The sequence below is a fragment of the Pseudomonas protegens genome, from assembly GCF_013407925.2.
Classification (GTDB): Bacteria; Pseudomonadota; Gammaproteobacteria; order Pseudomonadales; family Pseudomonadaceae; genus Aquipseudomonas; species Aquipseudomonas fluorescens_AP.
The window spans coordinates 6,635,235-6,692,905 of sequence record NZ_CP060201.1 but is presented as its reverse complement, the minus strand read 5'-3'; the positions used below and the strand labels follow the sequence as shown (position 1 = coordinate 6,692,905).

The following is a 57,671-nucleotide window of genomic DNA, read 5'->3' as shown; positions in this document are numbered from 1 at the left end:
CCGACCGACAACCCGAGCGTGGCCGGTTTGACCCCGAGGAACCTGGCTTATGTAATCTACACCTCCGGCTCCACCGGTTTGCCCAAGGGCGTGATGGTTGAACATCGCACCCTGGAAAACCTGGTGAACTGGCACTGCGAGGCGTTCGACCTGCACGCCGGCAGCCATACCTCCAGCGTCGCCGGTTTCGGCTTTGATGCGATGGCCTGGGAAATCTGGCCGGCCCTGTGCGTGGGCGCCACCCTGCACCTGCCACCGGCACAGCAGGCCCACGAGGACATTGATGCATTGCTCTCATGGTGGGCCGCGCAGCCGCTGGACGTCAGTTTCCTGCCGACGCCGGTGGCTGAATACGCGTTCAGCCAGCACCTTGAACACCCGACCCTGAAAACCCTGCTGATCGGTGGTGATCGTCTGCGTCACTTCAGCACGCCGCAGGGTTTTACCCTGGTCAACAACTATGGCCCCACCGAAGCCACGGTCGTGGCGACTTCCGGGCGGATAGACGCGGGCCGGGCACTGCATATCGGCCGGCCGATCGCCAACACTCAGGTGTACGTGCTCGACGCACAACTCCAGCCGGTGCCGCTGGGCGTCGCCGGTGAACTCTATGTGGGCGGTGCCGGGGTGGCGCGCGGTTACCTCAACCGACCCCAGATGACCGCCGAGCGTTTTATCCAGGACCCCTTCAGCGCCGACCCGCAGGCGCGCCTGTATCGCACCGGTGACCTGGCCCGCTGGCTGGAAGACGGCACGCTCGACTACCTGGGGCGCAACGATGACCAGGTGAAAATTCGCGGTGTGCGCATCGAGCTGGGCGAGATCGAAACCTGCCTGGGCGAGCACCCGGATGTGCGCGAAGGCGTGGTTCTGGCCCGGGATGGCCGCCTCGTGGCGTACTTCACCGAGTACCGGGCGCTCGACCTCGACAGCCTGCGCGACTGGCTGCAAGCCCGGTTGCCGGACGCCATGGTCCCGGCCGCCTATGTGCGGCTCGACAACCTGCCGTTGACGGCCAACGGCAAGCTCGACCGCAAGGCCTTGCCCGAGCCGGATCAATCGGCCGTGCCAAGCCAGGCGTATCAGGCGCCCGAAGGCGAGGTGGAAGTCGCCCTGGCTGCGCTGTGGGCCGAGGTGCTCAAGGTCGAGCGCGTGGGTCGCCATGACAACTTCTTTGAGCTGGGCGGGCACTCCCTGCTGGCCGTCAACCTGATCGGGCGCATGCGCCAGGCCGGGTTGCAAGCCGATGTGCGCAGCCTGTTCAGCCAACCGACACTGGCGGGCCTGGCGAAGGTACTGGGCAGCGCCACTGAAGTACAGGTACCGGCCAACCTGATCAGTGCTGACTGCACCCGGATCACCCCCGCTCATTTGCCGTTGGCGAACCTGGATCAGGCGAGCATCAACCGTATTGTCGCCAGCGTGCCGGGGGGCACGGCGAACGTGCAGGATATCTATGCGCTGGCGCCGTTGCAGGAAGGCATTCTTTATCACCACCTGAGTGCCGGGCAAGGCGACCCCTACCTATTGCAGGCGCGTTTCAGCTTTGCCGACAAAGGCCGTCTGGACGCCTTCGCCCAAGCGTTGCAGGCGGTGGTGGACCGTCACGATATCCTGCGCACCAGCATCGTCTGGGAAGGTCTGGACACGCCGATGCAAGTGGTGTGGCGCAGCGCCAGACTGGCGGTGCGGGCCATTGCCCTGAATGTGGCCGACGGCGATGTGCTGAGCCAGTTGCACGAGCGCTTTGATGCCCGGCGCATGCGTCTGGATGTCAGCCAGGCGCCCCTGATGCAACTGGTTTACGCCGAAGACCCGGCGAACCAGCGGATCGCAGCGATCTTGCTGTTCCATCACCTGGCCCTGGACCACACGGCCATGGACGTGGTGCGCCACGAGGTGCAGGCGAGCCTCTCGGGCAGCCGGCAACCCCTCGGCGAGCCGGTGCCCTATCGCAACTATGTGGCTCAGGCGCGACTGGGCGTCAGCGAGCAGGCCCATGAAGAGTTCTTCCGCGCACAACTTGCCGATATCGACGCACCGACCTTGCCGTTCGGCCTGCAAGACGTACAGAGCGACGCCGACGGCATCGAAGAACGCTCGCTGGCGGTAGACGCCGCATTGGCCCTGCGCCTGCGGGCGCAGTCACGGCAACTGGGTGTCAGCGCCGCGAGCCTGTTCCATCTGGCGTGGGCGCAAGTGCTGGCGGCCGCCTCGGGCCAGGACTCGGTGGTCTTCGGCACCGTGCTGATGGGCCGCATGCAAGGCGGCGCGGGCAGCGAGCGTGCCCTGGGCATGTTCATCAACACCTTGCCGCTGCGTATCGACCTTGCCGGGCAAGGTGCGCGCGCCAGTGTGCGAGCCACTCACTCACGCTTGACCGCGTTGCTGGGGCATGAACACGCCTCACTGGCGCTGGCCCAGCGTTGCAGCGGGGTAGCGGCGCCGGCGCCGTTGTTCAGTGCGCTGCTCAACTACCGGCACAGCCAGCCCACCGGCAGCGAAAGCCTGGAAGGCTGGCACGGTATCGAAGTGCTCGGCGGCGAGGAGCGCACCAACTATCCGCTGGCATTGAACGTTGATGAGTTGGGCGATGCTTTCAGCCTCAACGTGCTGACGCCGACGTCTGTGGGCGCGCAGCGTGTTTGCCGGTTCATGCACAACGCGCTGGAGCAACTGGTGCTGACGCTGGAGCAGGCCCCGGATGCGCCGCTCGACGGTTTGAGCATCCTGCCGACGGCAGAGCGTGATCAGGTGTTGCTGGCATTCAATGCCACCGCGACGGATTTCCCGTCGACGCAGACCGTGCATGGCGTGTTTGAAGCGCAAGTGGTTGCGCGTGCGCACGCCGTGGCGGCGGTGCAGGGCACTGCCGCACTGAGCTACGCGCAACTGAACGCGCGGGCCAACAAACTGGCCCACCACTTGCTGAGCCTCGGCGCCGCGCCGGGTGAGCGGGTGGCAATTCTGCTGGAGCGTTCCCTGGATTTGCTGGTGGCGCAGTTGGCGATCAGCAAGTGCGCGGCGGTGTATGTGCCGCTAGATGTGAACGCCCCGGCAGATCGGCAAGCCTTCATGATTGAAGACAGTGGCGCGCGCTGGGTGTTGACCACTAGCGCAACCGAGGTGGCTGGGCATCGCCTTGACCTGGATACCCTTGATCTTGGCAATCAGCCGGAACACAACCCGGCCTTGGAGCAGTCGTCGGAAACCGCGGCTTACATCATGTACACCTCCGGTTCCACCGGCACGCCGAAGGGCGTGCTGGTGCCGCACCGGGCGATTACGCGGCTGGTGATCAACAACGGTTATGCCGAGTTCAACCAGCATGACCGCGTGGCCTTTGCCTCCAACCCGGCATTTGATGCCAGTACCCTCGACGTATGGGCGCCGTTGCTCAACGGTGGCGCAGTGGTGGTGGTTGATCAGGACACGCTGTTGTCCCGCGAGGCTTTCGCCACCTTGCTGCAAGAGCAGTCGATCAGCGTGTTGTGGATGACCGCCGGGCTGTTCCATCAGTACGCCGAGGGTCTGTTGCCGGTATTCCCGCAACTGCGCTACCTGATTGTCGGCGGCGATGTGCTGGACCCAAGCGTGATTGCCCGCGTACTCAAGGATGGCGCGCCGCAGCACCTGTTGAATGGTTACGGCCCCACCGAAGCCACCACTTTCTCGACCACCTATGAAATTCAGCGCGTGGACGAGGGCAGCATTCCCATCGGCAAGCCGGTCGGCAACAGCCGCGCCTACGTGCTCAATGCCCGTCAGCAACCGGTGCCGGTGGGTGTTGCCGGCGAGCTGTACATCGGCGGCCAGGGCGTGGCGCTGGGTTATCTGAACCGTGCCGACCTCACGGCTCATGCCTTCCTGGTCGACCCGTTCAACGACGGTGGTTTGATGTACCGCACCGGCGATCTGGTGGCCTGGCGCGCCGACGGCACCCTGCAGTACCTGGGGCGTAACGACCAGCAGGTGAAGATCCGTGGTTTCCGTATCGAGCTGGGAGAAATCGAAGCGCGCCTGAGCGAGCACCCGCAGGTCAAGGACGTGGTGGTACTGGCTCGTCAGGATGAACCGGGGAACAAGCGTCTGGTGGCCTACTTCACTGAACGCAGCCGAGTGGAAATCGAAGTGCTGCGCGACTATCTGCATGCCCAATTGCCGGACTACATGGTCCCGGCCGCCTATGTGCGTCTGGACAGCCTACCGCTGACCAACAACGGCAAAGTCGACCGCAAAGCCCTGCCAGCGCCGGATCAGGACGCGCTGCTCAGCCGTGGTTATGAAGCACCGCAGGGCGAGATCGAAACCCTGCTGGCACAGATCTGGGCCGAGGTGCTCAAGGTCGAGCAAGTGGGGCGCCACGACAACTTCTTCGAACTGGGTGGCCATTCGTTGCTGGCGGTGAGCCTGATCGAGCGCATGCGCCAGGCCAATCTGAGCGCCGATGTGCGGGTGTTGTTCAGCCAGCCGACGCTCACCGCCCTGGCGGCTGCGGTCGGCAGCGGACGCGAGGTGGCCGTGCCGGCCAACCTGATTACCCCGGACTGCACCCGCATCACCCCGCAGTTGTTGCCGTTGATCAACCTTGATCAGCCGAGCATCGACCGCATCGTCGCCCACGTGCCGGGCGGGGTGGCCAACGTACAGGATATCTACGCGCTGGCGCCCTTGCAGGAGGGCATTCTCTACCACCACATCACCGCCGAGCAGGGCGACCCGTACCTGCTGCAATCGCAAATGGCATTTGACAGCGTCGAACGTCTGCAGCGTTTTGCCCAGGCCTTGCAGGGCGTGATCGACCGGCACGACATTCTGCGCACCGCGATTGCCTGGGAAGACCTCGGCACCCCGGCGCAAGTGGTGTGGCGCAAGGCCCGCTTGCCGACGCAAGAGGTGATCCTCGACCCGGCCGAGGGCGATGTGCTGAGCCAACTGCACGCGCGCTTTGATGCCCGTCATTACCGCGTCGATGTCAGCCAGGCGCCGTTACTGCGCCTGGCCTATGCCCAGGACGAGCGCAACCGGCGCACGGTGGCGGTGCTGTTGTTCCACCACATGGCGCTGGATCACACGGCGCTGGACGTGGTCAGCCGCGAAATCGCTGCCAGCCTGGCCGGATCGACCGCCGCACCGGCACCTGCCATGCCGTACCGCAACTATGTGGCCCAGGTGCGCCTGGGCACGGACGAGCAGGAGCACGAGGCGTTCTTCCGCCAGATGCTCGGCGATATCGACGAGCCGACCCTGCCGTTCGGCCTGCAGGACGTGCAAGGCGACGGTCATGCCGTCAGGGAAGCCGGGCAAGACGTGCCCGCTGACCTGAACCTGCGCCTGCGCGCCGCCGCACGGACGCTGGGAGTCAGCGTCGCCAGCCTGTTCCACCTGGCTTATGCACGGGTCTTGAGCGCTGCGTCGGGCAAACCGGACGTTGTGTTCGGCACCGTGCTGATGGGGCGCATGCAAGGTGGCGACGGCGCCGACCGGGCGTTGGGCATGTTCATCAACACCTTGCCGCTGCGGGTGAGCCTCGATCACCAGGACGTGCGTGCCGGGGTGCGTTCCACTCACGCCCGCTTGTCGGCGCTGCTGGGGCACGAGCACGCCTCGCTGGCACTGGCGCAGCGTTGCAGCGGCGTGGTTGCGCCTTCACCGTTGTTCAGTGCGATGCTCAACTACCGCCACAGCGCCAGCGATGGCGTCATGCACGAAACCCGTGACGCCTGGGTGGGGATCGAAACCCTGGCCGGGGAAGAGCGCACCAACTATCCGTTGGCGGTCAACGTGGATGACCGCGGCGATGGTTTCCACCTCAGCGCCCAGGTCATCGGTGTCGATGCCGAGCGGGTCGTGGGTTACCTGCAGACCGCCTTGCACAGCCTGGTCGAAGCGCTGGAAAGCGCACCGAACACCGCCGTGCAGCAGCTGCCGGTATTGCCGGCTGCCGAGCGCGAAACCCTGCTGGTGGAGTTCAACGCCACCGCCCGCGATTACCCGCTGCAACAGACCTTGCACGGCCTGTTCGAAGCCCAGGTTGAACGCACCCCCGACGCGGTTGCCGTGTGGGCCGACGGCCAGCACCTGAGCTACCGCGAGTTAAACGCCCAGGCCAACCGTCTGGCCCATCACCTGCGGGCGCACGGCGTGCAGCCGGATTCACCGGTGGCGATCTGTGTCGAGCGCAGCGCCGAGATGGTGGTCGGCCTGCTGGCGATCCTCAAGGCCGGCGGCGCCTATGTGCCGCTGGACCCGGCCTATCCGCAGGAGCGCCTGGCCTACATGCTCGAAGACAGCGCCCCGGCTGTACTGCTGGTGCAAACCGCCACCCGCGGCTTGCTGGGTGACATCGCGGTGCCGGTGGTGGATCTCGATCACGCCGACTGGCAGCACCTGCCATCAAGCAACCCGTCGCTTGCTGCGTTGACCCCGGAGCACTCCGCTTATGTGATCTACACCTCCGGTTCCACCGGCCAGCCCAAGGGCGTGATCAACGAACACCGCGCGGTGGTCAACCGCCTGCTGTGGATGCAGGAGGAATACGGCCTAGGTACCGACGACAGCGTGCTGCAGAAAACCCCGTTCAGTTTCGACGTGTCGGTGTGGGAGTTCTTCTGGCCGCTGTTCACCGGCGCGCGCCTGGTCATGGCGCGCCCGGGCGGGCACAAAGACCCGCAATACCTGTGCGACATCATCGAGGCCGAGCAGGTCACCACCTTGCACTTTGTGCCGTCGATGCTTGACGTGTTCCTGGCCCATGGCGATGTCAGCCAGGCGGCCGGGCTGGTGCGGGTGATGTGCAGCGGCGAGGCGCTGCCGGGCAGCGTGGTGCGCCGCTTCAAGCAGCAACTGCCGGGCAGCCAGCTGTTCAACCTGTATGGCCCGACCGAAGCGGCGGTGGACGTCACGGCCTGGGACTGCAGCGGTGCGCAGACCCCGGACAACACGCCGATCGGCAAGGCCATCGCCAACACCCGCATGTACGTGCTCGACGCGCACTTGCAGCCGGTGCCGCTGGGCGTCAGCGGCGAGCTGTACATCGGTGGCGTGCAGGTCGCCCGTGGCTACCTGAATCGCCCGGAGCTGACCGCCGAGCGCTTCCTCAAAGACCCGTTCAGCGAAGGCCGGCTGTACCGCACCGGTGACGTCGGGCGTTTCCTGGCGGACGGCAACATCGAGTACCTGGGGCGTAACGACGATCAAGTCAAGATCCGTGGCTTGCGGATCGAGCTGGGGGAAATCCAGGCGCGCCTGGGCGAGTTCCCGCAGATTCTGGAAGCCACGGTGCTGGCCCGCGAGGACGTGCCGGGCGACAAACGCCTGGTGGCGTACTACACCGGCGTGCCGGCGGCCACCGACGAGCTGCGCGCCCATCTGCTGGAGCAACTGCCGGAGTTCATGGTGCCGCAGGTGTTCGTGCACCTGGAGGCGTTCCCGCTGAGCCCCAACGGCAAGCTGGACCGCAAGGCGCTGCCGGCCCCGGACATGGCCGCGCTGCGCAGCCGTGAATACGAAGCGCCGCAGGGTGACACGGAAATCGCCCTGGCCCGGCTCTGGGCCGAGCTGCTGAACGTGGAGCGGGTAGGGCGCCACGATAACTTCTTTGAACTGGGCGGCCATTCACTGCTGGCCGTCAGTCTGATCGGGCGGTTACGCCAGGATGGCATCGATGCGAACGTCAAGGCGCTGTTCGAGCAACCCACGCTCTGGGAATACGCCGAAATTACCGAAAGAATGGAGATGGTCCTGTGAGTGTTCTCGAACTGTTGGCGACATTAAAAGAAAAAGATGTCCAGCTCTCCGTCAAGGGTGACCAACTCGTCGTACAAGGCAACAAGCAGGCGTTGAAGGAACCGAGCGTGCTCGCCGCACTGCGCGAGCATAAGGCTGAGCTGATCGCCTTGATCAATGCCGGGCAGTACAGGGCACAGCGCGCCGGGCAGGTGGACATTCCGGCCAACCGCATCGTCGCCGGCTGCACGCGGATCACGCCGGACATGCTGACGCTGACCACACTCGACCAGGCGGCCATCGACCTTATCGTCGGGCAGATTCCCGGCGGGGCCGCCAACATCCAGGACATCTACCCGCTGGCGCCGCTGCAATCGGGGATTCTGTTCCACCACCTGTCGGCGCAGCAGGGCGATCCCTATGTGCTGCAATGCACCATCGGCATGGACAACCGCCAGTGCCTGGACGATTTCAGCCAGGCCCTGCAATGCGTGATCGACCGGCATGACAGCTTTCGGACCGCGGTCATCTGGGACGGGCTCGACGAGCCCCACCAAGTCGTGCTGCGCCAGGCCCGCTTGCAGGTTGAGGAACTCGTGCTGGACCCGGCTGAGGGTGATATCCGCCAGCAACTGGAGCAGCGTTTCGACACCCGGCACTTTCGCCTCGACATCAGCCAGGCGCCGCTGATCCGCATCGCCTATGCCCACGATCCGCAGAATGGGCGCTGGCTGGCGTTGCTGATGTTGCATCACATCATCTCCGACCATGCCGCGCTGGCCGTGGTGCAGCATGAAATCCAGCAATACCTGCTGGGTCACGCCGCGCAACTGGGCAAACCGGTGCCTTACCGCAATTACGTGGCGCAGGCGCGCCTGGGCGTGACTGAGCAACAGCACGAAGCGTTCTTTCGCGACATGCTCGGCGAGGTGGACGAGCCGACCCTGCCGTTCGGCCTGGCGGATGTGCAGGGCGATGGCAATGCCCTGGAGGAAGCCGTGTTGGCCGTCGCGCCGACGTTGGGCCAGCGCCTGCGCGCCCAGGCCCGTCAGCAGGGCGTGAGTACCGCGAGCCTGTGCCACCTGGCCTGGGCGCAAGTGCTGGCGGCCGTCACCGGCCAACAGCGCGTGGTGTTCGGCACGGTGTTCCTGGGGCGCATGGAGGCCGGCGAGGGCGCCGAGCACGCGCTGGGTATGCTCATCAATACCTTGCCGCTGCGGGTGGATATCGCTGATCACGGCGCCCAGGCGGCGCTCAAGGCCACCCATGCACGGCTGAGCGCATTGCTCGGTCATGAGCATGCACCCTTGGTGCTGGCGCAACGCTGCAGTGGCGTCGCCGCACCGCAACCCTTGTTCAGTGCCTTGCTCAACTATCGCCACAGTGCGGCGGCCCAGGCCGGCGACGAGGCCGAAAAGGCCTGGCGCGGCATCGAATTCTTCCACACCGAGGAACGCACCAACTACCCGCTGACCCTGAGCGTCGATGAGTTCAGCGACGGTTTTTCCTTCACCGTTCAGGCCTTGCCGGTGCTGGGCGCGCAACGCTTCTGCGGCTACATGCATAGCGCCCTGGAACACCTGCTTCAGGCGCTGGAGCAAAACCCGCAGGCTGCCGTCAACCAGCTGCCGGTGTTGCCGGATGCCGAGCGCCAGCAGGTGCTGGCAGGTTTCAACCAGACCCACGCCGACTACCCACGCGGGTTGACCATCCACCAGCGTATTGAACAGCAGGCAGAGCGCAGCCCCGAGGCGCTCGCGGCGGTGTACGACGGCCAGACGCTGACCTATGCCGAGCTGAATCGGCAAGCCAACCACCTGGCTTATCGTCTGATCGAACTGGGCGTGCAGCCGGATGATCGCGTGGCGATCTGTGCACGTCGCAGCCTGGAAACCCTGGTGGGCCTGGTCGCCATCCTCAAGGCCGGCGCGGCCTACGTACCCGTCGACCCGGCCCACCCACTGGACCGCATCGGCTATTTGCTCGAAGACAGCGCTCCGCTGGTGGTGCTGGTGCAACCGGGGCTGAGCGAGCGCTTGCCGGCGATGAGCGTACCGGTACTCGAACTTGACTCGCTGTTGCTGGCCGGCCCCGCGCGCGCCAACCCACAGATTGCCGGCCTGACCCCGGCACACCTGGCGTATGTGATCTACACCTCCGGGTCCACGGGTTTGCCCAAGGGCGTGATGGTTGAGCACCAGACCCTCGACAACCTGGTGAACTGGCATTGCGAAGCCTTCAGCCTCAGCGCCGGCAGCCACACCTCCAGCGTCGCCGGATTTGGTTTTGACGCGATGGCCTGGGAAGTCTGGCCGGCGCTGTGCGTGGGCGCCACCTTGCATCTGCCACCCGCGGCGCAGGGCAACGAAGACATTGATGCGCTGCTGACCTGGTGGCTGGCCCAGCCGCTGGATGTCAGTTTCCTGCCGACGCCGGTGGCTGAATACGCCTTCAGCCAGAACCTGCAACACCCGACCCTCAAGACCCTGCTGATCGGCGGCGACCGTCTGCGCCAGTTCACCCAGGCGCAGCGCTTCACCCTGGTCAACAACTACGGCCCGACCGAAGCGACGGTTGTCGCGACCTCCGGCGTGATCGAAGCCGGGCAGACCCTGCACATCGGCAAACCGGTGGCCAATGCCCAGGTGTACGTGCTCGACGCACAACTCAAACCGGTGCCGCTGGGCGTCGCCGGTGAACTCTATGTGGGCGGCGCCGGGGTGGCGCGGGGTTACCTCAACCGACCACAGATGACCGCCGAGCGTTTTATCCAGGACCCCTTTAGCAGCGACCCGCAAGCGCGCATGTACCGCACCGGCGACCTGGTGCGCTGGCTGGCTGACGGCACGCTCGATTACCTGGGGCGCAACGACGACCAGGTGAAAATCCGCGGTGTGCGCATCGAGCTGGGCGAAATCGAAACCTGCCTGGGCGGCCATCCCGCTGTGCGCGAGGCCGTGGTCATTGCCCGCGACGGACGCCTGATCGCCTACTTCACCGCGGGTGAAGCGCTGGATATCGAGCACCTGCGCCGCTACCTGCAAGCCCAATTGCCGGACGCGATGGTCCCGGCGGCCTACATGCACCTGGACAACCTGCCGCTGACGGCCAACGGCAAGCTGGACCGCAAGGCCCTGCCGGAACCGGATCAAAGCGCGCAACCGAGCCGTGACTACGTGGCCCCGGTGGGTGAGGTGGAAATCGCGCTCGCGCAGATCTGGGCCGAAGTGCTCAAGGTCGAGCGCGTGGGCCGGCATGACCATTTCTTCGAGCTGGGCGGGCATTCGCTGCTCGCGGTGGGCCTGATCAGCCGCATGCGCCAGGCGGGCTTGCAGGCCGACGTGCGCGTGCTGTTCAGCCAGCCGACCCTGGCGGCGTTGGCCGCGGCTGTGGGCCACAGCCGTGAAGTGACGGTCGAGCCCAACCGCATTCAGCCCGGGTGCACACGCATCACCCCGGACCTGCTGACACTGGTCAACCTCGACCAGGCCAGCCTGGACCGGATTGTCGACAGCGTGCCGGGCGGCGTGGCCAACGTGCAGGACATCTACCCGCTGGCGCCGCTGCAGGAAGGCATTCTGTACCATCACCTCAGCGCCGAGCGGGGGGATCCGTACCTGCTGCAGGCGCGCTTCAGCTTTGCCGACGAGCAGCGTTTGCAGGCGTTTACCCAGGCGCTGCAGCGCGTGATCGACCGACACGACATCCTGCGCACCGCGATTGTGCTCGAAGGCCTGCCGGCCCCGGTACAGGTGGTGTGGCGCAAGGCTGAGTTGGCTGTGCAACAGGTGCTGCTGGAAGAAACCGGCGGTGATGTGATGGCCCAGCTTGAGCAACGCTTTGGTGCCCGCCAACACCGTCTCGACCTGGCCCGCGCGCCGCTCATGCAACTGGTGTATGCCCAGGACCCGGCCCGGCAGCGCGTGGCGGCGATTCTGCTGTTCCACCACATCGCCCTGGACCATACCGCGCTGGAGGTGGTCAGCCAGGAAATGCAGGCCTACCTGAGCAACCCGGATGCGCAACTGCCCGAAGCGGTGCCTTATCGCAATTACGTGGCCCAGGCGCGCCTGGGTGTCAGCGAGCAGGAGCATGAGGCGTTCTTTTGCGAGTTGCTCGGGGATATCGACACCCCGACCTTGCCCTTCGGCCTGCAAGATGTGCAAGGCGATGCCCGAGATATCGAAGAAGCGCACCTGGTGGTCGATGCCCAACTCGACCGGCGCCTGCGTGGCCAGTTGCGTCAGCTTGGCGTCAGCGCCGCCAGCCTGTTTCACCTGGCCTGGGCACAGGTGCTCGCGGCCGCGACCGGCCAGCAGAACGTGGTGTTCGGCACCGTGCTGATGGGCCGCATGCTCGGCGGTGAAGGCGCCGAACGGGCTTTGGGCATGTTTATCAATACCTTGCCGCTGCGCCTTGACATCGACCAGCGCGATGCCCGTGCCGGGGTGCGCCAGGCCCATGGGCGTCTCAGCGCGTTGCTGGGGCATGAACACGCGTCGCTGGCCTTGGCGCAACGCTGCAGCCAGGTGAACGCGCCCTTGCCGTTGTTCAGCGCATTGCTGAACTACCGGCACAGCGCCGTGGCCGAGGGCTCCGAGCAAGTCCAGCAAGCCTGGCAGGGTATGGAAGGGCTCGGCGGTGAGGAACGTACCAACTACCCGCTGACCTTGAACGTGGACGAATGGGGTGACGGTTTCAGCTTGACCGTATTGACTCTGGCTCAGGTCGGCGCGCAACGGGTGTGCGGCTTTGTACATCAGGCGCTGGAGCAGTTGGTGCAGGCGCTGGAGCAGTCATCAACCACGGCGCTGCAGGCCCTGAGCATACTGCCGGCGGCCGAACGCCAACAGGTGCTGCAGACCTTCAATGCCACCACGCGGGCGTATCCTGCCGCACTGACGGTGCACGGGGTTTTCGAAGCGCTCGTGGCCGCGCAGCCTCAGGCACTGGCCGCTGTGCAGGATGGGCAACGACTGACCTATGGTGAACTGAACAGCCGCGCCAACCGCCTGGCCCACCACCTGCTGGGCCTCGGCGCAGCACCGGGTGATCGAGTGGCAATTCTGCTGGAGCGTTCCCTGGATTTGCTGGTGGCGCAGTTGGCGATCAGCAAGTGCGCGGCGGTGTATGTGCCGCTGGATGTGAATGCGCCGACGGATCGTCAAGGTTTCATGATTGAAGATAGTGGCGCGCGCTGGGTGTTGACCACGAGCGCAACCGAGGTGGCGGGCCAACGCCTTGACCTTGATGCCCTTGATCTTGGCAATCAGCCGGAACACAACCCGGCCCTGGAACAGTCATCGGAAACCGCGGCCTACATCATGTACACCTCCGGCTCCACCGGCACGCCGAAGGGCGTGCTGGTGCCGCACCGGGCGATTACGCGACTGGTGATCAACAACGGTTATGCCGAGTTCAACCAGCATGACCGCGTGGCCTTTGCCTCCAACCCGGCATTTGATGCCAGTACCCTCGACGTCTGGGCGCCGTTGCTTAACGGCGGCGCGGTAGTGGTGGTTGATCAGGACACGCTGTTGTCCCGCGAGGCCTTCGCTACCTTGCTGCAAGAGCAGTCGATCAGCGTGTTGTGGATGACCGCCGGTTTGTTCCATCAATACGCCGAAGGTTTGCTGCCGGTATTCCCGCAACTGCGTTATCTGATTGTCGGCGGCGATGTGCTGGACCCAAGCGTGATTGCGCGCGTGCTCAAGGACGGCGCACCGCAGCACTTGCTGAACGGCTATGGCCCGACCGAAGCCACCACTTTCTCGACCACCTACGAAATTCAGCGGGCGGACGAGGGCAGCATCCCTATCGGCAAGCCGGTCGGCAACAGCCGCGCCTACGTGCTCGATGCCCGTCAGCAACCGGTGCCGGTGGGTGTTGCCGGCGAGCTGTATATCGGCGGGCAGGGCGTGGCGCTGGGTTACTTGAACCGTGCCGACCTTACGGCCCAGGCCTTCCTGGTTGACCCGTTCAATGATGGCGGTTTGATGTACCGCACCGGCGATCTGGTGGCCTGGCGCGCCGATGGCACCCTGCAGTACCTGGGGCGCAACGACCAGCAGGTGAAGATCCGTGGTTTCCGTATCGAACTGGGCGAGATCGAAGCGCGCCTGAGCGAGCACCCGCAGGTCAAGGACGTGGTGGTACTGGCCCGTCAGGATGAGCCGGGGCACAAGCGTCTGGTGGCTTATTTCACCGAACGCGAAAACGTCAACATCGAAGCGCTGCGCGATCATCTGCACGACCAACTGCCGGACTACATGGTCCCGGCCGCCTACGTGCGCCTGGACAGCCTGCCGCTGACCAACAACGGCAAGGTTGACCGCAAGGCCTTGCCGGCGCCGGATCAGGATGCGCTGCTCAGTCGTGGTTACGAAGCGCCCCAGGGCGAGATCGAAACCCTGCTGGCACAGATCTGGGCCGAGGTGCTCAAGGTCGAGCAAGTGGGGCGCCACGACAACTTCTTCGAACTGGGTGGCCATTCGTTGCTGGCGGTGAGCCTGATCGAGCGCATGCGCCAGGCCAGCCTGAGCGCCGATGTGCGGGTGTTGTTCCGCCAGCCAACCCTGGCTGCCCTGGCGGCTGCGGTCGGCAGCGGACGCGAGGTGGCCGTGCCGGCCAACCTGATTACCCCCGACTGCGACCGCATCACTCCGGCACTGTTACCGCTGGCCCGACTGAGCCAGGCCGGCATCGACCGCATTGTCGCCACGGTGCCGGGTGGCGTAGCCAATGTGCAGGATATTTACCCCTTGGCGCCATTGCAGGAAGGGGTGCTTTACCACCATATCCGTACCGACGAAGGTGACCCTTACCTGCTGCAATCCAGCTACGGCTTCGACAACCTTGAGCGTTTCCAGGTGTTCGCCGATGTGCTGCAAGCGGTCATCGACCGGCATGACATCCTGCGTACCGGCCTGGTCTGGGAAGGCCTGGAAAGCCCGATGCAAGTGGTGTGGCGCAAGGCCCGGCTGGTGGTGCAGGAGGTCGTCTGCGACCCGGTGGCAGGTGACGTGCTGGCGCAACTGCGCGAGCGTTTCGACGCGCGTCACTATCGCCTCGACCTGACTCAGGCGCCCTTGATGCGTATGGTCTACGCCCAGGACCCAGCCAACCGGCGCGTCGTCGCGGTGCTGATGTTCCATCACCTGGTCATGGACCACACCGCGCTCGATACCGTGCAGCAGGAAATGCGCAAGATCCTGCTGGGCCATGGCGAGGCGCTGGGGCATGCCGTGCCTTATCGCAATTATGTGGCGCAGGCCCGGCTGGGCAGCAGCGAAGCGGAACACGAGGCGTTTTTTTGCGAGATGCTCGACGATATCGACGAGCCGACCCTGCCGTTCGGCCTGCAGGATGTGCAGGGCGAAGGTCACGATGTGGGCGAGGCCACGCACTTGCTGGACCTCGACCTCAGCCTGCGGCTGCGCGAGCAGGCGCGTCAGGCCGGGGTGAGTGCCGCCAGTGTGTTCCACCTGGCCTGGGCGCGTGTACTGGGCACCTTGTCGGGTCGTCAGAACGTGGTCTTCGGCACCGTGCTGCTGGGCCGCATGCAAGGCGGCGAGGGCGCGGACCGGGCGCTGGGGATGTTTATCAATACCTTGCCGCTGCGCGTGGATGTGGCGCAGGACAGTGTGCGGGCGGCGGTCAAATCCACCCATGTGCGGCTCACGGCATTGCTCGGGCATGAACACGCTTCACTGGCCCTGGCCCAGCGTTGCAGCGGGGTCGCGGCGACCACGCCGTTGTTCAGTGCCTTGCTCAACTACCGGCACAGTGCCGGGGTCGAAGACGCGGTGGAGATGGACCAGGCGTGGCACGGCATGTACCTGCTGCACGCTGAAGAACGCACCAACTACCCCATCACCCTGAGCGTCGATGACCTGGGCGAGCAGTTCAACCTCAGCGCGCTGGTGGTTTCGCCGATCGAGGCGCGGCGCATCTGTGACTACCTGCTGACCGCGGTCACGCACCTGGTGCAGGCGCTGGAGCAGACGCCGCAGCTGCCGTTGGAGCAGGTCAGGGTGTTGCCGCTGGACGAAACACGGCAAGTGCTGGAGGCGTTCAACGCCACGGCGCGTGCCTATCCCAACGGGCAGACCGTGCACGACCTGTTCCAGCAGCAGGCAGCGGCAACGCCGCAAGCGGTGGCGGCGGTGCAGGGCACTGCCGCACTGAGCTACGCGCAACTGAACGCGCGGGCCAACAAACTGGCCCACCACTTGCTGAGCCTCGGCGCAGCGCCGGGTGAGCGGGTGGCAATTCTGCTGGAACGTTCCCTGGATTTGCTGGTGGCACAGTTGGCGATCAGCAAGTGCGCGGCGGTGTATGTGCCGCTGGACGTGAATGCCCCGACGGATCGGCAAGCCTTCATGATTGAGGACAGCGGCGCGCGCTGGGTGTTGACCACCAGTGCGACCGAAGTCACTGGCCAACGCCTTGACCTGGATACCCTTGATCTTGGCAATCAGCCGGAACACAACCCGACCCTGGAACAGTCGTCGGAAACTGCGGCCTACATCATGTACACCTCCGGCTCCACCGGCACGCCGAAGGGCGTGCTGGTGCCGCACCGGGCGATCACGCGGCTGGTGATCAACAACGGTTATGCCGAGTTCAATCCGCAGGACCGCGTGGCCTTTGCTTCCAACCCGGCGTTCGACGCCAGCACGCTGGACGTGTGGGCACCGTTGCTCAACGGTGGCGCAGTGGTGGTGGTTGATCAGCACACGCTGTTGTCCCGTGAGGCTTTCGCTGCCTTGCTGCAAGAGCAGTCGATCAGCGTGTTGTGGATGACCGCCGGGCTGTTCCATCAGTACGCCGAAGGTTTGTTGCCGGTATTCCCGCAACTGCGCTACCTGATTGTCGGCGGTGATGTGCTGGACCCAAGCGTGATCGCGCGCGTACTCAAGGACGGCGCACCGCAGCACCTGTTGAACGGTTACGGCCCCACCGAAGCCACCACGTTCTCGACCACCTATGAAATTCGGCGTGCGGACGAGGGCAGCATCCCGATTGGCAAGCCGGTCGGCAACAGCCGCGCTTATGTACTTGATGCTCGTCAGCAACCGGTGCCGGTGGGAGTCGCGGGCGAGTTGTACATCGGCGGGCAGGGCGTGGCGCTGGGTTACTTGAACCGTGCCGACCTTACGGCCCACGCTTTCCTGGTTGACCCGTTCAACGAAGGCGGCCTGATGTACCGCACCGGCGACCTGGTGGCCTGGCGTGCCGACGGCACCCTGCAGTACCTGGGGCGTAACGACCAGCAGGTGAAGATCCGCGGATTCCGTATCGAACTGGGCGAGATCGAAGCGCGCCTGGGCGAGCACCCGCAGGTCAAGGACGTGGTGGTGTTGGCCCGTCAGGATGAACCGGGGAACAAGCGTCTGGTGGCTTATTTCACTGAACGCAGCCAAGTCGAAATCGAAGTGCTGCGCGACTATCTGCATGATCAGTTGCCGGACTACATGGTCCCGGCCGCCTACGTGCGCCTGGACAGCCTGCCGCTGACCAACAACGGCAAGGTTGACCGCAAAGCCTTGCCAGCGCCGGATCAGGACGCGCTGCTCAGCCGTGGCTACGAAGCGCCGCAAGGCGAGATCGAAACCCTGTTGGCGCAGATCTGGGCCGAGGTGCTCAAGGTCGAGCAAGTAGGGCGCCACGACAATTTCTTCGAACTGGGTGGCCACTCGTTGCTGGCGGTAGGCCTGATCGAGCGCATGCGCCAGGCCAACCTGAGCGCCGATGTACGGGTGTTGTTCAGCCAGCCGACCCTTGCCGCTTTGGCGGCGGCAGTCGATAACGGACGCATGACCGCGGCCCCGGCCAATCGCATCAGCCTGGGCTGTGAGCACATTACCCCTGACCTGCTGCCCTTGGCCGACCTGGACCAGGTTGGCATTGATCGGGTGGTCGCCGGTGTTCCGGGCGGGGTGGCCAACGTGCAGGATATCTACGCGCTGGCACCGTTGCAGGAAGGCCTGTTGTATCACCACGTCACCGCCAGCCACGGCGATCCGTATCAGCAGCACGCACTGTTTGCATTTGACAGCCGCGAGCGTCTGGATGGGTTTGCCCAAGCCCTGCAGGCGGTGATTGCCCGTCACGATATCCTGCGCACCGCGCTGGTCTGGGACGGTCTGGAAACGCCGGTGCAGGTGGTCTGGCGCGAGGCGCCGCTGGGGCTCACGTCATTGCGTGTGGATGAAGACGGCGACGTGGCTGCGCAAGTGCGTGAACAACTCGACCCGAGCCGTTTCCCGCTGGACCTGCGCCGCGCGCCGATGATGCACCTTGGGGTCGCCCATGACCCCCGCCAGCAGCGCTGGATCGGCATGCTGGTCTTCCATCACCTGGTCAATGACGCCGCTTCACTGGGTGTGCTGACGGCCGAAATCGAAGCGCACATGCTCGACCGGCAGCACCGGTTGCCCGCCAGCGTGCCGTATCGCAACTACGTGGCGCAAACCCGCCAGGGCAAGGACCGTGCCGCCCATGAAGCGTTTTTTAGCGACATGCTCGGCGACTTTGACCAGCCGACCCTGGCGTTCGGCTTGCTCGAAACCATGGACGCCGCCAACAGCGAGCAAGTGCTCGGCAGCGTGCCGGCAGCACTGGGGATGCGTATCCGGGCCCAGGCGCGTTTGGCCGGGGTGAGTGCGGCAAGCCTGTATCACCTGGCCTGGGCACAAATACTGGGCGCCGTGTCGGGCCAGGATGACGTGGTGTTCGGCACCGTGCTGCTGGGCCGTCTGCAAGCCGGTGAGGGCGCCGACCGGGCCTTGGGCATGTTTATCAACACCTTGCCGTTACGCGTGAAAATGGCCGGCCTGCAGGTCAAGGCTGCACTCAAGCAGACCCACGCCGGGTTGTCGGCATTGCTGGCCCATGAGCACGCGCCGTTAAGCCTGGCACAACGCTGCAGCGCGGTGGCCGCGCCAACGCCGCTGTTCAACAGCCTGCTCAATTACCGGCATGTCACGGCTGGTGGTGAACACAGCCAACAGGCCTGGGAAGGTATCGTCGGGCTGGAAAGCGACAGCATCGTCAGCTACCCGCTGGTGCTGGAAGTCGATGACCTGGGCAGCGAGTTCCGCCTGACCGCGCGCGCACCGCGTGCCATCGGTGCGCAGCGCCTGCTGGACTATCTGCTGATCAGCCTGGACAACCTGGCCAATGCACTGGAAATGGCGCCTCGCGCGGCCTTGGCGCAACTGTCGGTGTTGCCCGTTGCCGAGCGCGAGACCCTGCTCGGGTTCAACGCCACCGACGCCGATTACCCACGCGATACCACCGTGGTGCAGATGATCGAGGCCCAGGCCGCTCGGGCCCCGGGGTCAATTGCGCTGGTGCTGGGCGACCGGCAGTTGAGCTACCGCGACCTGAACGAGCAGGCCAACCGCGTCGCCCATTATTTGCGCAGCCTTGGCGCAGGCGCCGATCGCTGCGTGGCGATCTGCATGCCACGCAGCCTGGAGTTGATTGTCGGCTTGCTGGGCATCCTCAAGTCCGGCGCCGCCTATGTGCCGCTGGACCCCGAATACCCGGCGCAACGCCTGGCATTCGCGCTGCAGGACAGCCAACCGCTGGCGGTGCTGGTGCAGGACGCCAGCCGTGGCGTGCTGGGCGACACGGCGATGCCGCTGGTTGACCTGGCGGACGCCGCTTTGGCCGAGCAGCCGCTGGACAATCCGCCCGCCCTGGCCACGGCCAATGACCTGGCCTATGTGATCTTCACTTCAGGCTCCACCGGCCGGCCCAAAGGGGTGATGGTGGAGCACGGCTCGCTGGTCAACCACATCGGTTGGCAAACCCGCGCCTTTGGCTTCGACGCCACAGACCGGATCCTGCAGCGGACCTCGGTGGCGTTCGACGCTTCGGTCTGGGAGATCTGGACGCCGTTGGCCATCGGTGCGCGCCTGGTCTTGCTGCCGGCCGAGGCTTCGCGGGATGTCGAACACATGGTGCGTACCCTGGTGGAGCAGGGCGTGACCATTGCCCAGTTCGTACCGAGCCTGTTGCGCCTGCTGGTGCAATTGCCCGAGACGGGCGTGCGCTGCCGCTACCTGTTCAGCGGTGGTGAAGCCCTGGACCCGCAACTGGCCATGCAGGCCCGTGCGTTGACCAGCCACGGGATCGTCAACCTGTACGGGCCGACGGAAGCGACCATCGACAGCACCTCCTGGACCTTCAATGACGCCGGCCCACTCGATGTTGTGCCGATTGGCAAACCCATCGCCAACGCCCGCGCTTATGTCCTCGACGCGCACCTGCAACTGCTGCCGCTGGGTGTCGCCGGTGAGCTGTACATCGGTGGCGCCGGGGTGGCTCGCGGTTACCTGGGGCGTGATGACCTCACCGCCGAACGCTTCCTGGCCGACCCGTTCAACCCGGGCGGGCGCTTGTACAGAACCGGCGACCTGGTGCGTTACCTGGCGGACGGCAACATCGAATACCTGGGCCGTAACGACGACCAGATCAAGCTGCGCGGCTTGCGCATCGAGTTGGGTGAAATCGAGTCCTGCCTGGCGGCCCACGCCCAGGTGGAAGAAGCGGTGGTGCTGGTGCGCAACGAGCGCCTGATTGCCTATTGCCGTGCGCCGGCGAGCCTGGACCTGCAGGCCTTGCGTGCGCAGGTTCAAGCGCAATTGCCGAGTTACATGGTGCCCCAGGCGTATGTGCTGCTGGATGCGCTGCCCTTGAGCCCCAACGGCAAGGTCGATCGCCAGGCGCTGCCGGACCCGGACGGGGCGTCGGTGCTGGTGCGCGAATACGAGGCACCGCTGGGCGAGACAGAAATCACCCTGGCGCGGCTCTGGTGCGAACTGCTCGAAGTGGAGCAAGTCGGGCGTCACGACAACTTCTTTGAACTGGGCGGCCATTCGCTGTTGATGGTCAACCTGATGGGACGCCTGCGTGCAGCCGGCTTGCAGGCGGACGTGCGCACCTTGTTCGATCAGCCGACCCTGGCGGCGCTGGCCGCGTCGGTGGGGGCGGGTGAAGAGCAGGCGGTACCGGCCAATCTGATTCCGGCCGACTGCACCCGCATCACGCCGTCGATGTTGCCGCTGGCCACCCTTGACCAGGCGAGCATCGAGCGCATCGTCGCGACGGTCAGTGGTGGCGCGGCCAACGTGCAGGACATCTACCCGTTGGCACCCTTGCAGGAAGGCATCCTCTATCACCACCTCAGCGCGGTGCACGGCGACCCTTACGTCATGCAATTGCGCTACGCCTTCGAGCACATCGAGCGCTTGCATGCGTTCAGCGCAGCGCTGCAACAGGTGATCGAACGCCATGACATCCTGCGCACCGGCGTGGTCTGGGAAGGCCTGCAACAACCGATGCAGGTGGTGTGGCGCACTGCGCGGCTGTCGGTACAGCGTGGATCGCCGGAGATCTTGCAGCCACGGCTGGACCTGACCCAGGCGCCGATGATGCAACTGCTGTACGCCGAAGAGGCCAGCGATGGCCGCGTGGTCGCCACGCTGTTGTTCCATCACATGATCCTCGATCACGTGGCCATGGAGGTGGTGCAGCAGGAAATGCAAGCCTTCCTCATGGGCGAAACGGCACAGCTGCAGGCCCCGGTGCCGTACCGCAACTATGTGGCGCAAACCCGCCTGGGGCAGAGCGAGCAGGCGCACGAACGGTTCTTCCGCGAACAGCTGGCGGACATCGAGGAGCCCACCCTGGCCTTTGGTCTGCAAGGAATTGCCGATGACGAGCCGGTGGAGGAAGCCTATGTGCCGCTGGACGCCGGGCTGAGTCGGCGCCTGCGCGTGCAGACGCGGCAACTGGGCGTCAGCGCCGCCAGCCTGTTTCACCTGGCGTGGGCTCAGGTGCTGGGCGTGGTGTCGAGTACCGAGCACGTGGTGTTCGGCACGGTGTTGATGGGCCGTATGCAAGGCGGCGAGGGGGCGGAGCGGGCGCTGGGGATGTTTATCAACACCCTGCCGTTGCGTGTCGACCTGGGAGGTGTCGGCGTGCAGGCTGCGCTCAAGGCCACCCATGCACGGCTCAACGGCCTGCTGGCTCACGAACATGCCTCGCTGGCCCTGGCGCAACGTTGCAGCAGCGTCGCGCAATCCACGGCGCTGTTCAGTGCCTTGCTCAACTATCGGCACAGCCATGGCGCGCCGGTATCCGCTGCCCAAGCCGAGGCCTGGCAAGGCATGCAACTGTTGCAGGCGCAGGAACACAGCAACTACCCGCTGACCTTGAGCGTCAACGATCAGGGCCAGACGTTCAGCCTCAGCGCGCTGGTGGTGGCCTCGGTGGGCGCGCAGCGCATCTGCGACTATGTCGTGGCTGTGGTCGAGCGCCTGGTCCAGGCGCTTGAGCACGCGGCGGACACGCCGATGCATCAGTTGTCGATCCTGCCGGCGCATGAACGCCAGCAATTGTTGAGCGGTTTCAACGCTACGCGGATCGACTTCCCCGTCGGGCACACCCTTCACCGGCGTTTTGAAACCCAGGTCGAGCTGTACCCCCACGCGCTGGCCGTGGTGTACCAGGGCCAAAGCCTGACGTACAGCGAGTTGAACCGGCAGGCCAATCAGCTGGCGCATCAGTTGCTCGATCTGGGCGTGCAGCCCGACGACCGCGTGGCCATCTGCACGCGGCGCAGCCTGGAAATGCTGGTCGGGCTGGTGGCGATTCTCAAGGCCGGCGCGTGCTATGTGCCGATCGACCCGGCGCACCCGGCCGACCGCTTGAGTTACCTGCTGGAAGACAGCGCACCCGTGGCCGTGCTGATCCAGCCCGCCCTGGCGCAACGCCTGCCAACCGTGACCGCGCCAGTGCTGGAGCTGGACAGTCGCCTGTGGCAAGGGCCGTCGAAGGGTAACCCGCAGATCAAAGGGCTCACCCCGGCGCACCTGGCGTATGTGATCTACACCTCCGGCTCGACCGGCTTGCCCAAAGGCGTGATGGTCGAGCACCAGACCCTGGAAAACCTGGTGAACTGGCACTGCGACGCGTTTGAGCTGCGGCACGGGAGTCACACCTCCAGCGTTGCCGGGTTCGGCTTTGACGCCATGGCCTGGGAGGTCTGGCCAGCCCTGTGCGTGGGCGCCACCCTGCACCTGCCACCGGCCCGGGAGGGCGGCGAAGACATTGATGCGCTGCTCAAGTGGTGGCTGGCGCAACCGCTGGACGTCAGCTTCCTGCCCACGCCGGTGGCGGAGTACGCCTTCAGCCAGGCATTGCAACATCCGACCCTCAAGACCCTGTTGGTCGGCGGCGACCGCCTGCGTCAGTTCCACACGCCACAGCGCTGCAAACTGGTCAACAACTATGGCCCGACCGAAGCCACGGTGGTTGCCACCTCCGGTGTGGTCGAGGCCGGGCAGGCGCTGCATATCGGCAGGCCGGTGGCCAACACCCAGGTCTACCTGCTGGACGCGCAGCAACAGCCGGTGCCCGTCGGTGTCGCCGGCGAGCTGTACGTGGCCGGGGCCGGGGTGGCGCGCGGTTACCTGAACCGTGCGCAAATGACCGCCGAGCGTTTCCTCAAGGATCCGTTCAGCCACGACCCGCAGGCGCGCATGTACCGCACCGGCGACCTGGCGCGCTGGTTGCCGGACGGCACACTGGATTACCTGGGGCGTAACGATGACCAGGTGAAGATCCGCGGTGTGCGCATCGAACTGGGGGAAATCGAAACCCGCCTGGGCGAGCATGCCCAGGTTCGCGAAGCCGTGGTGCTGGCGCGGGAGGCGCGCCTGGTGGCTTACTTCACCGAGACCCAAGCCGTGTCGATCGAGGACTTGCGTCGCTGGTTGCAGGCGCAGTTGCCCGAATACATGGTGCCGAGCGCCTATGTGCGGCTCGACCATATGCCGCTCACCGCCAACGGCAAGCTCGACCGCCGGGCACTGCCGGAACCGGGGCTGGATGCGCTGATCAGCCGTGGCTATGAAGCACCTGAAGGGGACGTGGAAACCACCCTGGCGCAGATCTGGGCCGAAGTGCTCAAGCTTGAGCAGGTGGGGCGTCACGACAACTTCTTTGAACTGGGCGGGCATTCATTGCTGGCGGTGGGCCTGGTGGAACGGATGCGCCAGGCCGGGTTGCAGGCCGATGTCCGTGTACTGTTCAGCCAGCCAACCCTGGCGGCGCTCGCCGCGTCCGTGGGCGCCGGTCACGAAGTGGCGGTGCCGCGCAATCGCATCGAGCCGGGTTGCACGCACATCACCCCGGACCTGCTGCCCCTGGCCACACTGGATCAGGCGAGTATCGAGCGGATTGTCGCCAGTGTTCCGGGCGGCGTGGCCAACGTGCAGGACATCTATGCCCTGGCACCGCTGCAGGAGGGCTTGTTGTACCACCATATCAGCGCCGAACAGGGCGACCCGTACCAGCAACATGCGCTGTTCGCGTTCGACAGCCGCCAGCGCCTGGAAGGGTTTGCCCAGGCCCTGCAACGGGTGATCGCGCGCCATGACATCCTGCGTACCGGCATGTTCTGGGCGCAACTGGAAGCACCGGTGCAAGTGGTCTGGCGCGAGGCGCCGCTGACGGTCGAGGAGTTCGTCCCGCAAGCGGGCGAGGTGCTGGCGCAACTGCGCGAACACTTCAGCCTGGGACGTCACCGCATGGACATCCGCCAGGCACCGATGATGCATCTGGGCTTCGCCCATGATCCGCAGCATCAGCGCTGGATCGGCATGCTCAGCTTCCACCACCTGGTCAATGACGCCACGTCCATGGGCGTGCTGGTGGCGGAAATCGAAGCGCACATGAGTGGTCGCGAGGCGCAACTGGGGGCGTCGGTGCCGTACCGCAACTATGTCGCCCAGGCCATGCAGGGCAAGGACCGCGCGGCCCACGAGGCGTTCTTTGCCGAGATGCTCGGCGATGTCGACGAGCCGACGCTGCCGTTTGGCGTGCAACGCATCGACAGCGAGCGCGACCCCAGCGAAGAGGCCGAACACTGGCTGGGCGCGGCGTTCAGCCAGCGTCTGCGTCAGCAGGCACGGCAACTGGGCGTCAGTGCGGCCAGCCTGTATCACAGGGCATGGGCGCAGGTGGTCGGCGCGCTGTCGGCGCGCGACGACGTGGTGTTCGGCACGGTGTTGCTCGGCCGCTTGCAGGCCGGCGAAGGCGCCGACCGCTCCCTGGGCATGTTCATCAATACCTTGCCGCTGCGTGTGCGCCTGAGCGATGACAGTGTGTCGCTGGCCGTCAAGCGTACCCATGCCGCCTTGAGCCAGTTGCTCGCCCATGAGCATGCGTCATTGACCCTGGCTCAACGCTGCAGTGGGGTTGCCGCGCCGGCGCCGCTGTTCAGTGCCTTGCTCAATTACCGTCACGGTTCGGCCAGCGTCAGCGACGCCAGCCGGGCGGCATGGGAAGGGATCGAAATGATCGGCGGTGAAGGGGTCGACAGCTATCCGTTGATTCTTTCGGTGGACGATGTGGGCGAGGACTTCCGGGTCAATGCCCTGGCGCCGCGGTCGGTCGGTGCACAGCGCGTGCTGGGGTACATGACCACGGTGCTGGGCGATCTGCTCGATGCCCTGGAGCAGGCACCCCATGCTGCTTTCCAGCACTCGTCGATCCTGCCCGCAGAAGAGCGCCGGCATGTGCTGCACGGGTTCAATGCCACCGCACGTGACTATCCGGCGAGCACGCCGGTGCACCAGGTGTTCGAGTCGTGGGCACAGGCGCAGCCGCAGGCCGTGGCGGCGGTGCATGGCGAGCAACAGCTGAGCTATGCCCAATTGAACGCCCGTGCCAACCGTCTGGCCCATCACCTGGCCAGCCTGGGGATGGCGGCGGGGTCAAGCGTGGCCGTGCTGCTGGAACGTTCGATCGACCTGCTCGTGAGCCAACTGGCCCTCAGCAAATGCGCGCTGGTGTATGTGCCGCTGGACGTCAATGCGCCGGTCGAACGCCAGGCCTTCATGCTCAGCGACAGCCAGGCGACGCTGCTGTTGAGCCACGCCGGGCTGGGCAAGGCGTTGCAGGTGCAGCGGCTCGATCTGGATCAGACGCACTTGCGCCACTTGTCTGATGACAACCCGGCGCTCGTGGTCAGCAGCGAGGCGGCGGCGTACATCATGTACACCTCCGGCTCCACCGGTACGCCCAAGGGGGTGCGGGTGCCGCATCGAGCCATCACACGACTGGTGATCAACAACGGCTATGCCGAGTTCAATCAGCACGACCGCGTGGCGTTCGCGTCCAACCCGGCATTTGACGCCAGCACTCTGGAAGTCTGGGCGCCGTTGCTCAATGGCGGCGCGGTGGTGGTGATCGACCAGGACAAGCTCTTGGCGCAACAGCAGTTTGCCGCTCTGTTGCAGCAGCAGGCCGTCAGTGTGCTGTGGATGACCGCCGGGTTGTTCCATCAGTACGCCGAGGGTTTGCTGGAAGCCTTTGCACGCCTGCGGTACCTGATCGTCGGCGGCGATGTGCTGGACCCGAGCGTGATTGCCCGTGTACTCAAAGGCGGTGCCCCACAGCATCTGCTGAACGGCTATGGCCCGACAGAGGCCACCACGTTCTCGACCACCCATGAGATCACCCGGGCGGATGAGGGCAGCATTCCGATTGGCAAACCGGTCGGCAACAGCCGCGCTTATGTGCTTGATGCGCATCAGCAACCGGTGCCGGTCGGGGTGACCGGTGAGCTGTATGTCGGCGGCCAGGGTGTGGCGCTGGGGTACCTCAACCGGGCTGAGTTGGCGGCGGAGAAATTCCTCGCCGACCCGTTCAGCGACGGTGGCCTGATGTACCGCACCGGCGACCTGGTGGCCTGGCGCGCCGACGGTACGTTGCAGTATCAGGGGCGCAACGACCAGCAGGTGAAGATCCGTGGCTTCCGTATCGAGCTGGGCGAGATCGAAACCCGTTTGGCCGGCTGCCCCGGGGTCAAGGATGCCGTGGTGCTGGCCCGTCAGGACGAGCCGGGGCACAAGCGTCTGGTGGCGTATTTTACCGAACGCGAAAGCCTGGATATCGAGGCGCTGCGCGCCCGTCTGCAGGGGCAGTTGCCGGAGTACATGGTGCCGGCGGCCTATGTACGCCTGGACAGCCTGCCGCTGACCGGCAACGGCAAAGTCGACCGCAAGGCCTTGCCCGCACCGGACCAGGACGCGCTGCTCAGCCGTGCCTACGAGGCGCCCCAGGGGCCGGTGGAAGTGGCATTGGCGCAGCTGTGGCAAACGCTGCTCAAGGTTGAACAGGTGGGGCGTCATGACCACTTCTTCGAGCTGGGTGGGCATTCGTTGCTGGCGGTCAGCCTGGTTGAGCAGATGCGCAAGCAAGGGCTGGACGCTGACTTGCGCGTGCTGCTCGCCCAACCGACGCTGGCCGCCATGGCAGCAGCGGTGGGGCAGGTGGAGCACGTGGTGGTGCCGCAATCCAGTGTGCCGACGCTTGAACGCAAGCGGCGCATTTGACGCGAGGCCCAACAGCTCCCCTGTGGGAGCTGTTGGGCTTTGGCCGGAAGGCTCGCGCATGGGCGCGTCGATGTGGCCAATCTGGCTGGCATAACCCTCAACTGTCGGGGCCGGGCAAACCGGCTCCCGCCTGTTTATCCGCAGGGCACCCCTGCATTGTCCCGGCTTCCCATGACATACACCTCAGTGCGGATGTTTTAGTTTTCCTGCCCTGTGGGGAGTCCTGTGGCACGTATTCAACCCATCCCTTTTTGAACCTGTCGGCGGCGGCGCCTCTGCCCAAGCAAGGCATGCGCCGACGCTCGATGCCCGGTATTTCGGTTACACGCGAAGTCGGGCTTTTTTCGTCACTGTTTTCGAATCTTAAGCAGGTCACACCATGCACTTCAGCGAATTGATGGCAGTTCTTTCGACCCACGCGATCCATCTGCAACGTGAAGAGGATGACCTGATCATCCTGGGCGACGATGAGGGACTCGATGACGGGGTGATCGACGGCCTGCGCAGGCACAAGGTGCAATTGCTCGAATTGATCGCCCGCAACGGTGGCGACTGGCTGAGCCCTGCCTATCGCATCACCCCGCAGATGCTGCCATTGACGACACTGGACCAGGCGACCATCGACCAGATTGTCGACGCCGTGCCCGGTGGCCTGGCCAACGTGAAAGACATGTACCCGCTGGCGCCGTTGCAGCAAGGCATGCTGTACCACCACTTGTCCGCCGAGCAGGGTGACCCGTATCTGCTGCAATCGCAGTACGCCTTCGACAGCCGCGAGCGCCTTGAGCAATTCACCGAAGCCTTGCAGTACGTGATCCAGCGTCACGACATTCTGCGCACCACCGTGGTCTGGGAGAGCCTCGATGAACCGGTCCAGGTGGTGCTGCGCAAGGCCGCGCTGATCAGTGAGGAAGTGCACCTGGACCCGCGCGACGGTGACGTGCTGAGCCAGCTGCAAGGTCGCTTCGATGCCCGCCATTATCGCCTGGACATTCGCCAGGCGCCGATGATGCGCATGGCTTTTGCGCTGGACTCGCCGAATCAGCGTTGGGTGGCGGTGTTGATGTTTCACCACATGGCGCTGGACCATACCGCGATGGAGGTGGTGCAGCATGAAATGCAGGCCTTCCTGCTGGGACAGGTCGAGCACCTCGGCGAGCCGGTGCCGTACCGCAACTACGTGGCCCAGGCGCTGCTGGGGGTAACGGAACAGCAGCATGAAGCGTTCTTTCGCGAAATGCTCGGCGACATCGATGAGCCGACCCTGCCTTTCGGCGCGCAGGACGTTCAGGGGGATGGTCAGGGCATCGACGAAAGCCACCTGATGCTCGACAGCGCTTTGAGCAAGCGCCTGCGTGCCCAGGCGCGCCAGATGGGCGTGAGCGCCGCCAGCATGGTGCACCTGGCGCTGGCGCAAGTGTTGGGCAAAGTGTCCGGGCGCGAGGAAGTCGTCTTCGGTACGGTCCTGCTGGGGCGCATGCACGCGGGCGAGGGCTCTGAGCGTGCCCTGGGCATGTTCATCAACACCTTGCCGCTGCGTGTCAGCGTCGGTGCGCAAAGCGTGCGCAGTGGCCTGAAGTTGACCCATCAGCGCCTGACCGCGCTGCTTCAGCATGAGCACGCCTCGCTGGCCCTGGCCCAGCGCTGCAGCGCCGTGGCCACGCCGACGCCGCTGTTCAGCGCGATGCTCAATTACCGCCACAGTGCCATCGGCGCCACCAGCGAAGCGCAGGCAGCCTGGGCCGGCATGCAGGCGCTCGGAGCAGAGGAACGCACCAACTACCCCTTGACCATCAACTTCGATGACCTGGGTGAGGATTTCCATATCACTGTACTCGCGGGCCCCGAGATTGGTGCCGAGCGTGTCGCGCGCTACCTCAATGCCGCCTTGCAGAGTCAGGTCGATGCGCTGGAGCACAGCCCCCAGGCGCCGCTGCACACCCTGGGTATCCTGCCGGCCACCGAGCGCGAACATCTGCTGCACGCCTGGAACAGCAATGAAACGCAGTATGCCGACGACGCGCTGATCCACAGCCAGGTCGAAGCCCGTGCGGCGGCGCAGCCTGAGGCTGTCGCGGTGGTGTTCGACGATCAGCGCCTGAGCTACGGCGCCCTCAACCAGCGCGCCAACCAGGTCGCCCATCGCCTGCTGGCGTTGGGCGTGCGCCCGGATGATCGGGTGGCGATCTGCGTCGAGCGCGGTCTGGAAATGATCATTGGCCTGTTGGGCATTCTCAAGGCCGGTGCCGGTTATGTACCGATCGATCCGGCCTACCCCCAGGAACGCATCAGCTACACCTTGCAGGACAGCGCGCCGGTGGCGGTGCTGGTGCAACAGGCGACTCACACTCGGGTGGCCGAGTTGTCGGTGCCGGTGATCACGCTGGACGCCGGCGACTGCCAGGACCAATCAACCGCCAACCCCCAGGTCGTGGGCCTGACGCCGGCGAACCTGGCCTATGTGATCTACACCTCCGGTTCCACCGGGTTGCCCAAGGGCGTGATGATCGAACACCGCAACGTGGCGCGCCTGTTCACCGCCACCGAGGCCTGGTTCCACTTCGACCATCACGATGTATGGGCTTTGTTCCACTCGTTCGCCTTCGACTTCTCGGTCTGGGAAATCTGGGGTGCGCTGATGCACGGCGGGCAGTTGCTGGTGGTGCCGCAGTTGACCAGCCGTTCGCCCGATGAATGCTATGCGCTGCTGTGCAGCGCCGGTGTGACCATTCTCAACCAGACCCCCAGCGCCTTCCGCGCGCTGATCGTGGCCCAGGGGCAGAGCCCGCTCAAGCACGCCCTGCGCCAGGTGATTTTTGGTGGCGAAGCGCTGGAACCGGGGATGCTCAAGCCGTGGTACGTGCACAGCGCCAATGCCGGTACGCAACTGGTGAACATGTACGGCATCACTGAAACCACCGTGCATGTGACTTACCGTGCCCTTGAAGCGGCGGATGCGCAGTTGGTGGGTGCCAGCCCGATTGGCGGGGGCATTCCGGACTTGCAGTTGTATGTGCTCGATGATCGGCGCGAACCCGTGCCGGTCGGGGTGGTGGGCGAGCTGTACGTGGGTGGCGCGGGCGTGGCCCGTGGTTACCTGAACCGCCCGGAACTGAATGCCGAGCGCTTTATCGCCGACCCGTTCAGCGACCGCCCCGACGCTCGCCTGTACAAGACCGGCGACTTGGGCCGTCGCCTGGCAGACGGCAGCATCGACTATCTGGGGCGTAACGACGACCAAGTGAAAATTCGCGGTTTCCGGATTGAACTGGGCGAAATCGAAGCGCGCCTGGCCGCCTGTGACGGCGTGCGCGAAGCCGTGGTGATTGCCCGTGAAGACACGCCGGGGGACAAACGCCTGGTGGCCTACGTGATTGGCGCTGAGGGTAGGGCGCCGAACGCCGCCGACCTGCGGACCCAGTTGCTGGTGCATCTGGCCGAGTACATGGTGCCTGGCGCTTTTGTCATGCTCGACAGCTTGCCGTTGACCACCAACGGCAAGCTCGACCGCAAGGCCTTGCCGGCGCCGGACGCCGACGCACTGGCGCGGCGTCAATACGAAGCGCCTCAAGGCGCAGTCGAAGCGGCGATCGCGACGATCTGGCAGGACCTGCTCAATGTTCAGCAGGTCGGGCGCCAGGATCACTTTTTCGAGTTGGGCGGCCACTCGTTGCTGGCGGTCAAGTTGATCGAGCGCATGCGTCAGGTCGGGCTCGCGGCCGATGTGCGTGTGCTGTTCGGTCAGCCGACCCTCGCGGCCCTGGCCTCGGCTGTCGCCGGTGCGAGCAAGGAGGTGGAGGTCCCCGCCAATCGCGTGCCTGAGGGTTGCGAACACATCACCCCGGACATGCTGCCCCTGGCGGACCTCGATCAGGAGGCCATCGAGCGCATCGTGGCGACGGTGCCGGGCGGGGCGCGCAACGTCCAGGAAATCTACAGCCTGGCGCCCCTGCAGGAGGGCATCCTGTACCACCATTTGGCGGCCGCCCAGGGCGACCCCTATCTGCAATACGTGACCTTCAGCTTCACCAGCCGCGAGCGGCTGACACGTTTCGCCGAGGCACTGCAAGGGGTGATTTCGCGACATGACATTCTGCGTACCGCAGTGGTCTGGGAGCGCCTGGACGAGCCGGTGCAAGTGGTCTGGCGCGAGGCACGCCTGGGCCTCGATGAAATCCCCCTGGATCCGGCCGCCGGTGATATCGCAGAACAACTGACCGCCTGCCTCAACCCGCGCCACCATCGCCTGGACATTCGCCAGGCCCCGCTGATGCGCATCGGCTACAGCGAGGACGCCCCCAACCAACGCTGGGTGGCCGTGTTGCTGTTGCACCACCTGGTGGACGACGCAACCTCCCTGCGCATGCTGATCGCCGAAGTCGAAGCCCATACCCGCGGTGAAGAAGCACAATTGCCGGCTTCGGTGCCGTATCGCAACTACGTGGCGCAGGCGCGTCTGGGCGTGAGCCGCGAAGAGCATGAAGCTTTTTTCAGTGAAATGCTCGGCGACATCGACGAGCCAACCCTGCCGTTTGGCCTGCAGGATGTGCAAGGCGATGGCCACGGGGTGGAAGAGGTGCTGCTGCCACTCGATGACCACCTCAACACGCGCCTGCGCCAACTGGCTCGGCAGTTGGGCGTGACCCCGGCGAGCCTGTATCACCTGGCATGGGCACGGGTGCTGGGCGGTGTTTCCGGCCGCGATGACGTGGTGTTCGGTACGGTCTTGCTGGGGCGCCTGCAAGGTGGCGAAGGCGCCGACCGCGCCCTGGGGATGTTCATCAACACCCTGCCGTTGCGCATCAGCCTCAGTGAGGCGGGCGTGCGCAGCCTGGTCAAGACGACCCATGCGCGCCTGACCGGTCTGCTCGGCCATGAGCACGCGTCGCTGGTGCTGGCGCAGCGCTGCAGCAAGGTGGCGCCCTCTACGCCGCTGTTCAGCTCGCTGCTCAACTACCGCCAGCTTGGCGGTGGCGATGTGTCCCAGGCTGCGCAGGCCGCCTGGGAAGGTATCGGCATCCTCGACAGCAAGGAGCGCACCAACTACCCGCTGACCCTGTCGGTCAACGACACCGGCGATGCCTTCAGCCTGTCGGTCATGGCCGATGGCAGCATTGGTGCCGCGCGCATCTGCGGCTATATGCAATGTGTCCTGGAAAACCTCGTGCAGGCGCTGGAACAGACGCCACAGGCCGCGCTGCCAAGCCTGGGCATGTTGCCGGCGCTTGAGCGTGAGCAGCTGTTGCAACACTGGAACGCCACGGACAGCCTGTATGCCGATGCCGCGTTGATTCATCACCAGATCGAGCGCCAGGCTGCCGAGCAACCCGAGGCCATCGCGGTGGTGTTTGAAGACAGCCACCTGAGCTACGCCGAGCTGAACACCCGCGCGAACAGGGTCGCGCACCGCCTGCTGAGCCTGGGCGTGCGCCCGGATGATCGGGTGGCCATTTGTGTCGAGCGCGGGCTGGAAATGATCATCGGCTTGCTCGGCATCCTCAAGGCGGGCGCCGGTTACGTGCCGATTGACCCCGCCTACCCGCAGGAACGCATCAGCTACACCCTGCAGGACAGTGCGCCGGTGGCGGTGCTGGTGCAGGCGGCGACACAGGCGCGGGTTGCCGAACTTGCGGTGCCGGTGATCGATCTGGACGCGACGGAGCTGCAACTGCAGCCGATGCACAACCCGCAAGTGCCCGGCCTGACCTCGGCCAACCTGGCTTACGTGATCTACACCTCGGGCTCCACCGGTCTGCCCAAAGGCGTGATGATCGAGCACCGCAACGTGGCGCGGCTGTTCTCCGCCACCGAAGGGTGGTTCAACTTCAATGACCGCGACGTGTGGGCGCTGTTCCACTCGTTCGCCTTCGACTTCTCGGTCTGGGAAATCTGGGGCGCACTGATCCACGGCGGGCAGTTGCTGGTGGTGCCGCAACTCACCAGTCGCTCGCCGGACGAGTGCTATGCGCTGCTGTGCAGTGCCGGTGTGACCATCCTCAACCAGACCCCGAGCGCCTTCCGTTCATTGATCGCCGCCCAGGGCCAGAGTGCCTTGAAGCATTCCCTGCGCCAGGTGATTTTCGGTGGCGAAGCCCTGGAACCGGGGATGCTCAAGCCTTGGTATGCGCGAACGGCCAACGCCGGTACGCAACTGGTGAACATGTACGGCATCACCGAGACCACGGTGCATGTGACTTACCGTGCCCTTGAAGCGGCGGATGCGCAGTTGGTCGGGGTCAGCCCGATTGGCGGGCGTATTCCGGACTTGCAGCTCTACGTGCTCGACAGCGCGCGCGAACCGGTGCCGGTGGGCGTCGTGGGTGAATTGTACGTGGGCGGCGCCGGGGTGGCGCGTGGTTACTTGAACCGCCCGGAACTGAATGCCGAGCGTTTTATTGCCGACCCGTTCAGCGGGCGGGCCGATGCCCGCCTGTACAAGACCGGTGACCTGGGCCGCTGGTTGCCAGATGGCAGCATCGACTACCTGGGGCGTAATGACGACCAGGTGAAAATCCGCGGTTTCCGTATCGAACTGGGGGAAATCGAGGCGCATCTCGCGGCCTGTGAGGGCGTGCGTGACGCGGTGGTGATTGCTCGCGAAGACCAGCCCGGCAACAAGCGCCTGGTGGCCTACGTCATCGCCGCCGATGGCGCCGAACCGGTGGCGGCCGAGCTGCGCCAGCAGTTGCTGGTGTCCCTGGCCGATTACATGGTGCCCAGCGCATTCGTGATGCTTGAGCGCTTGCCGTTGACCACCAACGGCAAGCTCGATCGCAAAGCCTTGCCGGCGCCGGATGGCGACGCACTGGCGCGGCGCGAATACGAGCGTCCGGAGGGGGAGGTGGAGCACAGCCTCGCCGCGCTATGGCAAGAGTTGCTGGGCGTGGAGCGGGTAGGGCGGCACGACAACTTCTTCGAACTGGGGGGCCATTCGCTGTTGGCGGTGAAGTTGATCGAGCGCATGCGCCAGCTCGAACTGAGCGCCGACGTGCGTGTCCTTTTTGGCCAGCCGACGTTGGCCGCCCTGGCGGCCGCCGTGGGCGGCCATGCGCAGCTGCGGGTGCCGGCCAACCTGATCGAGCCTGGCTGCGAGCAGATCACCCCGGACTTGCTGCCCCTGGCCGAACTGGATCAAGGCAGCATCGACCGCATCGTCGCCAGCGTGCCCGGCGGCGTGCGCAATGTGCAGGATATCTACAGCCTCGCACCGCTGCAGGACGGTATGTTCTACCACCATCTGGCCGCGGATCAGGGCGATGCCTACCTGCTGCACATGCTGTTTGCGTTTACCGGTCCCGAGCCGCTCAACCTGTTCGCCAAGGCCCTGCAAAGCGTGATCGACCGTCACGACATCCTGCGCAGCAGTATCGCCTGGGAAGGGCTCGCGGAGCCTGTGCAAGTGGTATGGCGCCAGGCTTCGCTGGGCCTGGAACAGGTGGCCATCGACCCGGCCGAGGGTGACGTGCTGGCGCAACTGCACAGTCGTTTCGACCCGCGCCACTATCGCCTGGACATGACCCGGGCTCCGCTGATGCATTTGGCCTACACCGAAGACAGCGCCAACCAGCGCTGGGTCGGCATCCTGTTGTTCCACCACATGGTGCTCGACCATACCGCACTGGAGGTGCTGATCGAGGAAGTCCAGGCCAGCCTCAAAGGCCAGAGCGCACAGTTGCCGCCGTCGATTCCGTATCGCGAGCATGTGGCGCAGTCGCGCCTGGGCGCCGATCGCCGGGCTCATGAAGCATTCTTCGGCGCGATGCTGGGTGATATCGATGAACCGACCCTGGCGTTCGGCCTGCAGAATGTGCAGGGCGACGGCAGAGGGGTCGAGGAATCGCACCTGATGCTCGACAGCGTACTGGGCGGGCGGCTGCGTGAGCAGGCGCGGCTGCTCGGGGTCAGCGCCGCGAGCCTGATGCACCTGGCCTGGGGCCAGGTGCTGGCGCAGGTCAGTGGCCGTGATGAGGTGGTGTTCGGCACGGTGCTGCTGGGCCGCTTGCAAGGCGGTGAAGGGGCCGGGCGTGCGCTGGGCTTGTTCATCAACACCTTGCCGCTGCGGGTCAGCATCGGCGCCCATGGTGCCCGCGAGGCCGTGCGTGCCACTCACGCGCAACTGGCGCAACTGCTGGCCCACGAGCATGCATCCTTGTCGCTGGCCCAGCATTGCAGCGGCATGCCGGCGGCGCAGGCGTTGTTCAATACCTTGCTCAACTACCGCCACAGCGCGGCCGCGCAAGTCTCCAGCGCCGACATTGCCGCCTGGGACGGCATTCAGGCGCTGAGCATGGAAGAGCGCACCAACTACCCGCTGGTGCTGAACGTCGATGACTTCGGCAGCGGCTTTCAACTCAATGCCCAGGCGCTGGTCGGGATTGGCGCGCTGCGTGTCTGCGTCTATATGCAAGCGGCGCTGCAGCAACTGGTCGATGCCCTGGAACATGCGCCAGCTACGCCGTTGCAGGAGCTGTCGGTGCTGCCCGAGGCTGAGCGCCAGGAACTGCTGGAGGCCTTCAACGACAGCGAGCGTCCGTTCCCAGAGAGCTCGACCGTACACGCCTTGTTCGAGGCTCAGGTCGGTATCCGGCCGGACGCTATAGCGGTGGTTCACGGTGAACAGTCGCTGAGCTATGCGCAATTGAACCGGCGCGCCAACCGCCTGGCTCACCACCTGATCGGCCTGGGCGTGCAGGCGGGTGACAGCGTAGCCATCCTGCTGGAGCGTTCCGTGGACTTGCTGGTCAGCCAACTGGCAATCAGCAAGGCCGCCGCAGTGTATGTGCCGCTGGATGTCCACGCCCCCGCCGACCGGCAAACCTTCATGCGCCAGGACAGCGGCGCGCAATGGCTGCTCACCACCAGCGCCCATCAAGCCCCCGAAGGCGGCGGGCAGCTGAACCTGGACAGCCTCGATCTGAGCGATGCAGCGGTCCACGATCCGGCCCTTGAACAGTCTGCCGAGTCGGTCGCCTACATCATGTACACCTCCGGTTCCACCGGCGTGCCCAAGGGCGTGCTGGTGCCGCATCGGGGCATCACACGGCTGGTGATCAACGGCGGTTATGCCGACTTCAATGCCCATGACCGTATCGCCTTTGCCTCCAACCCGGCGTTCGACGCCAGCACCATGGACGTCTGGGGCGCCTTGCTCAATGGCGGCCAAGTGGTGGTGATCGATCACGACACGCTGCTTGACCCGCTGCGTTTTGGCGCCGTGTTGAGCGAATCGGCGGTCACCATCCTGTTCACCACCACGGCGCTGTTCAACCAGTACGTACAGCTGATTCCCGACGCCCTCAAGGGCTTGCGCATGCTGTTGTGCGGCGGCGAACGCGCGGACCCGGCGGCGTTCCGCAGCCTACTGGAGCATGCACCCAAGCTGCGTCTGGTGCATTGCTACGGGCCGACCGAAACCACCACCTACGCCACTACTTTTGAAGTGCGTGCGCTGGCCGACGATGCCGAGAGCGTGCCGATCGGCGGGCCGATTTCCAATACGCGCATTTACCTGCTCGATCAACGCCAGCAGCCGGTGCCCTTGGGCGTTGTCGGGGAGATCTACATCGGTGGCAAAGGCGTCGCCAAGGGTTACCTGAACCGGCCTGAACTGACCGCCGAGAAATTCATTCTCGACCCGTTCAGCCGCGAGCCGGGCGCGTTGATGTACCGCACGGGCGACCTTGGCCGCTGGTTGGCCAAGGGCGAGCTTGATTGCCTGGGCCGTAATGACGACCAAGTGAAGATCCGTGGTTTCCGCATTGAACTCGGGGAAATCGAAAACCGCCTCGGCGAACACCCGCACGTCAACGAGGTGGTGGTGCTGGCCCGTGAGGACGAGCCGGGCAGCAAGCGCCTGGTGGCCTACTTCACCGAGCACCAGGCGCTGGACATCCAGGCCCTGCGCACCTGGCTGCAAGAGCAACTGCCGGAGTACATGGTGCCGCGAGCCTATGTGCGCCTCGACAGCCTGCCGCTGACCAATAACGGCAAGGTGGACCGCAAAGCGCTGCCGATTCCGGATCAGGAAGCCTTGCTCAGCCGTGGCTATGAAGCGCCGCAGGGCGAGGTGGAAGTGGCGCTGGCGCAGATCTGGAGCCAATTGCTCAAGGTCGAGCAGGTCGGGCGTGACGATCACTTCTTCGAGCTGGGCGGGCATTCGTTGCTGGCCATGCGTCTGATTTCCCAGGTGCGCGTGCACCTGGGGGTGGAGCTGGACCTCGCAGCGCTGTTTGCCCACCCGCAACTGTCGGCCCTCGCCCAGGCGGTGGCCAAGGCGGGGCGCAGCAGCCTGCCGCCGATTGTGCCGGTATCCCGTGAAGAGCCACTGCCACTGTCTTTTGCCCAGCAGCGCCTGTGGTTCCTGGCGCAGATGGACAATGCCGGCGCCGCCTACAACATGCCGGTTGGCCTGGGCTTGCGCGGCGCCCTTAATACGCTGGCGCTGGAGCGCGCCCTGGCGCAGATCGTCAGCCGCCATGAAGTGCTGCGCAGTGTGTTTGTGGTCGACAACGATGAGCCGCAGTTGCTGATCACCCCGGTCGAAGGCGCTTTTGTGCTTGAACACAATGACCTGCGCGAACGGGCCGATGCAGCGCAGCAATTGCAGGCTTTGACCGAGCACGAAGCGCTGGCCCCGTTTGACCTGGTCAACGGGCCGTTGCTGCGCGCGCGTCTGGTGCGCATGGGCGACGAACACCACGTACTGCTGTTGACCCTGCACCATATCGCCTCTGACGGTTGGTCGATGGGCGTGCTGACCCGCGAGCTGATGGCGCTGTATGACGCCTTCAGCCAGGGCCTGGCCGACCCGTTGCCGCCGCTGGCCCTGCAATACGCCGACTTCGCCGTGTGGCAGCGCCGCTGGTTGAGTGGCGAGGTGTTGCACCAGCAAAGTCTTTACTGGCAACAGGCTCTGGCCGGTGCGCCGGCCATGTTGACCTTGCCCACCGACCGCCCGCGTCCCGCGCAGCAGGACTTTTCCGGCGCGGTGCTGAGCCTGCAGCTGGATGCCGAGTTGACCCAGGGCCTCAAGACCCTCAGCCAACGCCATGGCACCACGCTGTACATGACACTGCTGGCGGCTTGGGGCGCGTTGCTCAGCCGGCTGGCCGGGCAGGATGAAGTGGTGATCGGTTCACCGGTGGCCAATCGCAACCGTGTCGAGGTCGAAGGCCTGATCGGTCTGTTCGTCAACACCCTGGCCGTGCGTATCGACGCCTCGGGCGAGCCGACCGTGCAAACCTTGCTGGCGCGGGTCAAGGCCCAGACGCTGGGCGCGCAGGCCCATCAGGACCTGCCGTTCGAACAGGTGGTGGATATCATCAAACCTGTGCGCAGCATGGCCTACAGCCCGATCTTCCAGACCATGCTGACGTGGCAGAACAACGAAAGCGTGGCCCCGGCACTGGGTGACCTGGTGCTGGAAGGCAGCGGCCAGATCAACAGCGCGGCGAAGTTCGACCTGTCGCTGGAGCTGTGCGAGGCCCAGGGCCATATCATCGGCTCCCTGAGCTACGCCACGGCGTTGTTCGATGCGCCGACCCTGAGCCGTCACCTCGGCTACCTTGAGCGCCTGTTGCGCGCCATGGTCGCCGACGATCAGGCGCTGCTGGCCCGTGTGCCGCTGCTCGACGAAGACGAGCGCCAACAGCAGTTGGCCGGTCTTGGCGGCCTGCGCACTGCGTTGCCGGCCGCTACGGTGCACAGTCTGTTCGAAGCTCAGGCGCTGCGCACACCGGATGCCTGTGCCGTGCAGGCCGGCAACGGTTCACTGACCTACCGCGAGCTCAACGAGCGTGCCAACCGACTGGCCCACCACTTGCGCGAGCTTGGTGTACAGCCGGATGAGCGCGTGGCGATCTGCGTGGAGCGCAGTGCCGAGCTGATTGTCGGTTTGCTGGCCATTCTCAAGGCCGGCGGCGCCTATGTGCCTATCGACCCGAACTACCCGCTGGAGCGCATTCACTACATGCTGCACGACAGCGCCCCGGCGGCGCTGCTGGTGCACAGTGCGAGCGCACACCTGGCCGGCGAGCCGGGCCTGCCGGTGGTCGACCTCGACCGTGATGATGCGTACAGCCCGTACCTGCATGACCCGCAGGTGGCTGAACTGACGGCCACGCACTTGACCTATGTGATCTACACCTCCGGCTCCACCGGCCAGCCCAAGGGCGTCATGGTCGAGCATCAGGGCGTGGTCAACATGCTTGGCTGGTACCTTGACGACGTGGGTCTGGATGCGGGCGATGCGGTGTTGCTGCTGACGTCCCACAGCTTCGACCTGACCCAGAAAAACATCTTCGCCAGCCTGGCCGTGGGTGCCACCTTGCATCTGGCGGACACCCCGTTTGATCCTTCGAGCATCGTGCGCCAGATCGGCGAGCAGTCGATCACCCACATCAACCTGGCCCCCAGCGCGTTCTATGCGCTGATCGACGCCGACCAGCAGTCCGCCTTGAGTCGCCTGCGCCGCGTGGTGCTGGGGGGCGAGCCGATCAAGCTGTCGCAATTGGAAAGACTGCCGGTGCCGCGCCCGCAGTTCATCAACAGTTATGGCCCGACCGAGTGCAGCGACGTGGTCGCCTGGCATGCGGTCGACGCTGACCTCGGCCGCTACGGTGCCGCCGATATTCCCCTGGGCCGGCCACTGCGCAACCTCAGGCTCTACGTGCTGGACGCCTACGGGCAACTGCTGCCGACCGGCAGCGTGGGTGAGCTCTACATCGGCGGCGCCGGCGTGGCGCGTGGCTACCTCAACCGTGAAGCGCTGACCGCCGAACGCTTCCTCGACGATCCGTTCACGCCGGGCGGGCGCATGTACCGAACCGGTGACCTGGCGCGTTACCGCGCCGACGGCACGCTCGACTATCTGGGCCGCAACGACGACCAGGTCAAGATCCGCGGCCTGCGCATCGAGCTGGGTGAAATCGAAGCGCTGCTCGCGGCCCACCCCGAAGTGACCGAGGCTGCGGTACTGGTACGTGATGAGCGGCTGGTGGCCTACTTCACCGGCCTTGCGCCACAGATCGAAGACCTGCGCACCTATCTGCAGAGCGCACTGCCGGAGTACATGGTGCCGTCGGCCTACGTGCAACTTGACGCATTGCCCCTGAACCCCAACGGCAAGCTGGATCGCAAGGCCTTGCCGGCACCGGGCCTCGACGCGGTGGTCAGCGGTGTGTATGAAGCGCCCGAGGGCGAGGTTGAAGCGACCCTGGCGCAAATCTGGCAGGACCTGCTGGGGCTGGAGCAGATTGGTCGACAAGGGCATTTCTTTGAATTGGGCGGCCATTCGCTGTTGGCGATGCGCCTGATTTCCCAAGTGCGCCAACGTCTGGGTGTGGAACTGGCCCTGGCCGATCTGTTTGCCCAGCCGCAACTGGCGGCATTGGCCCAGGTGCTGGCACAGGCATCGCGCAGCAACTTGCCGGCGATTTTGCCGGTGCCGCGCGACCAGGACTTGCCGCTGTCGTTTGCCCAGCAGCGCTTGTGGTTCCTGGCGCAGATGGAAGGTGCCAGCACCGCCTACAACATGCCGATTGCCCTCAGGCTGCGCGGTCACCTGGATGCCGACGCGCTGGAACGCGCGCTCACGACCATCGTGGCGCGCCACGAAGCCCTGCGCAGTCGTTTCGTGCAGCACAACAGCGAGGCGCTGGTGCGTATCGATCCGGCCGAGCGCGCCTTTGCCCTGCGGCGTCTGGACGTCGACAGCGAGGCGGCACTGCAAGCGCACATCAGCGCCGACGCGCTGCAACCGTTCGACCTGGAACAGGGGCCGCTGATTCGTGCACAGCTGTTGCAGCGTGCCGACGATCATCACGTGCTGTTGTTGACCATGCACCACATCGTCTCCGATGGCTGGTCGATGGGCGTGCTGACCCGTGAATTGATGGCGCTGTACGAGGCCTTCCGTCACGGCCAGCCGGACCCGCTGCCGCCGCTGGCCCTGCAATACGGCGATTTTGCCGTGTGGCAGCGCCGCTGGTTGAGTGGCGAGGTGTTGCAGCAACAGAGCCAGTACTGGCAGCAAGCGCTGGCGGATGCGCCCGCCTTGCTGATGCTGCCCACCGACCGCCCACGTCCGGCGCGCCAGGACTACAGTGGCGCGACCTTGACCCTGTTGCTCGACGTCAACCTGACCGCCGGGCTCAAGGCCTTGAGTCAACGCCACGGCACCACGCTGTACATGACCATGATGGCCGCGTGGGGCGCGCTGCTCTGCCGTCTGTCCGGCCAGGATGAGGTGGTGATCGGTTCGCCGGCTGCCAACCGCATGCGTGCCGAAGTCGAAGGCCTGATCGGCCTGTTCGTCAACACCCTCGCCGTGCGTATCGGTGCGGGCGAGGACCTGACCGTTGCCGCCTTGCTGGCCCATGCCAGGGACCGCACGCTGGCAGCGCAAGCCCATCAGGACTTGCCGTTCGAGCAAGTGGTGGAAGTGGTCAAACCGGCGCGCAGCCTGGCCCATAGCCCGGTGTTCCAGACCCTGCTGACCTGGCAGAACAGCGACGGCCCAAGCCTGGTCATGGGGGACCTGCAGTTCGAAGCGGTCGGCGAGACCAGCAGCTTTGCCAAATTCGACCTGTCCCTGGACCTGGGTGAAGTGCAAGGCCACATCGCCGGTAACCTGGAGTACGCCACGGCGCTGTTTGACGAGAGCACCCTGCAACGGTATCTGGGGTATTTCGAGCGACTGCTGCAGGCGATGGTTGCCGATGACCAGGCGCAGTTGGCGCATATCGCGCTGGTGGATGAGGAGGAGCGCGATCACCTGCTGCACGCACTCAACAATACCGAAGTCGCCTACCCGCACGAGGCCACTATTCACCAGTTGTTCGAAGCCCGGGTCGAGGCCGCGCCGCAGGCCATTGCGGTGGCGTTCGGAGCGCAGCGCATCCGTTATGCCGAGCTCAACCGCCGGGCCAACCGCCTGGCGCACCACCTGATCGGTCTGGGCATTGGCCCGGACCAGCGCGTGGCGATCTGCGCCGAGCGCGGCGATGAGGTGCTGGTGGGCCTGCTCGGGGTGCTCAAGGCCGGCGCCGCTTATGTGCCGTTGGACCCCAATTACCCACCGGAGCGCCTGGCTTACATGATCGCCGACAGTACACCGTCGGCGGTGTTGACCCAGCGCCCGTTGCAGGACCGTCTGCCGGCCCTGGCGATCCCCCGTGTGCTGCTGGATGAACCGCTCGACGGCGCCGAACACAACCCGGTGGTGCCGGGCCTCAATGCCCGTCACCTGGCTTATGTGATCTACACCTCCGGCTCCACCGGCAACCCCAAAGGGGTGATGATCGAACACCGCGGGCTGGTCAACTACAGCCTCGACGCCGCGCGCCTGTTCGGCTTGACGCCGCAGGACACCGTGTTGCAACAGAACACGCTGAACTTCGACCTGTCGGTGGAGGAGATCTTCCCGGCCCTGTTGGCGGGCGCGACCCTGGCGCCAAGCCGCCATGTGTTCGGCACCGAAGCCGCGCGGGACCCGGCCATTAGCCCGACCTTCCTGCACCTGACGGCCGCTCACTGGCACACCCTGGCCGCTGAATGGCATCACGATCCGCAGCAGGCCCAGGCCCATCTGCGCGATGTGCGCTTGATCAACGTCACGGGGGATGCGTTGTCGGCGCAAAAACTCAAACTCTGGGACGAGGCGCGCCCGGCCCACGTGCGGCTGATCAACACCTACGGCCCGACCGAGGCGACGGTGTCCTGTACAGCGGCTTACGTGAGTTACACCGGCGACATCAATGGCAACACCACCATCGGCAAACCGATGGCCAACACCCGCATCTACCTGCTCGACAGCCGGCAGCAGCCAGTGCCGTTCGGCGTGGCGGGGGAGATTTTCATCGGTGGCGACGGCGTCGCACGCGGTTATCTGAACCTTGATGTGATCAGTGCCGAGCGCTTTATTGCCGACCCGTTCAGCCCGGTACCGGGTGCGCGGATGTACAAGACCGGTGACTTGGCACGCTACCTTGCGGACGGCTCGATCGAGTACCTGGGCCGTAACGACTTCCAGGTCAAGGTGCGCGGTTTCCGCATCGAGCTGAGCGAAATCGAATCGCGCCTGGGCAACTGCGCCGGCGTCAAGGAAGTTGCAGTGATTGCACGCGAAGACCGTCCCGGCGAGAAACGCCTGGTGGCCTACGTGGTGCCGCATGCCGGGGTCGAGCTGAGCGCCGCCGGTTTGCGCAGCTACCTGGCGCCGTTGCTGGCGGAATACATGATTCCGTCGGCCTTCGTCACCCTGCAAGCGCTGCCGCTCACGCCGAACCGCAAACTGGACCGCAAAGCCTTGCCGGCCCCGGATCAATCGGCGGTGGCGAGCCGTGATTACCAGGCGCCGCAAGGGCGTATCGAACGCCGCCTGGCACGGGTCTGGGAGCAAGTGCTGCAGCTGGAACAAGTGGGTCGGCATGACAACTTCTTCGAACTCGGCGGCCATTCGTTGCTGGCGGTCAAGCTGGTGGAGCGCATGCGCCAGGAAGACCTGCGGGTCGACGTCGGCGCCTTGTTTACCCATCCGACCCTGGCCGGGTTGGCCAAAGTCGTCGGCAGCAGCCGCGCGCTGGTGATTCCGGCCAATGCCATTGCGCCTGATTGCCGACGCATCACGCCCGAGTTGCTGCCGCTGGCCAACCTCAGCCAGGACGAGATCGACAGCATCGTGGCCAGCGTGCCGGGCCAACTGGCCAACGTACAGGACATCTACGGCATGACGCCGTTGCAGGAAGGCATCCTGTATCACCATCTGTTGGCGGATGAGGGCGACTTGTACCTGGAGCAGGCGTCGTTCAACTTCGATAGTCGCGAGCGCCTCGATGCCTTTGCCCAAGCCTTGCAGGGCGTGGTCGAGCGTAACGATATCCTGCGCTCCACCATGCGCTGGGAAGGCTTGAGCGAGCCGGTGCAGGTGGTGTTGCGCCACGTGCCGTTCGCCCTGGAAGAGTTGAGCCTGGAGGATGAAGGCGACGCCGGTGCGCAGTTGCGTGAGCGTTTCAACCCGCAGCATTTCCGCATGGACCTGCGCGATGCACCGCTGATGCGCCTGGTGGGTGCCTATGACGTTGCGCAACAGCAGTGGTGTGCGCTGCTGATGTTCCACCACATGCTGTTCGATCACCTCGCCATGGATCTCTTGCAGTACGAGTTGCAGGCGTTCCTCACCGCTCAGCAGGACCGCTTGAGCGCGCCGGTGCCGTACCGCAACTATGTGGCCCAGGCACGCCTGGGCCTGACGGAGCAGGAGCACGAAGCGTTTTTCCGCGCGATGCTGGCGGACATCGACGAGCCGACCCTGCCGTTTGGCCTGCACGATGTGCAAGCCGGCGGCACTCTGGAAACGGCGCAACTGCTGGTGGAGGAGGGCCTTGGCCAGCGTCTGCGCAGCGCCGCACGGCAACTGGGCGTCAGCGCCGCGAGCCTGATGCATGTGGCGTGGGCCCAGGTACTGGCCCATGTCTGCGGCCAGGATGAGGTGGTGTTTGGCACGGTGCTGATGGGCGGGCTGCAGGGCGGTGAACGCGCCTTGGGGCTGTTTCTCAATACCTTGCCGTTGCGCGTCAGTGTGGGCGCCGAGGGGGCGCAGGCTGGGGTCAAGGCCACCCATGCACGCTTGACCACGCTGCTCGGTCATGAACACGCGTCGCTGGCCCTGGCCCAGCGTTGCAGTGGTGTGGCCGCTCCGGCACCTTTGTTCAGTGCCTTGCTCAACTATCGTCACAGTGCCAGTGCCGCCTCCAGTGAAGACATCGCGGTATGGACCGGCATCCACGCCCTGGGCGGTGAAGAACGCAGCAACTACCCACTGTCGCTGGACGTCGACGACTTCGGCCAGGCCTTCGCCCTGACCGTTCAGGTCAGCACGGAAGTCGGCGCACAACGGGTCTGCGGCTATATGCACGGCGCACTCGACAGCCTGGTGGACGCCCTGGAACGTACCCCGGACGCATCGCTGAGCAGCCTGGAGATCCTGCCGCTGGCCGAACGTCAGCAGGTGCTGCTGGAGTTCAACCAGACCCACACCGACGAAGCTCAGGATCAATTGATCCATGGCCTGTTCGAGGCCCAGGTGCTGCGCAGCCCCGACGCGATTGCCCTGGAGTTCGACGGCCAGGCGCTGAGCTACGCCGAGTTGAATGCCCAGGCCAACCAGTTGGCCCATCATTTGATTGCCCTCGGCGTGCAGCCTGACGAGCGTGTCGCCATCGCGCTGGAGCGCGGGATGCAGATGGTGGTGGCCTTGCTCGCCACCCTCAAGTCCGGTGCTGCTTACGTGCCGCTCGACCCGGCTTACCCGCCGCAACGTCTGGCCTTCATGCTCGGCGACAGTGCGCCACGGGTGTTGCTCAGCGAATACGCGGTGCTGCCGCTGCTCGGCACGTTGCCGCAGGCCATGCAGGTGGTGACCTTGAACAGCGCGCTGCAACCCTGGCGCGAGCTGGGCACGCACAACCCGCAGCCTGCGCAGTTGGGGCTTGCCAGCGAACACCTGGCCTATGTGCTCTATACCTCCGGTTCGACCGGCACGCCGAAGGGCGTGATGATCGAGCATGCGGGCCTGTGCAATGAGATCCAGGCGATTCGTGGCTTGACCGGCTTGGGGGCGGGGGATCGTGCGCTGCAATTTGCGACCATCAACTTCGATGCGTCCATCGAGGAGATCTTTGGCGCGCTGACTTGCGGCGCCACCCTGGTACTGCGCAGTGCCGACTGGTTGACCGATGCCGCGCAATTCTGGGGCCTGGCGGCGCAGGCACGGCTGTCGGTGATCAGCTTGCCGACCCGCTTCTGGCAAGGCCTGGCGGACGATCACAGCACTGCCATTCCGGCCTCTGTGCGAGTCATTGTGGTGGGCGGCGAAGAACTGAGCCCGGAGGCGGTGCAGCATTGGTTCCTGCGCAGCGGCCACACGCCGCGCCTGCTCAATACCTATGGCCCGACTGAAGCGACGATCATTGCCACCGCCAATGAAGTGTTTGCCGCCAACCCCCATCCACGTGCCATTGGGCGTCCGATCGCCAACACCCGCGTGTATGTGCTGGACGCCCATGGGCATCCGACGGGCCTGGGGGTGGCCGGTGAGATTCACCTGGCCGGTATCGGGATCGCCCGCGGTTACCTCAACCAGCCGCAACTGAGCAGTGAGCGCTTCCTGGCCGACCCGTTCAGCGATGGCCCGGGCCGTCTGTACAAGACCGGCGACCTCGGCCGTTGGTTGCCGGACGGCACCCTGGAATACCTGGGGCGCAACGATGACCAGGTGAAAATCCGCGGTTTCCGTATCGAATTGGGCGAAGTCGAAAGCGCGCTGCTGGCCTGTGAAGGCGTGCGGGAAGCCGTGGTCATGGCTCGCGACGACAGTGAAGGGCAGGTCGCCGGCAAGCAGTTGGTGGCTTACCTGTGCGGTTCGCCGGGTTCGATCGAGCAACTGCGTGAAGAACTGCTGAGCCACTTGCCGCAGTACATGCTGCCGAGCGCCTATGTCCAACTGGACAGCTTGCCGGTGACACCGAACGGCAAACTCGACCGCAAGGCGTTGCCGGCGCCTGAGCAGGCGGTGCTTAGCCGCGACTATGCGGCGCCGGTCGGGGCGCTGGAAGAACGCCTGGCGGGCCACTGGGCCCAGGTGCTGAAGCTGGCAAGGGTAGGGCGCCACGACAGTTTCTTCGAAATGGGCGGGCATTCGCTGCTGGCGATTCGCCTGGTCAGCCTGCTGACCCAGGACGGCCTGCCGGTCACCCTGGCGCAGTTGTTCCAGCATGCCAGCGTCGCCTCGATGGCCGCGCTGCTGCGCTTGCGCAGCGATGCGCCGGCACTCGAGCAGGGCCTGGTCACGGTACGTGCCGGCGGTACCCAGGCGCCGCTGTTCCTGGTGCATGAGTTCAGCGGGCTGAATGTGTATTTCCCGGCGCTGGCCCGGCATGTGGATGCGGATATTCCGGTCTACGGCCTGGAAGGCGTGGCCTGGGGCGAGCCGCAGTTGCGGACCCTGGAATGCCTGGCCGCACGGCACATCGAGATGATGCGTAGCGTGCAGCCGCACGGCCCTTACCGTTTGGCCGGCTGGTCGTTCGGCGGGTTGCTGGCGTATGAAATCGCCGCGCAGCTGATCGGCATGGACGAGGAGGTGAGTTTCCTCGGCCTGCTCGACACCCACGTGCCGCGTCTGGTCGATCAAGGCAAGGCGCGCTGGTCGGTGGCCCATGCCCACAGCCTGCACCTGCTCGAACAGTGCCGCGCCTTCTGCCAGGTTCAACGGCCGGTGGATGGGCAGGCGCTGGCCACCCTCGCGCAGTTGGAGGGTGACGCGGCGCAGATGGACTTTGACACCCTGTGGCAACGCTGCCGCGACGCCGGCCTGCTGCAACCGCAGTTGGCGGCGCTGTCCCGTGAGGCCCTGTGGGCCTACCTGGACCGTGAAGTCTCCCACGGCCATGCGCAAGCCCATTACAGCGTGTTGCCGCTGACCATGCCGGTGCATTTGTTCACGGCCGAAGAACGCATGGATGAGGCCTCGCGCAGCAGTGACACGCTGGGTTGGGATCAGGTTGTCCCGGCGGGCCTGCTGCAACGTATCAGGGTGCCTGGCGACCACCAGAGCATGATGCAGGCGCCGCACATCGCGGCGTTGGGGCAGGCCATCGGCGATGCCTTGAAGGCCTTGCCGGCAACACCGGCCAACACGCCTTACCAGCCGCTGCTGACGATTCAGAGCGGGCAGGCCGGGCAGGCACCGATCTTCTGCATACCGGGGGCCGGCGACAGCGTCACGGGGTTTATCGGCCTGAGTGATGCGTTCGGGCCGGCCTGGCCGATCCATGGCCTGCAACCCCGCGGGCTGGACGCCAAGGCGTTGCCCCACAGCCGCGTGGAGACGGCGGCGCAGGCTTATCTGCAGGCGCTGGAACAGCAATGCCCGAATGGGCCGGTGCATCTGCTCGGGCATTCTTTTGGCGGCTGGGTGGCCTTCGAGATGGCGCTGCGTCTGCAGGCCCAGGGGCGCGAAGTATTGTCGCTGACCCTGGTCGACAGTGAATCGCCGGGCAGTTCGGGGGTGGTTGGCAAACCGTATACCGCGCCCGGCGTGTTACTGCGCCTGATCGAAACCCTGCAACTGGCGGCTGGAAAACCGTTCGGGATTGATCAGCAGGCCTTCGCCGACCTGGATGAGTCGGCACAAATGGCAGCCTTGCACGCCGCCATGGTGCGCGTCGGCATGCTCTCGGCGCGTTCCACACCTGAGGTGATGCAAGGGCCGGCGCGTGCCTTTGGTGCTGCGCTGCGCACGGTTTACCAGCCGCGCCAGCGCTACAACGGCCCGGTGCGCCTGGTGTTGGCCGATGATCCGACGCTGGATGCACAGGGCAACCAGCGCGAGCAGGCCGGCATGATCGAGGGCTGGAGCCGACACACGGATCACCTGCAGACCTGGTACGGGCCGGGTAACCATTTCACCCTGCTCAAGGCGCCGCACGTCTACAGCCTGGCGTCCTGGTGGCACGACGGCCTCCTGGTGCCGGCCGGCAAGGTGACCTCATGACGCGTGATACAGGGGGAGCCGGCACGGGCGCTTGCGCCCCTACCTGAAGCGAAGATTCGAGCAACTTAGCGCAAGCCCGGCCAGCGGCCGGGTCTACCTTTCAACGTATTAGTGGTCATCTATGGAAAAGTCGAAGTTTCGCAAGGTTGTCTGGGGCGTGGGCCTGGCCGTTGTTGCCGGCCTGATTGTCTATTCGGTGCAGTCACCGGCTGAGCCGCCCCAGTACTTGACCGCCAGGGTCGAGCGCGGCGAGATCGAGAACGCGGTGCTTGCCACCGGGATCTTGCAGGGGGTCAAACAGGTCGACGTCGGCGCCCAGGTCTCCGGTCAATTGAAATCGCTGAAGGTCAAGCTCGGCGACAAGGTCAAGAAGGGCCAGTGGCTGGCGGAAATCGATCCGCTGGTGCTGCAGAACGCCCTGCGCCAGGCGCAGGTCAACGAGGAAAACCTCGAAGCACAACGCAAAGCCACGGCGGCACAAGTGGCCCAGACCAAATCGGTGTGGGAGCGTTACACCCAACTGCAATCGGACGCGGCCATCTCCCGCCAGGATTTCGAGACTGCCGAATCCAATTACCTGGTGCAGAGCGCCAACCTGGTGGCCCTGGATGCGCAATTGAAAAACGCGCGAATCCAGATCGACACCGCCAAAGTCAACCTCGGCTATACGCGTATCGTCGCGCCGATGGACGGTGACGTGGTGGGCATCGTCACCCAGGAAGGCCAGACCGTGATCGCCGAGCAACTGGCGCCGGTGCTGCTGAAATTGGCGGACCTGGACACCATGACCATCAAGGCCCAGGTCTCGGAAGCCGATGTGATTCACATCCGGCCAGGCCAGGAGGTGTACTTCACCATCCTTGGCGAGTCCAATAAACGCTATTACGGCAAACTGCGCGGCACTGAACCTGCACCGCAGAACTACCTGGACACCCAGGCCGCCGGCACCGCCAAACAGAACACCGCGGTGTTCTACAACGCCCTGTTTGATGTGCCAAACCCTGATCATCGCCTGCGCATCTCGATGACCGCCCAGGTGCGCATCGTGCGCGACACCGCCAAGGATGTACTGATGATGCCGGTTGCGGCGCTGGGCAAGCGCAATGACGACGGTTCGTACGTAGTGCGGGTGGTGGACGAGACCGGCCACGCTCAGGAGCGCAACGTGCAGGTGGGGATCAACAACAACGTCAAGGCCCAGATCAAGGATGGCCTGGTGGAGGGCGACCAGGTCGTCATTGGTGAACCGACGCCGGCCGTGGCGGGGAGCTGACAATGACCCAAGCATTGTTGGAACTCAAAGGCATCAGCCGCAGCTTCATGGCCGGTGAAAAAGCGTTCATGGCACTCAAGAATGTCAGCCTCACCATCAACACCGGGGAAATGGTGGCGATCACCGGAGCGTCGGGCTCAGGCAAGTCGACCCTGATGAACATTCTCGGTTGCCTGGACTACGCCACCGACGGCAGCTACACCATCAGCGGTCGCGAAACCCGCGACCTGGGGGACCAGGAGCTGGCGGAGCTGCGCCGCGACCATTTTGGTTTTATCTTCCAGCGTTATCATTTGCTGCCGCATTTGAGCGCCATGCATAACGTCGAGATGCCGGCGATTTATGCCGGTGTGTCGGAAGGCCAGCGCCATAGCCGCGCCAAGGAACTGCTGGCCCGGCTGGGCCTGGCCAATCACTTGGTCAACCGGCCGAGCCAGTTGTCCGGTGGCCAGCAGCAGCGGGTGAGTATCGCCCGGGCGTTGATGAACGGCGGTGAAGTGATCCTCGCGGATGAGCCGACCGGCGCCCTCGATACTGCCAGCGGCAAGGAAGTGATGAACATCCTGCTGGAGCTGCATGCGGCGGGGCATACCGTGATTATCGTGACCCACGACCCCAAGGTGGCGGCCCACGCCGAGCGCATCATCGAGATGCGCGACGGTGAAGTGCTCAGTGACCGCCTCAACCAACGCGCCGCACCGGAGGTCGAGGCCCCGGTTCCCAGCCAGGGCCGGGCCACGCCGGGGCGGCGTCTGGTGGCGAGCCTGGGGTTGTTCAAGGAAGCCTTCGTGATGGCCTGGGTCGCGTTGATTTCCCACCGCATGCGAACCTTGTTGACCATGCTCGGCATCGTGATCGGCATCACCTCGGTGGTGTCGATCGTGGCCATCGGCGAGGGCGCCAAGCGCTATGTCTTGAACGATATTCAGGCGATCGGCAGCAACACCATCGACATCTACCCGGGCACCGACTTTGGCGACAGCCATGCGTCGGCGATTGAAACCCTGGTGTTGTCCGACGTGACCGCCCTCAGCGAGTTGCATTACATCGACAGCGCCACGCCCAACGCCGGGCGCAACCTGCTGTTGCGCTTTGGCAACATCGATGTCGACGCCACGGTGAATGGCGTGAGTGCCAGCTCGTTCCAGGTCCGCGGGATCAAGATCGCCGAAGGCATCACCTTCAGCCAGGACGACGACACCCGCCAGGCCCAAGTGGTGGTGATTGACCACAACACCCGTAATCGCCTGTTCGGCCCGAACGTCGAGGCGCTGGGCCAGATCATTTTGGTGGGCAACCTGCCGTGCACGGTGATTGGGGTGGCGGCGGACAATAAAAATATCTTCAACACCAGCAAGGCACTGAACGTCTGGGTGCCTTACGAAACCGCCGCCGGGCGCCTGTTGGGTCAACGCCACCTGGACAGCATCACGGTGCGGATCAAGGATGGCCAACCGAGCAAGGTGGTGGAGGATAACGTGGTCAAGCTGCTGCAACAGCGCCACGGGACCAAGGATTTTTTCACCTACAACCTCGATAGCATCATGCAAACCGTGCAGAAAACCAGCCAGTCGCTGGCATTGCTGCTGTCGTTGATTGCGCTGATCTCACTGGTGGTGGGGGGTATCGGGGTGATGAACATCATGCTGGTGTCGGTAACCGAGCGTACACGCGAAATCGGTATTCGCATGGCGGTCGGGGCGCGGCAGTCGGACATTCGCCAACAGTTTCTGGTGGAGGCGGTGATGGTTTGTCTGATTGGCGGGGTGATCGGGATTTCCTTGTCGTTTGGTATCGGGTTCTTGTTCTCCCTGGTGATCAAGGAATGGCAGATGGTGTTTTCGCTGGAATCGATCATCACCGCATTTGTCTGCTCCAGCCTGATCGGCATCATCTTCGGGTTTGTACCTGCGCGTAATGCCGCGCGGCTGGATCCGATCGAGGCGCTTGCTCGGGACTGAAGCGCATACCAAAAAGCCCGCCAACCGGTGTCGGTTGGCGGGCTTTTCATTGCATCGGGTTTGCTATGGAACAACAGCAGCTCTGCGCTGCTGCTGTTTTTAAGCGCTTTGGTCGACCACCTGCAAACGGTGCGCGGCGGCGCTGCTGATGGCGTCTTCGAAACGATCAAGTACGCTGCCAACCTGGGCTTCGCTAATGGTCAGGGCGGGCAGGAAGCGCAATACCGATCCGTGGCGCCCACCGGTTTCGATGATGAGGCCGTTGTCGAAGCAGTTGTGCTTGATCGCCTTGGCCAATGTGCCATCGCCCAGGCCGGCACGGCTCTCTGTACGCGGCTTGGTGACCTCGACGCCGATCATCAGGCCACGGCCACGCACGTCGGCAATCGCCTCATGCCGCTGGGCAATGTCTTGCAGGCCGGCGAGCAGTTGCGCTCCGCGTGCGGCAGCGTGTTCCACCAGGCCCGCCTGGCGAATGTGGCGCATGGTTGCGCGCCCGGCGACCATCGCGATCTGATTGCCACGGAAGGTGCCGGCGTGCATGCCCGGGCCCCAGGTGTCGAGGTGTTCGGCGTAGACAATGACCGACAGCGGATAGCCGCCACCGATGGCCTTGGACAGCACCAGAATATCGGGGACGATCCCCGCGTGCTCGATGGCAAAGGTGCTGCCGGTGCGGCCCAGGCCGGTCTGTACTTCGTCGATGATCAGCACGATATCCAGCTCGCGGGTGATCTCGCGCAGCCCGCGCAGCCAGGCGTTCGAAGCGGGAATGCAACCGCCTTCGCCTTGCACCACTTCGACGAGCACGGCGGCCGGGCGGGTGACGCCACCTTCAGGGTCCGACAGCACGGTGCGGATGTACTCGAGCGACAGTTGATCGGTTTGCTCGCCGTCGGTACCGAACGGGCAGCGGAAGCGGTACGGAAATGGCAGGAAATGGGTGTTTTGTGCAGTAACGCTGGGGATGCCCTTGGGGTTGAGATTGCCCATGGCCGAGAGGGCGCCGGCGGTCATGCCGTGATAGCCACCGTGAAACGCCATCAATGCCGCGCGTTTGGTGTAGTGGCGCGCCAGCTTGATCGCCGCTTCCACCGCATCCGAGCCGCTGGGGCCGCAGAACAGGATCTTGCTGGTGTCGCGCATGCCTGCCGGTAGTTGTGAAAACAGCTCCTGCACGAAGGCATGCTTGGCCGGGGTGGCGAGGTCCAGTGCTTGCTGCAACTGATCGGAGTCCAGGAACTCCAGCACCGCGTCTTTGACTTCCGGCGGGTTATGGCCCAGCGCCAGGGTACCGGCGTTAGCCAGGCAGTCGAGGTATTCCTTGCCTTGCGCATCCCTGAGCCACACTCCATTTCCGCTGACGAACAGGCGCTGGAAATTGGCGGCATAGGTGCGTGCGTTGGATTCGACTTTCTTCAGATAACTTAGCTCTTCCATAGTCATGCACTCATCGGCTGCGGCACACGCAGCGCTGGAAAGTTGATGAAACAAGAAACGGTGTTTAATCCATGACAGCGACTATTTTCAGACAGTAAACAGCGGGGCGCGGGAAAGGCTGAATTACAGTCGAAAGTTAAAAGTAAGTTGAGCCTAATAGTCGCTGAGACAAACGCTACCCGAGTAACTTAAGAACACGCTTAGTTTGAAGGAAGGTGGCCGCTGTCGCTATTAAGGCAGGCACCGGATGTCCCCGATATCTCTGTCATTTTACAGGGGCTTTAGAACGGCAAGTTAATGCCAGTAGTGGGGCGGCAGCGCGGCTCATCAAAAGATGACTTTAGAGTGCCGCCGCCCGTGGGATGAAAAAGTAATTTCGTGGTTTTGCCGACGGCAAATATGACATTACTGTTGCAAGTCAGAAGTAATCGATGTCGCCGGGTTGCCATGCATCCAGCGAACAAGAGAGTGGCGGCCACTGATACCCATCTTAATGACGGCACGTTTCAAGTAACTCTCCACCGTATTAACTTTCAGTGCCAGTGCTGCAGCCAGTTCAGGTGCGGTTCGCCCGGCCAGGAGGCCGGTGCAGATTTCCTTTTCACGGTTGGACAGGTGCAGGCCCGACTGCTGCAGACGCTCCTCGAAACGCTGGCGCAAGGAGTTGGTGTCCCCGTTTTCAGGGACAGCATCGATGACGCCTGGATTGTTGTCCGGCAACGTTTGAGGGTTTATAGCGTTAATATGCTTCTCAACCAGCGGCAGCAGCAACGAGGAGAAATCCTTGAGGATTATTTGCTCTTGCGTTGAGAAGTTCTGCACCTGCGTGCGATAGAACGAAAGTATATAAAAGTATTCGTTCTTTCTTGACTGGAGGTGCAATTGGGAACTGAAGGTGATGGACGCCAAATCGTTCTTTAGATTCCCGTTAACGGTGAATGAAAAGTTTGCCTTGGAAGTACCGAGCGGGGCATCGATCAGTCGCGAATCGTTTGACAGTGCGAGGTTTTTTTCCGGTTCGGATCCAATCAGCCCGTTCATGCATTCCGTACTGAGGATCTGCGCGCCGATGGTGTTGCATTGCGCACGTGGCAGTCCCGCACTTTTGGCGGGTATTTGCGTAATGTGCGTAGCATCCACGGGCAACTTGGCCAGCACCAGATCATGCAGCAACCGGGGGAAATTGCGGCTGCCCGTACTGGCGATGACCTTACCGATAAGAGGGAACAGCGTTTGTGAGTTCATCATTTCACCGTCATGTTTCGAATTAAGGGTTGACGCAGTGGCTGGATGAGCGCGGTTGATGTGCTTTCAGGGAGTGGAGTGGACTGGGTTCGGAGCAACACCTTGCAAGGCTGCAATACCAGGAAAAATCGTGCGTTTATTGCATGTTGGTAAAGGGTGTCCTAGCATGCTTGTGAATGATGGCAATATGATATTATTTGAGCGTTTAGGCTGTGTGTCTTGGCCACGGTTCATCCTTGAATCAGCCGTTCTGTGCCCATCAGCATCGACAACAAGCCGATGCCCAGCAGGAACAGGCCGGGTGCTTTGGCCATGATTTTTTGCGCTATCACGCTGGGCAGCAATTGGCGCGAGATGGCGCCGTAGACCAACAGAATGGTGACGTCGATCACCCCCCAGATCAGTGCGAGTACCAGGCCCTGTTTAATGAAGTCGCCGTCGGGCTCGATGAACCCCGGCAGAAAGGCCAGGAAGAACAGGATGTCTTTGGGATTGGACAGGCCCACTTTCAGGGCCCTCCAGAAGAAATGACGCTGGCTGTTTTGCACGGCTGCGACGCCTTCGGCGCTGCCGAGCAGGCTGTTGATTCCCAGCCAGGCCAGGTACAGGCCGCCGACCAGCTGGCCCCAGTTCAACAGCGTGGGGCTGACGTCCAGCGCGGTATAGATCAGTGTCAGGGTGATCAGCAGCAACAGTTGGGCGGACACAACGCCGCCGGTGATCGTCGCGGCGGGCCAGGCTTGCCTGGCATCGGAAATGACCAGGGCCACCACCGGACCGGGAGAAGCGATCAGGAAGAACACGGCGACTGCGAAGGTCAGGTGCAGCATGGTCATAGGGTGGTTACCAGATCCAGGACACGTGTATTTTTACCCAGCCGTTGCGCGTAGTAGCGGTAGCCGGCCACCGCAAAAGTGCGTTGGATCCAACGGTCACTTCCGTCGAGGCTGGCGGAAAAAGCGCTTCGGGCATGGGCGGTTTTGCGGTTGTCGATGATCAACAAATCACCGGCGTTGAGGCGCACAGGATGAGCGACTTCCCAAGCGGCTTTGCGCAGAGTTTCCAGTTTCTCTTGCGCCTCTTTACTGCGGGAAACCATGAACTGGGGGTCGAAGCGAAAAAAGGGCGACTCAGGGTCGCCGTATAGAACCGTTTGTTTTTTATTTATATCAATTCGGCAGTTTTTTTCCGTGTCGCAGTAGTCAGACAGGAAGTTGTACTTTTCTTCATGAAAATAGGCCAAGTCTTGCGGCGGCAGAATATCGCGGATGCCATCGATGGAACTGATAAAAGTTGCCGCCTCGGCACCCGGGTCCTGGCGCAGACAAAACAGCACCAGGTAATCCGGTGATACCGCGTGAAATGCGTTTTCGGTGTGCAGTTCTAGTTCGCAATCGTAACTGTCGGAGCTGGCAAGTTTAGAGTGCTTTTTATGTGGAAAGAAGTTGTTGACGATCGCCCCGTCTGACTCCTGGATGTAACCAATAGGGTCGCCGAGCATGGCCGTCGCCTTCAAGATGATTTGTTCGCTGATGGTGCATTCTTTATTCAGTCCGGCGCGATCACTGGGGGTCGGAGGCACCGTACCGATTGGCAGGTTTTTCAAATGCAGGAAGCCTTTCTTATTACCGAAAAGGCGGAAATTCAGTATATCGGACTCCACCGTTTGATCGAGTCGGGTTTGCTGGATACTGGAGGACAGGAAGTGATCGAAATCGGGCATGATAAGTTGTCTGCTGTGTATTTAAGAATGGTGAAAGCCACAGAGGGGGGGAGGGCATGCCGTACGCAATGATAGTTGGAATTAAGTTGCTGTTGCGCCCGAGCGTTTTATAAGTTCTATCGCTTATTTATATAGTTCATTATTTGGCAAACGCACTGTATTTAAAAGCAGAAAAAAAGGACAGGTAAGGATGAGTAGAAATCATGGTGCTCTGGGTCAGATGGTCCGTCGATTGCCGCCGCTTTACGCGTTACGCGCCTTTGAGTTGGCCGCGCGTTTCAGCTCATTTACCCAGGCCGCCGAAAACCTGTTCATCACTCAAAGTGCCGTGAGCCGGCACGTCAAAACCCTCGAAGAGCATTTTGGTTGCGCGTTGTTCGACCGCAAGGGGCCGAAAATATTCCTCACTCAGGCCGGGCGATTGCTCGCGCAGGAATTGCAGATCGGCTTTCGCCTGATCGAGCAGGCCTGCACCACCACCAGCCGCAAGGAGCACACCTTGCGCGTCAAGGCGCCATCGACCTTGACCATGCGCTGGTTGCTGCACGTGCTGGATGAGTTCAATACCGTCGACGGTGCGGAGCAGGCGCAATTGTCCAGCGAGTGGATGGATGTGGACTTCGTTAATTTTGATGTCGAACCCTTCGATTGTGCGGTGTTGTTGGGCAACGGTCGCTTCAGCAGTGACCTGGGGTTCATCAAGCTGTTCGATGAATGGCTGATCCCGGTCTGCTCGCCGGGCTTGTTGGCGCAACATGAACAGAACGGCGAAGGGGTGTTTTCCGCGGAGTTGATTCACCCGTCCCGGGATCGGCGTGATTGGCAACGCTGGCTGGAACGCGTGGGCTTGATGTCGGCGGTGTCCTGGCAGAAAGGCAAGATCTTCGACACGCTGGAGTTGGGGATTTCCGCTGCCATTCAAGGTCGGGGCGTCTCCATCGGCGATCTGGCGCTGGTGGGTGACGAACTGGTCAAAGGCTCCCTGGTATTGCCCTATAACAAGGCCGTCAGCACGGGCGACAGCTATTACTTGGTCTGGCCGGCGCGCAGCAATAGCAACGCAACGCTGGAGAGTTTCAAGCGTTACTTGCTCGAAGCCGTGCCGGTCATCGACGAGCGCGGGTTGGAGTTTTTGAGTTGAGTGCGGAGCAGGTTGGCAATTTTAAAAACCATTTCAGCGGGTGGCTGAAGTGGTTTTGTAGTGGTCTGGTGTCTGATGACCAAGCAACGTCGTTCCTTTTCAGCTGAATTCAAACGCGAGAGAGTAAAGCACTGACACCTGAGCAGCAGAATTCATCGAATCAGTGACTTACGTGGCTTATGAGCATAT

The 57,671-nt window shown here is 64.1% G+C and carries 10 protein-coding genes and 1 pseudogene (1 of these 11 only partly in view); 7 read left to right on the top strand and 4 right to left on the bottom strand.

What is annotated here, in order from left to right; genetic code table 11:
* The 6 genes and pseudogenes from GGI48_RS30590 to GGI48_RS30570 form a co-directional block, all read left to right on the top strand.
* On the top strand, positions 1 to 7,749 hold the 3' end of the coding sequence (locus GGI48_RS30590; protein WP_179601730.1) for a non-ribosomal peptide synthase/polyketide synthase. Its footprint begins 11,517 nt before the window's first position; 7,749 of the gene's 19,266 nt are visible here — the last part of the coding sequence; its start codon lies beyond the left edge, outside the window; it ends in the stop codon at positions 7,747 to 7,749.
* A pseudogene (locus GGI48_RS31725) lies at positions 7,746 to 7,841 on the top strand (amino acid adenylation); the annotation flags it as partial. The gene GGI48_RS30590 and the pseudogene GGI48_RS31725, both read left to right, overlap by 4 nt.
* A 15-nt stretch (positions 7,842 to 7,856) precedes the next feature.
* Positions 7,857 to 27,146 (top strand): amino acid adenylation domain-containing protein, encoded by a 19,290-nt coding sequence (locus GGI48_RS30585; protein WP_409565418.1) that lies wholly within the window; start codon positions 7,857 to 7,859, stop codon positions 27,144 to 27,146.
* A 379-nt stretch (positions 27,147 to 27,525) separates the two neighbouring features.
* Positions 27,526 to 48,699 carry a non-ribosomal peptide synthase/polyketide synthase gene (locus GGI48_RS30580; RefSeq protein ID WP_179601726.1) on the top strand — a complete coding sequence of 7,058 codons (21,174 nt, stop codon included), beginning with the start codon at positions 27,526 to 27,528 and terminating at the stop codon, positions 48,697 to 48,699.
* A 121-nt stretch (positions 48,700 to 48,820) separates the two neighbouring features.
* A complete protein-coding gene (gene macA / locus GGI48_RS30575) occupies positions 48,821 to 49,972 on the top strand; it encodes a macrolide transporter subunit MacA (RefSeq protein WP_016964927.1) in 1,152 nt (383 codons plus the stop codon).
* A 2-nt stretch (positions 49,973 to 49,974) separates the two neighbouring features.
* Positions 49,975 to 51,933 (top strand): MacB family efflux pump subunit, encoded by a 1,959-nt coding sequence (locus GGI48_RS30570; RefSeq protein WP_113194259.1) that lies wholly within the window; start codon positions 49,975 to 49,977, stop codon positions 51,931 to 51,933.
* Positions 51,934 to 52,032: 99 nt separating this feature from the next.
* Here GGI48_RS30570 and GGI48_RS30565 read toward each other — a convergent pair whose 3' ends face one another.
* From GGI48_RS30565 to GGI48_RS30550, 4 genes are all read right to left on the bottom strand, one after another.
* Complete coding sequence (locus GGI48_RS30565) at positions 52,033 to 53,373, bottom strand: diaminobutyrate--2-oxoglutarate transaminase family protein (protein WP_179601724.1); 1,341 nt, start codon at positions 53,371 to 53,373, stop codon at positions 52,033 to 52,035.
* 405 nt (positions 53,374 to 53,778) lie between these two features.
* Positions 53,779 to 54,618, bottom strand: a complete 840-nt coding sequence (locus GGI48_RS30560; RefSeq protein WP_260620685.1) for a LuxR C-terminal-related transcriptional regulator — start codon at positions 54,616 to 54,618, stop codon at positions 53,779 to 53,781.
* A gap of 230 nt (positions 54,619 to 54,848) precedes the next feature.
* The gene (locus GGI48_RS30555) at positions 54,849 to 55,454 is read right to left on the bottom strand and encodes a LysE family translocator (RefSeq protein WP_103741395.1); all 606 of its coding nucleotides are present in this window, start codon (positions 55,452 to 55,454) and stop codon (positions 54,849 to 54,851) included.
* On the bottom strand, positions 55,451 to 56,341 hold the full coding sequence (locus tag GGI48_RS30550) for a TauD/TfdA family dioxygenase (protein ID WP_179601720.1): 891 nt from the start codon (positions 56,339 to 56,341) through the stop codon (positions 55,451 to 55,453). The genes GGI48_RS30555 and GGI48_RS30550 overlap by 4 nt, the downstream gene beginning before the upstream one ends.
* 220 nt (positions 56,342 to 56,561) lie before the next feature.
* Between GGI48_RS30550 and GGI48_RS30545 the strand changes: the two genes are divergently transcribed.
* A complete protein-coding gene (locus GGI48_RS30545; RefSeq protein WP_179602211.1) occupies positions 56,562 to 57,482 on the top strand; it encodes a LysR family transcriptional regulator in 921 nt (306 codons plus the stop codon).
* Positions 57,483 to 57,671 lie beyond the last annotated feature (189 nt).

What these genes read in the sequence shown, in the direction of transcription:
- GGI48_RS30580 (WP_179601726.1), top strand. Translation starts at nt 27,526, where the DNA reads ATGCACTTCAGCGAATTGATGGCAGTTCTTTCGACCCACGCGATCCAT.
- macA (WP_016964927.1), top strand. Translation starts at nt 48,821, where the DNA reads ATGGAAAAGTCGAAGTTTCGCAAGGTTGTCTGGGGCGTGGGCCTGGCC.
- GGI48_RS30570 (WP_113194259.1), top strand. Translation starts at nt 49,975, where the DNA reads ATGACCCAAGCATTGTTGGAACTCAAAGGCATCAGCCGCAGCTTCATG.
- GGI48_RS30565 (WP_179601724.1), bottom strand. Translation starts at nt 53,373, where the DNA reads ATGGAAGAGCTAAGTTATCTGAAGAAAGTCGAATCCAACGCACGCACC.
- GGI48_RS30560 (WP_260620685.1), bottom strand. Translation starts at nt 54,618, where the DNA reads ATGAACTCACAAACGCTGTTCCCTCTTATCGGTAAGGTCATCGCCAGT.
- GGI48_RS30555 (WP_103741395.1), bottom strand. Translation starts at nt 55,454, where the DNA reads ATGACCATGCTGCACCTGACCTTCGCAGTCGCCGTGTTCTTCCTGATC.
- GGI48_RS30550 (WP_179601720.1), bottom strand. Translation starts at nt 56,341, where the DNA reads ATGCCCGATTTCGATCACTTCCTGTCCTCCAGTATCCAGCAAACCCGA.
- GGI48_RS30545 (WP_179602211.1), top strand. Translation starts at nt 56,562, where the DNA reads ATGGTCCGTCGATTGCCGCCGCTTTACGCGTTACGCGCCTTTGAGTTG.